Origin of the sequence: Pseudomonas sp. FeS53a, assembly GCF_000931385.1 — a bacterium.
GTDB lineage: Bacteria > Pseudomonadota > Gammaproteobacteria > Pseudomonadales > Pseudomonadaceae > Metapseudomonas > Metapseudomonas otitidis.
In genome coordinates this window covers 113483-155086 of sequence record NZ_JYFT01000052.1, presented here as the reverse complement: position 1 = coordinate 155086, position 41604 = coordinate 113483, and the positions used below count along the sequence as shown (strand labels likewise).

General features: G+C 62.5%; 37 protein-coding genes and 4 pseudogenes (1 of these 41 running past the window's edge). 34 read left to right on the top strand and 7 right to left on the bottom strand.

Annotation, left to right across the window (positions count from 1 at the left end; genetic code table 11):
* The first annotated feature begins 34 nt into the window (after positions 1–34).
* The 6 genes and pseudogenes from SZ55_RS15440 (at position 35) to SZ55_RS27480 (ending at position 11895) form a co-directional block, all read left to right on the top strand.
* Positions 35–9463: a hemagglutinin repeat-containing protein gene (locus SZ55_RS15440; protein ID WP_044407765.1), complete on the top strand. Its 9429-nt coding sequence runs from the start codon at positions 35–37 to the stop codon at positions 9461–9463.
* The gene (locus SZ55_RS27495) at positions 9463–10017 is read left to right on the top strand and encodes a DUF6990 domain-containing protein (protein ID WP_082078249.1); all 555 of its coding nucleotides are present in this window, start codon (positions 9463–9465) and stop codon (positions 10015–10017) included. The genes SZ55_RS15440 and SZ55_RS27495 overlap by 1 nt, the downstream gene beginning before the upstream one ends.
* Positions 10018–10169: 152 nt before the next feature.
* Positions 10170–10352, top strand: a pseudogene (locus SZ55_RS29100) (putative toxin); the annotation flags it as partial.
* A gap of 157 nt (positions 10353–10509) precedes the next feature.
* Positions 10510–10845, top strand: a complete 336-nt coding sequence (locus SZ55_RS28695) for a hypothetical protein (RefSeq protein ID WP_236692435.1) — start codon at positions 10510–10512, stop codon at positions 10843–10845.
* A 77-nt stretch (positions 10846–10922) separates the two neighbouring features.
* Positions 10923–11270: a hypothetical protein gene (locus SZ55_RS28690; protein WP_236692434.1), complete on the top strand. Its 348-nt coding sequence runs from the start codon at positions 10923–10925 to the stop codon at positions 11268–11270.
* A 217-nt stretch (positions 11271–11487) separates the two neighbouring features.
* Positions 11488–11895 (top strand): hypothetical protein, encoded by a 408-nt coding sequence (locus SZ55_RS27480; RefSeq protein WP_082078247.1) that lies wholly within the window; start codon positions 11488–11490, stop codon positions 11893–11895.
* Positions 11896–12140: 245 nt separating this feature from the next.
* Here SZ55_RS27480 and SZ55_RS15435 read toward each other — a convergent pair.
* Positions 12141–12623: pseudogene (locus tag SZ55_RS15435) on the bottom strand (IS5 family transposase); the annotation flags it as partial.
* A 532-nt stretch (positions 12624–13155) separates the two neighbouring features.
* Between SZ55_RS15435 and SZ55_RS29095 the strand changes: the two are divergent.
* From SZ55_RS29095 to SZ55_RS15420, 4 genes are all read left to right on the top strand, one after another.
* The gene (locus tag SZ55_RS29095; protein ID WP_201774872.1) at positions 13156–13272 is read left to right on the top strand and encodes an HNH endonuclease; all 117 of its coding nucleotides are present in this window, start codon (positions 13156–13158) and stop codon (positions 13270–13272) included.
* Positions 13269–13646, top strand: coding sequence for a hypothetical protein (locus SZ55_RS15425; RefSeq protein WP_236692432.1), 378 nt, complete (start codon positions 13269–13271; stop codon positions 13644–13646). Before SZ55_RS29095 ends, SZ55_RS15425 begins: the two co-directional genes overlap by 4 nt.
* A gap of 201 nt (positions 13647–13847) precedes the next feature.
* Complete coding sequence (locus SZ55_RS28085) at positions 13848–14108, top strand: hypothetical protein (protein WP_152644497.1); 261 nt, start codon at positions 13848–13850, stop codon at positions 14106–14108.
* On the top strand, positions 14098–14496 hold the full coding sequence (locus tag SZ55_RS15420; protein ID WP_044407759.1) for a hypothetical protein: 399 nt from the start codon (positions 14098–14100) through the stop codon (positions 14494–14496). Before SZ55_RS28085 ends, SZ55_RS15420 begins: the two co-directional genes overlap by 11 nt.
* A gap of 35 nt (positions 14497–14531) precedes the next feature.
* Here the strand turns inward: SZ55_RS15420 and SZ55_RS27470 are convergent.
* Positions 14532–14752, bottom strand: a pseudogene (locus tag SZ55_RS27470) (IS30 family transposase); the annotation flags it as partial.
* Positions 14753–15074: 322 nt separating this feature from the next.
* Here SZ55_RS27470 and SZ55_RS28310 point away from each other — a divergent pair.
* Complete coding sequence (locus SZ55_RS28310) at positions 15075–15245, top strand: hypothetical protein (protein ID WP_160298842.1); 171 nt, start codon at positions 15075–15077, stop codon at positions 15243–15245.
* Between the two features lie 14 nt (positions 15246–15259).
* On the opposite strand, the pseudogene SZ55_RS28680 reads toward SZ55_RS28310, so the two are convergent.
* Positions 15260–15572, bottom strand: a pseudogene (locus SZ55_RS28680) (IS5/IS1182 family transposase); the annotation flags it as partial.
* A gap of 212 nt (positions 15573–15784) precedes the next feature.
* Here SZ55_RS28680 and SZ55_RS27455 point away from each other — a divergent pair.
* The 17 genes from SZ55_RS27455 to SZ55_RS15355 all read left to right on the top strand — a co-directional run bounded on the left by SZ55_RS27455 (position 15785) and on the right by SZ55_RS15355 (position 31761).
* The gene (locus SZ55_RS27455; protein WP_082078246.1) at positions 15785–16393 is read left to right on the top strand and encodes a DUF4304 domain-containing protein; all 609 of its coding nucleotides are present in this window, start codon (positions 15785–15787) and stop codon (positions 16391–16393) included.
* Positions 16394–16886: 493 nt separating this feature from the next.
* Positions 16887–17579, top strand: a complete 693-nt coding sequence (locus SZ55_RS28080) for a hypothetical protein (protein WP_152644496.1) — start codon at positions 16887–16889, stop codon at positions 17577–17579.
* A 352-nt stretch (positions 17580–17931) separates the two neighbouring features.
* The gene (locus tag SZ55_RS15415; RefSeq protein WP_052807614.1) at positions 17932–18405 is read left to right on the top strand and encodes a hypothetical protein; all 474 of its coding nucleotides are present in this window, start codon (positions 17932–17934) and stop codon (positions 18403–18405) included.
* A 41-nt stretch (positions 18406–18446) separates the two neighbouring features.
* Positions 18447–18722, top strand: a complete 276-nt coding sequence (locus tag SZ55_RS28075) for a hypothetical protein (RefSeq protein ID WP_152644495.1) — start codon at positions 18447–18449, stop codon at positions 18720–18722.
* Positions 18723–19096: 374 nt separating this feature from the next.
* Positions 19097–19420 carry a hypothetical protein gene (locus tag SZ55_RS28070; RefSeq protein WP_152644494.1) on the top strand — a complete coding sequence of 108 codons (324 nt, stop codon included), beginning with the start codon at positions 19097–19099 and terminating at the stop codon, positions 19418–19420.
* A gap of 234 nt (positions 19421–19654) precedes the next feature.
* Positions 19655–20053, top strand: coding sequence for a hypothetical protein (locus SZ55_RS28065; protein ID WP_152644493.1), 399 nt, complete (start codon positions 19655–19657; stop codon positions 20051–20053).
* Positions 20054–20325: 272 nt separating this feature from the next.
* Positions 20326–20808 (top strand): DUF6985 domain-containing protein, encoded by a 483-nt coding sequence (locus SZ55_RS15405; RefSeq protein ID WP_044407750.1) that lies wholly within the window; start codon positions 20326–20328, stop codon positions 20806–20808.
* Between the two features lie 647 nt (positions 20809–21455).
* A complete protein-coding gene (locus SZ55_RS15400; protein ID WP_044407810.1) occupies positions 21456–22055 on the top strand; it encodes a transposase in 600 nt (199 codons plus the stop codon).
* Between the two features lie 163 nt (positions 22056–22218).
* The gene (locus SZ55_RS15395; protein ID WP_236692440.1) at positions 22219–23781 is read left to right on the top strand and encodes a ShlB/FhaC/HecB family hemolysin secretion/activation protein; all 1563 of its coding nucleotides are present in this window, start codon (positions 22219–22221) and stop codon (positions 23779–23781) included.
* Positions 23782–23799: 18 nt separating this feature from the next.
* Positions 23800–25650 carry a DUF2341 domain-containing protein gene (locus SZ55_RS15390; RefSeq protein ID WP_044407747.1) on the top strand — a complete coding sequence of 617 codons (1851 nt, stop codon included), beginning with the start codon at positions 23800–23802 and terminating at the stop codon, positions 25648–25650.
* 10 nt (positions 25651–25660) lie between these two features.
* Entirely contained in the window at positions 25661–26083 is a 423-nt protein-coding gene (locus SZ55_RS15385) for an ExbD/TolR family protein (RefSeq protein ID WP_044407744.1), read from the top strand.
* A gap of 3 nt (positions 26084–26086) precedes the next feature.
* On the top strand, positions 26087–26812 hold the full coding sequence (locus SZ55_RS15380) for an energy transducer TonB family protein (RefSeq protein WP_082078244.1): 726 nt from the start codon (positions 26087–26089) through the stop codon (positions 26810–26812).
* 39 nt (positions 26813–26851) lie between these two features.
* Positions 26852–28546 (top strand): putative porin, encoded by a 1695-nt coding sequence (locus tag SZ55_RS15375; protein ID WP_044407741.1) that lies wholly within the window; start codon positions 26852–26854, stop codon positions 28544–28546.
* Between the two features lie 23 nt (positions 28547–28569).
* The gene (locus SZ55_RS15370) at positions 28570–29205 is read left to right on the top strand and encodes a hypothetical protein (protein ID WP_044407738.1); all 636 of its coding nucleotides are present in this window, start codon (positions 28570–28572) and stop codon (positions 29203–29205) included.
* Positions 29206–29256: 51 nt separating this feature from the next.
* Positions 29257–29742 carry a YbjN domain-containing protein gene (locus SZ55_RS15365; protein ID WP_044407735.1) on the top strand — a complete coding sequence of 162 codons (486 nt, stop codon included), beginning with the start codon at positions 29257–29259 and terminating at the stop codon, positions 29740–29742.
* Positions 29743–29745: 3 nt separating this feature from the next.
* A complete protein-coding gene (locus SZ55_RS15360) occupies positions 29746–30708 on the top strand; it encodes a peptidylprolyl isomerase (protein WP_044407732.1) in 963 nt (320 codons plus the stop codon).
* A gap of 90 nt (positions 30709–30798) precedes the next feature.
* Positions 30799–31761, top strand: coding sequence for a LysR family transcriptional regulator (locus SZ55_RS15355; RefSeq protein WP_082078243.1), 963 nt, complete (start codon positions 30799–30801; stop codon positions 31759–31761).
* Positions 31762–31775: 14 nt separating this feature from the next.
* On the opposite strand, the gene SZ55_RS15350 is transcribed toward SZ55_RS15355, so the two are convergent.
* Positions 31776–33221, bottom strand: a complete 1446-nt coding sequence (locus tag SZ55_RS15350; protein WP_044407729.1) for a SulP family inorganic anion transporter — start codon at positions 33219–33221, stop codon at positions 31776–31778.
* A gap of 96 nt (positions 33222–33317) precedes the next feature.
* Positions 33318–34190 (bottom strand): LysR family transcriptional regulator, encoded by an 873-nt coding sequence (locus SZ55_RS15345; RefSeq protein WP_044407726.1) that lies wholly within the window; start codon positions 34188–34190, stop codon positions 33318–33320.
* Positions 34191–34323: 133 nt separating this feature from the next.
* On the opposite strand from SZ55_RS15345, the gene SZ55_RS15340 reads away from it, so the two are divergent.
* The 4 genes from SZ55_RS15340 (at position 34324) to SZ55_RS15325 (ending at position 37754) form a co-directional block, all read left to right on the top strand.
* Entirely contained in the window at positions 34324–35445 is a 1122-nt protein-coding gene (locus tag SZ55_RS15340; protein WP_044407723.1) for a muconate cycloisomerase family protein, read from the top strand.
* 18 nt (positions 35446–35463) lie between these two features.
* Positions 35464–35754 (top strand): muconolactone Delta-isomerase, encoded by a 291-nt coding sequence (gene catC, locus SZ55_RS15335; RefSeq protein WP_044407720.1) that lies wholly within the window; start codon positions 35464–35466, stop codon positions 35752–35754.
* 39 nt (positions 35755–35793) lie between these two features.
* Positions 35794–36729: a catechol 1,2-dioxygenase gene (catA, locus tag SZ55_RS15330; RefSeq protein WP_044407716.1), complete on the top strand. Its 936-nt coding sequence runs from the start codon at positions 35794–35796 to the stop codon at positions 36727–36729.
* Between the two features lie 116 nt (positions 36730–36845).
* Entirely contained in the window at positions 36846–37754 is a 909-nt protein-coding gene (locus tag SZ55_RS15325; protein ID WP_044407705.1) for a LysR family transcriptional regulator, read from the top strand.
* Between the two features lie 6 nt (positions 37755–37760).
* On the opposite strand, the gene SZ55_RS15320 is transcribed toward SZ55_RS15325, so the two are convergent.
* Entirely contained in the window at positions 37761–39194 is a 1434-nt protein-coding gene (locus SZ55_RS15320; protein ID WP_052807613.1) for an MFS transporter, read from the bottom strand.
* 105 nt (positions 39195–39299) lie between these two features.
* Between SZ55_RS15320 and SZ55_RS15315 the strand changes: the two genes are divergently transcribed.
* A complete protein-coding gene (locus SZ55_RS15315; RefSeq protein WP_044407703.1) occupies positions 39300–40115 on the top strand; it encodes an AraC family transcriptional regulator in 816 nt (271 codons plus the stop codon).
* A gap of 90 nt (positions 40116–40205) precedes the next feature.
* A complete protein-coding gene (locus SZ55_RS15310; RefSeq protein WP_044407700.1) occupies positions 40206–41354 on the top strand; it encodes a DUF1624 domain-containing protein in 1149 nt (382 codons plus the stop codon).
* Here the strand turns inward: SZ55_RS15310 and SZ55_RS15305 are convergent.
* Positions 41351–41604: the final stretch of a phosphoethanolamine transferase gene (locus tag SZ55_RS15305; protein WP_044407697.1), read on the bottom strand. Its footprint extends 1402 nt past the window's final position; the window shows 254 of its 1656 coding nt (coding positions 1403–1656); its start codon lies beyond the right edge, outside the window; it ends in the stop codon at positions 41351–41353. The genes SZ55_RS15310 and SZ55_RS15305 overlap by 4 nt on opposite strands.

Here is a 41604-nt window from a genome sequence, read left to right as displayed (position 1 = left end):
GATCAACGCCGAACTGCACGCCCGGCAACTGGCAATGGTCACCGGCCGCAACGACGTCGACGCCACCACCCTCGCCGCCACCGCCAAGGCCGACGACGGCACCGACAAACCCCAACTGGCCATCGACAGCAGCGCCCTGGGCGGCATGTACGCCGGCGCCATCCGCCTCGTCGGCACCGAACAGGGCGTCGGCGTCAAACTGGCCGGCGACATGGCCGCCAGCGGCGGCGACATCCAGATCGACGCCAACGGCAAGCTCACCCTCTCCCAGGCCGCCGCCAGCCGGGATATCGCCCTCAAGGCGCAATCGATCGAACTGGGCAACAAGACCTACGCCGGCCGTAACGTCAAAGCCGAAGCGGCCCAGAGCCTGACGCTGGAAAAAGACCGGAGCCTGGCGGCCGGTGCGCAGATCGACCTGAAGGCCGAGCAGCTCGGCAACCAGGGCGTGATCGAAGCGGGGGTCAATCGCGACAACAGCCGCAACACCACGGGTGATGTGAAGCTCAGTGGCGGCTCCCTGCGTAACCAGGGCACCGTGGTGGCCAGCCGAGATCTCGAGGCCGCGCTCACCGGCACGCTGGATAACCGCGCAGGTGCTATCAGCGGCAAGGTCAACACCCGGGTGGCGGCCAAGGCGCTGGACAACCGCGACGACGGCCTGCTGCTGTCCAAGGGCAGCGTCACGGTGGATGCCGAATCACTGGACAACCGCAAGGGCGCGATTGCCGCCGACCAGTCCCTGAACATCAAGGTCGCCCAGCGCCTGGACAACCAGGAAGGTGAGCTCTCCAGCCGAGCAGCGACCACCATTGACGCCGGACAGCTGGACAACCGGGGTGGCCAGCTCAGCGCAGACCGCACCCTGACCGTCAGTGCCGACGCGCTGGACAACAGTGCAAAAGGCACCTTGAGCAGTCGCGGCAGCCTGGTGGTGCAGAAGGCGGCCCTGAACAACCAGGGCGGTACCGTCGTTGCCGATCAGCGCCTGGACATCACCGGCCAGCGCCTCGACAACCGGGGTGGCGTGGTCAGCAGCAGGGGCAATGCGAGCGTTGCGGTAGAGGGCGTTCTGGACAACGCCGGGCCGGGCCGTGTCGTGGCCGAAGGCGCGCTCCAGGTCACTGCCCGCGAGCTGCGCAACAACGCCGCCGGCCAGGTGGGGGCAAAGGGTGACGTCGAGATCAAGGTCGACACCCTTGCCCAGCAGGGCGGCGAGTTGCTCAGCCAGGGCCACCTGAGCCTAGAAGCACGGCAGCTGGACAACCTCAGCGGCGGCCTGATTGCGGCTCGCCAAGGCATCGATGTGCGCGTCAGCGAGCGCCTGCGCAACAGCGGCGGAGAAATCTCCACCCAAGGCCAGGCTGACATCCGCGCCCAGGCCATAGCCGGACAAGCCCCCGCCGTACTGGACAACAGCCAGGCCGGCCTTATCTCGGCCGACCAGGGCCTGACCCTGACCGTCCAGCGCCTGCTCAACCACACCAAGGGCGTGCTGACCGCACGTGATCGGCTGGTGGTCCGGGGTGAAAGCCTGGACAACAGCGCCGGTGGCGTGGTCAACGGCCAGGGCAGCCTGGACCTTACCCTCCAGGGCGGGCTGGTCAACCAGCAGGGCCTGATCACCAGCACCGCCGGCCTGCACCTCGAGGCGGCCAGCCTCGACTCCAGCCAGGGAGGCGAAGTGTCCTCCAAGGGCGACCTGCGCCTGAGCGTGGCTCGCCTGATCCAGCAGCAGGGGCGCCTGATCGGCGAAGCCGCCGTGCACCTGGACCTGCAAGACGGCGACCTGGACAACCGCGGCGGCCTGCTCAGTGCCAAAGGGCCGCTCACCCTCGAACGCCTTGCCAGGCTGGACAACCGGGGAGGCGAGCTGTCCAGCCGCCAGGGTTACAACCTGAAGGCGCAGGCCATCGACAACGGCGACCAGGGCAAGCTGATCAGCACGGGCCAGCTCGACATCGACCTGGGGCAAGGCGCGCTGCGCAATGCCGGAGCCGGACTGGTCTCCGGCTGGAAAGGACTGACGGTCAGGGCCGGCAGCCTCGACAACCGCAGCCAGGGCACCCTGTCCAGCCGTGATGGCGACCTGCAGATCACCCTGAGCGGCGCGCTGGACAACCGCGATGCCGGTGCCCTGGTCGGCAAGGGCGCGCTCTCGGTCGACGCACAGCGCCTGGACAACCGCACAGGGGGCGTCGTCTCCAGCGTGGGCGACCTGAGCCTCACGCTCGCCGATACCCTCGACAACCGCACCGGCCAGATCAGCAGCCAACAGGCGGCCAGCATCCACGCCAACCGCCTGGACAACAGCGCGGGTGAGCTGACCAGCAAAGCCGCGATGACCCTCACCCTGACCGGGCAGTTGATCAACGCGCAAAAGGCCCGCCTGGCCAGTGGCGGCCCGCTGGTGCTCCAGGCTGCCGCCCTCGACAACCGCGGGGGCAGCCTGATCAGCCAGCAGCTGATGAAGCTGACCACCGGCGACCTGAACAACGCCGGTGGCACCCTGGCAGCTCGCAATGGCCTGGAACTGCTGCTCAGCGGCGTGCTGGACAACAGCGCCGATGGCCTGGTGCACAGCCAGCAAGGTCTCATCGACCTGCAGGCGCAACGCCTCGACAACGAGGGCGGCAACCTCAGTGGCCAACAGGGCGTGGTCGCCAGACTGGAGGGCGCGCTGAACAACCGCAGTGGCCGCCTCGAAACCACACAAGGCGACCTGGACCTGCGTAGCACAGGCGACCTGGACAACCACGGTGGCGTCCTCAACAGCCTGCAGGGCGGGCTGACCGTCACCAGTGGCGGAGCGTTCGACAACGCCTCGGGCACCGCCCAGGCGCAAGCCGTGACCGTCACCGCCAAGGCCCTGGGCAACCAGGGTGGGCATCTCTCTGCACTCAGCGGCGAAACCCGCATCGACCTGGGCACTGGCACCCTCCAGAACCAGGGGGGCGGCCTCTACGCCCACCAACTGCTGAACGTGATCGCCGGCGATTTCGACAACCGGGCCGACAGCGGAGGCGAGGGCGGCAAGGTGGCCGCCGAGCGCATCGACTTCACCCTGTCCGGCGCCCTGCGCAACGGCAACGGCCTGCTCGAAAGCAGCAGCACCCTGCGCCTTGCCGCCGCTCGCATCGACAACCAGTACGGCCGCCTGCGGGCACTGGGCCAGGCAGGGAGCACCCGGATCCTCGGTAGCGCGCTGGACAACCGCAACGGCACCCTGGAAACCGCCAACGCCGAACTGGCGCTGGACGTCGATGACCTCTACGGCACCGGCGGCAGCATCGTCCACACCGGTGCCGGGCGTTTCGGCCTCAGCACTGCCCAGGTCATGGGCGGCGGGGGCAACCTCAGCACCCAGGGCAGGCTGAACCTCAGCGCCAGCAACTGGACCAACAGCGGCGTGCTGGAGGCGGACCAACTGGTCCTCGACATCGGCACCTTCACCCAGACCGCCAGCGGCAAGCTGGTTGCACGGCAGTCCTTCAGCGGCAGCGGGGAGAACTGGACCAACCACGGCGTGCTCGCCAGTGACGGCAGCTTCACACTCAACCTGAGCGGCGCCTACACCGGCCAGGGACAGCTCTCCAGCCTGGGCGAGCTGACCCTGAACACGGGCAGCCTCGATATCGCCAGCAGCGCCCGGATCGCAGGGGGCGCGGCCAGCACCCTCACCGTCAGCGGACTGCTGGCCAACCAGGGACGCATCACTTCTGCCGGCAGCCTGACGGCCCGCGCCGGCACCCTCGACAACTACGGCACCCTCGGCAGCGCCGGCCTGTTGCGCCTCGAGACGCCATCGCTGCTCAACGAAAAAGGCTTGATCTTCAGCGGCGACGACATGGCGTTGCGGGTCAAGCGCTTCACCAACCGCTATGCCGACGTGTACAGCCTGGGTCGACTGGACGTCGCGCTCGACGACGCCGGAGCCTGGGCGAGCAGCGTCAGCAACTTGTCCGGCAACCTGGAAAGTCAGAGCGACCTCGTTCTTCGTGCATCGACCCTGGAAAACCAGCGCGACGTCCTGAACATCGATAACAAGGGGGTCTATACCGCACGTGTCACGGAGCTGCCGTGTAGCAGGCAATACGTTGGCGACTGCAAGGGGGGGAACCGTAACGGCATTTTCCAGGTCGTCCAGCGTGACAAGCTCGAGGTATCGGGCAGCGCTGCTTCCAACATTACCGCCGGGCGTAACCTGGTCATCAATGGCGGCGAATTACTGAATAAGGCCAGCAACATCGCTGCTGGTGATGGCCTGAACATCGAGGTCGCCAACCTCAGCAATGTGGGGATCGTTGGGGGTGAAACTCAGACCACCCGCACCTTCGTTACAGCCCGTAAAACGTTGGGCGGACACATAGGCAGGGCGAATGAAATCACCCAGAAATACTGGTTCGAGAGCCCAGGGTACAACCCGAACGATATAGGCGGCCTGCAAGGTGCAGTCAGCAACTTCATTTCCCGAACCGAGAGTGAAATCTACAGCCTTGGCAAGACTGAACAGCTTTCCACGGGGGACCAGAGTTACGCCGCTGTAATCCAGGCCGGCGGCGGAAAGGTGGAGGTGCGCACCGGTAATAACTTCGATAGCAGCGTGATTCGCCCCGGCTACACCTACATCGGCGGCGGCAAGCGCACTGATACCAGCGCACCGGGATCGCAAGCCTCGACTGTTGTCACCTTTAATCCTCAACTGCCGCCGGACCTGCAACAGTTGCAGGTCAACCCCCTGACATTGCCCGGCTTCAGCCTGCCACAAGGTGATAACGGGCTGTTCCGCCTGAACACCCAGGCAGCCAATGACGATGGCGCCAGCCAGGCGAAAAGCCTCGCCAACAGCGGCGCCTGGCAGGTGCAGGGCAGCCAGGTTGCGGGTAGCACCCCGGCGGATACCGGCACACGAGCACCCTCGGGGGTTGGCCAGGTCTCCATGGGCGAGGTGCCCGTCAAGGGCCACAAGTACCTGATCGAAACCAACCCGGCTTTCGCTGATCTGACGCGCTTCCTCAACTCCGACTACCTGCTGGGCAAGCTGGGATACGATCCGGACAAGGCCCAGAAGCGCCTGGGCGATGGCCTTTACGAACAGCGATTGATCCGCGAGGCAGTGGTGGCTCGTACGGGCCAGCGTTACCTCGCCGGTCTAGGCAGTGATGAAGCACTGTTCCGCTACCTGATGGACAACGCCATCGCCAGCAAGCAGGCCCTCAACCTCGCCCTGGGCGTGAGCCTGAGTGCCGAGCAGGTCGCGGCCCTGACCCACGACATCGTGTGGATGGAAGAGCACGAAGTACAGGGCGAGAAGGTCCTGGTGCCGGTGCTCTACCTGGCCCAGGCGCAAGGCCGCGTGGCACCTAATGGCGCCCTTATCCAGGGCCGTGATGTCACCCTCATCAGCGGCGGCAGCCTGAACAACCAGGGCACCCTGAAGGCCAGCCAGAACCTCAGTGCCAGTGCCGTCAACCTCACCAACAGCGGATCGATGCAGGCCGGTGAGCGCCTGAGCCTGCTGGCCACCGAGAGCATCCGCAATGCCCAGGGCGGGATCATCGCCGGGCGTGATGTCTTGGTGAAAGCCCTGAGCGGCGACCTCACCAATGAGCGCAGCATCACTGACCACCAAAGCGCCGTGGGCGATCAGCGCTGGCGTGCGAGTTTTGCCGACAGTGCTGCTCGCATCGAAGCACTCAACCGCCTGGAGATCAGCGCTGGCCGAGACGTCAGGAACTTGGGGGGCGCGCTAGATAGCCGTGGAGACCTGGCGATCCAGGCAGGGCGTGACGTCGCCATAAGCTCGGTTGAACTCAACCGCGAACGCATAAACGGCACGCGATCGGCGACCCGCAGTACCACACAACTGGGGGCTGCAGTCAGCGCTGGGCGTGACCTGAGTGTGACTGCAGGGAATGACCTGAATGTGGTCGCCAGCGCCGTTCGTTCAGACCGTGACCTCAGCCTCTCCGCCGTACGCGACGTGACCATAGCCTCGGCAGCAGACGAGCAGCACCGTTACAGCAAGTCCAAGAAAGTCACCAGCCAGCAGGATAGCGTGACCCAGGTGGGCAGTGAGCTCAGTGCCGGCGGCGACCTGTCGGTGAAGGCTGGCGAAGACCTGCGCGTCGTCGCCAGCCAGCTCAAGGCCGAAGACGAGGCCTACCTGTACGCCGGCGGCGATCTCGAGCTGCTGGCTGCACAGAACAGCTCCTATGCCTCCTACTACTCGCGCAAGAAAAAGGGCGGTGCATTCTCCAGTTCCACCAAGACGCGTTATAGCGTCGATGCCACCAGCGAGGCCCAGGGGAGCCTGGTCAGTGCCAACACCGTGGACCTGCGCGCCCAGAACGACATACGTGTCCACGGCAGTGACGTGGTGTCGACGGAGCGCACATCCCTGCAGGCCGGCCGCGATGTCGATGTTCGCGGCGTTACCGAAAGCCATTATCAGGAGCGCTACGAACAAAAGAAAAAGTCCGGCCTGATGAGCAGCGGCGGTATCGGCATCACGCTGGGTTCCTCAAGCCTCAAGGGCAGCCAGCAGAGCACCGTCGAAACCACCCGGGCCAGCACGGTTGGCAGCGTACAGGGGGACGTGGAAATCCAGGCCGGCAAGGCCTTGGGCGTCACAGGCTCGGACGTGGTTGCGGGTCGTGACATCCGTCTGACCGGACAGGAAGTGTCGATCAGCGCCGCCGAGAACCACAGCCGCAGCGAGCAGCGCCAGGAAAGCAAAAAAAGCGGCCTGACCCTGGCCCTCTCCGGTGCAGTGGGTGCCGCCGTCAATACCGCCTATGAAACTGCACAGGCTGCGCGTGATTCCGAGCAGTCTGGCGATAGCCGCATGGCAGCCCTGCAGGGCGTCAAGGCCGGCTTGAGCGGTTATCAGGCCTGGCAGGCGGCTGAGCAAGGCGGTATGACCGCCGACAACGCTAGCCAGTTCGTGGGTATCAGCCTGTCGCTGGGTACCCAGAAGTCCAGCTCCAAGCAGGTCCTGGAACAACAGGTCAGCCAGGGTAGCAATGTCAATGCCGGGCGGGACCTGAGCATTCAGGCCCGGGGTGTGGAAGGTCAGGGCGGTGACCTGAACGTGGCCGGCAGCGGCCTCAAGGCAGGGCGTGACCTGACGCTCGATGCAGCCCGGGACATCAACCTTGAAGCCGCCGCGAATACCCAGAAGCTCACCGGCTCCAACAAAAGCAGTGGCGGCAACGTCGGCATCAGCCTGGGGGTCAGCGATAGCGGCGCCGGCTTGAGCATCTTCGCTAACGCCAACATGGGCCGCGGCATGGAAAAGGGCAGCGGCACCACCTGGGAAGAAGCGAAGCTGGATGCAGGAAACCAGGTCAAGCTCAGCAGTGGGCGTGACGCCACCCTGCAGGGCGCCCAGGTTAACGGTGAGCGCATCGTGGCCGATATCGGCCGCGACCTGACCCTGCAAAGCTTGCAGGACAGTGACCGTTTCGACGCCAAGCAACAGAACGTCAGCGCGGGCGGCAGCTTCACCTTCGGGACCATGACGGGGAGCGGCTACATCAGCGCCAGCCAGAGCAAACTGAAGTCGCGCTATGACAGCGTCCAGGAGCAGACAGGCCTGTTCGCGGGCCAGGGCGGTTACCAGATCGATGTTGGCCAGCACACCCAACTGGATGGGGCGGTCATCGGCAGTACTGCCGAGGCCGAAAAGAACCGCCTGAGCACCGGCACCCTGGGTTGGAGCGACATTCGCAACAAAGCGGAGTTCAGCAGCCAGCAGCAAAGCGTCGGGATCAGCAGCAGCGGCTCTGCCGGCCAGCAGTTCCTCGGCAACATGGCCAGCGGGCTTGTCAGCGGGCTGAGCCGCAACGGCGAGGACAGCAGCAGCACCCGCGCAGCCGTATCGGAAGGTCAGATCGACATCCGCGACACAGAGAACCAGCAGCAGGATGTCGCCAGTCTCAACCGTGATGTCGAACATGCCCACCAGGCCCTGAGCCCGATCTTCGACAAAGAGAAGGAGCAGCGCCGCCTGCGGGAGGTCCAGGCCATCGCCGAGATTGGCAGCCAGGTCATGGACATTGTTCGTACCGAAGGGCAGATCAAGGCCACGCGTGAAGGCAAGGAGGCGCTGGAGCGCCAGGGCATCCGCCAGCCGGGCGCAGGTGCCAGCGCAGACGAGCGCAAGGCCTACCAGGATGCGCTCGTAAACAGCCAGGCCTACAAGGACGCCATGGCCCCCTACGGGACGGGTGGCGACTACCAGCGTGCCGCCCAGGCCGTGACGGCGGCCTTGCAAGGGCTGGCCGGAGGCAATATCAGCGCTGCCGTAGCGGGAGCTGCCGCCCCCTACGTCGCCCAGACCATCAAGCAGGCTACAGGCGACAACGACAACGCCCGACTCATGGCCCATGCCGTACTGGCCGCCGTGGTGGCCAAGGCCCAGGGTAACTCAGTCGCCGCCGGCGCCGCTGGCGCAGTCAGTGGCGAGCTGATGGCCGACCTCATCGCCAAGAAGTTGTACAGCGGCACCCCCGTAAAAGACCTGAACGAAGAGCAGAGGCAGACGATATCGGCCCTGTCCACGCTGGCCGCCGGCCTGGCCGGGGCCGCCGTGGGGGGCGATGCCGCGAATGCAGTCGCGGGGGCTCAAGGTGGGCGTAACGTTGTCGAAAACAATGCCTTGAGTGACTTGGTAGATGCTCAGGCTCAGGGCAAGACTCCTCAGCAGATCGCGGCAGAGCGTGTCAACGCAGAGAATGAGCGCTACAGGAAGGAAAACTGTGCAGGCCTCAACTCAGAAGCATGCGCAGTCAAGATGTACACTGAGCGCCGCGAAGAGCTCAACGGCATCCTGTCTTTTGGCATGGATTTCGTGCCTGTGGTCGGGGATATCAAGGGGGTCGCGGAAGCAGAAAGCGCTCTTGATTATCTGGCAGCAGCAATCGGTCTCATACCGATGGCAGGAGACGCTGCAGGGAAGATCATAAAAAATGCAGAGCGGGCGCTGGAAGCGGGCGATATTAAAACCGCTTCAGAGCTCATAAATAAAGCCAGTCATGAAATAGATGGCGTATACAAAGGCTCAAAAGGTAACGCCAACGTCCCAAGACTCACCATAAGGGATCATTACGATCACCACTTAAATATGGTGGATGACATCAAGGAGCAGCTTTCATCTCAAGGATACAGAGTTAGTAAGAAGGAAATATCGTTTGGTAGTTCCTGTGGTGCAGGGCGTTGTAGGCCAGATATTGTGGCTGAAGCGCCTGATGGAACTATTAGAATTATTGAGGTTAAGACGGGAAATGCAGATCTGAGTATTCGCCAGTCAGAAATTTTTCCTCAAATTAGAGACGGTAGTTCAATTCCAAGAGGAAAAGTAGCTGAAAGCTTTGGCCTTACTCCCGGCGTGCCGTTGAAGGATCAAGGTTATCCCAATGGTATTCCTATAGAAATAATCAACTTCCCCGGTGCTAGGTGATGAAAGAAAGCGAATTTGTTTCAATTATGAAGCAGCAAGGTTGGACTTGTAAGAAGGATGAGGTGGGTGACTATTTTTGCATAATTGCTGTTGGTGATATTCAAATTCATGTCATTCCATTTATAGGTAAGCGAGCAGACCATTTTAGGGTCTCGCTTGACCCTTCCATTTCATCAAGAGAGTTCTCCGAGGCTGTCGGATTTATTTGTGGGAAGAGTGGATATTATTCTCCGGTCATTCTTAGTAATGAACCTCCTAAAAAATTAGCTAGTCTTTCTGCTGAAGATATACTGCAACTCGCTGATGAAGCTATATCATGGGCTCGGTCTCAAAGCTTGGAGGATGGGCTAACGACTTATAGGGGGCTGCCAACTAATGCCAAAGGTGCAATGCCACTTAGGCATCTAGCTGCCTTAGCGATAGCCGGGGATGTTGAACGATTAGAAGGTTACAAGCAGAGCTTTGCTGAAGGAGATAGGCTCGGATTTGTACCGTATATCACTGTCGATATGGTTGATCGAGCGATCTTGATAGCAAGAAAATATAAAAAATGATTAGCCATAAATAGCCCCGGAAATGCCGGGGCTATTTGTTTCACTCCGCCGTGATCACCAAACAGCCCTGCATCACCTGGATGCGTATCCGTTCGTTGACCTCGAAGCCGGCTCATTGCAGCCATTAGCCGCATAAGAGCGGCGTCGAGTTTGAGAAGCAAGTGGTGGAAGCGTTTGACCATGTGGGCGGAGTGAAGAACACTACGCCTGTGACGGTTTCGGTCAACGGCGTTCAGGTAACAACGATTCCGGATATGTGGGGGAAGTCCCTTGGTGGGATTTTGGAAGCTAAGAATGTCAAAAATCTTTCAATGTCGCACCAATTGCGAGCGTAGATTCAACATGCTAGCGAAACAGGCCAGTCCTTAAATCTTGTTGTAAGTCCTAGAGCAATCAATGTTTCTGGTGAACTTATCAGGCAGGGACGAATGATCGGTGGTGATGTTTATAGATACAATCCTGCTACTGGTGAGTTGATGAAATTCTAATGCCATGAAGCCATATATTCAGATTTCAGTTAGAAGCAAAATCGAAACGGTTGGCTGGGACGTTGGTAGCCAGCTACTTGAGTCTTTATACTTGAATGACGGTCTGCTTACGCCAGAGTTTGTTTCGCACAATGCGGACAAAATAACTGAGGTTTTTGAAGGTAAGGAGCAAGCGGAAAGGCTCTGGGCGGAGAAGGCCTCTATAGGCGCTAATGGAAGTCTTTCGGATTTTTTTCTTGATTTTTCTTGGAAAAGGAAGAAATCTTTTAGTCCTCTGGTCGCATCAGTCATATGTTTCGAAATATTCGAAATCAAATCATACCGGCAGATATATATCTGAATTCTGTATTTAGCGAGAAAATTGATTGGTATCAGCTCTTTAAAGTCTGGTGTGAAATATTCCCTCCCCAACTCGGTATGCTGCACTACTTTACGGAGTCGGAGCTATTGCCTCACCAGGTGAATGGAAGCTTCCAGATTGGTTCGTTCAATGTGGCACTGAAGCCGAATGTGCCAAATATTGGTTGGGCGATGTTCTACGGGAGTGAATTTGCCGAGAAGGTCGATGCAGACCGGATTGCCAGTGCCGGTTTCCCTATTGGAAAGATGGGCGACGGATACTTGGTAAAGGTCACTGAGAACATTCGAGAAGTCCGTGATGACTTCCCGCTATTTTCTCGCCGACGTGCCGAGCTTAAAAAGTTGTTTCCCGAAGGATTCTTCCTGATTCAGGACGAACCCGCCAGTGAAAAACCCAGCTCGTGAGTTGGGGTTTTTCTCTCTCCGCCGTAATCACAAACAGCCCTGTATTACCTATGTGCGTATCCGTTAGTTGACCTCGACAATAGCAGAGGCTACGTGAAGCTTGAATTGCCATGCGAATAATTCAGAACTGGCTAGTCAGTATTCAAAAGCGTTTACAGAAGCGGGTGTTGAAAATTTTAAGTTTGTGATTACTCCAGTGAAAAATTGAGGTTGCGTAATGAGTGATCAATTTGAAGAATTAGAGCGGATACTTGGTGGAAAGCTGGAAAGAGCAGATGCCAGAACTGTTCCAGGAACTGATGATGTAGCTACTCGAGAGGCTATTTATTTCTCTGATGATGGGAGGAATAAATTAAAAAAGCAGTTTAAGAACATAACCTGCTTTACTGAATCGCCAAATGCAACTTGTGGTGGTATCAATGAGGCTGGGTGCGATATTACACCCCCAGGTGGCCCCCTTTTTCATGCAGCCATATATCACGGCGATCTTGCTGGTTGGCGAAAGGACATGGAGGAGGGCGGCAAGGGGCTTGGATTACTCCTTGCTCGAATAGAGGGTGATAAGTTTGTTATTTCGGATGGGCGCTCATTTTTGCTCTCAGAATGCAAGATAGAATTCACCTGAAAATAACGGGGCAGATTACTTTTGTTGGTCTTGGCTTATGAGGTTCAATGGGAGGAGCTCTGAGAGGTTTGCTTTGAAAAAACCGGTAGGTTTGGGATGTCTAATAAGGTAAATATTTGTTAGTTCTCTGGATGGGATGTGGGTGTGGGTGGTGAGATTTATCAAGGATTGGTGAGGTTTTGGTTGCGATCTCTCCTACTGATGCCGAAGTAGAGCTGGTAGAGAGCGAATTTTCTCCAGAGGGGGATGTCGCTGGCCTGCCCGGGTGACAGCATGAATCGGAGAGGTATCCCGTTGGCATCGCAGATCAGGTGAATCTTGGTGGGTTAGGCCGCCTCGGCTACGTCCCAATGCATGATCTACCGGTTCTTCTGGCTCCCCTTTTTCCCGGCGCCAGAAGAGGCTCGGGTTGCACGCACCGCGGTGGAGTCGATCATCCACGTATCCAGGTCGATCAGGCCTTCCTGATTCAACCGGACGTGCAATCGCTCAAGTACTCGGTTAAACGTGCCGTCGTCTCGCCAGTCACGGAACCGTTGATAAACCGTCGACCACGGGCCGAAACGTTCCGGCAGATCACGCCAGGCGGCTCCGGAGCAGAGGATCCAAAAGATGCCGTTGAGCACCAGCCGATCATCACTTCGAGGTCGGCCCATCTTCTGTTCCGGGGCAACCAGATCCTTGATCAACTCCCAGCCCGCATCTGGGAGTTCGTAGCGCCTTGCCATGTGGGGCCTCCAGTCAATCATGGTGGCGATTCTACCTGTACCGACTTTTCGTACAGAACCTAGGTTCTGTACGAAAATGCTGGCGTAAGCATCGCTGCGTACAAGCCAGGGTGACCGTTGCGGTAAAGTTCTTGGCAACTTTTCGTAACGGGTGCCGAGTCTTCGGTTCTCTTTTGGCCAGCCAAAAATCCGCTCGATGATGTCGCGCTGCTGACAGCCAATCATGGCGGCAAGTCTACTTGTCCGAATTCTCGTACAGGGCCTCAGAAATGAAAGAGGTAGAGGCTATTTCCATCCTTGAAAAGAATGGTTGGAGTTACGGGGCTGATGAAGTAGGGGGCCGCTCTTGCACTTTTTATGATGTGGTTGCATTTGATACGCAGATATCAATTGAAATCTTCAAGTCTGCGAGCTATGAAGGGTAGAGAAATTTGCGACCAAATATTTATTAGGGGCTATTCAAAAAGGTCAAGTGAAAGCGACAGGTTTTACTGCTAAGCAGCTTCAGCAGATTAACGCAGGGGCAAAGTAAATTGATGGCTATACGTGGCATCATCATCAGGATAGTGGGCGAATGCAGTTAGTCCCTGAACTGATTCATTCAAAGACGGGGCATATCGGTGGCGAAGCCATGGGAGGTGGGATGTGAGTCTGAATGATACTGGATGTTTCGGCGATGAGTTGATGGCATTTGTTATCACCTGTCTTTTTTGTGGGGCTATAAGCAGGGATGAGCTTAATACGTGGTGTGTGCAAGCACTATTGCTAGATGATGCCCCTATGTTTCTGTATGACTTAATGGATTTTTATGACGAAATTTTTAAGATCTATCAGGTAGTTGGCTATGTACCTCACTGGGAGCATGAGGAAGACGACGAGTATGCTTTATATGGTATTGCTATTCGTCGAGGATTTGAACCTTACAATATGCCTTTGGCGCCAGATAAAGCGCTTGCGTATCTTGAGGCGAGGCCAGATATTGAGCGATTGTTTGGTCAGGTTTTTGATTTTATCAAGCTGTAAGTTGGGGCGAAAGAGGTTGCAGGTAGCGCTACGACGGTTGGGACGAAAGTTGGCCGAAAGACTAGTCTAGCTCCCGAAATAAAACAGCATTCAGATGGAAGCTATCGAGCCCCTGATGGAAAGTTTGCAAGCCCGACCGGCGTATCTCCCCCGGGGACAGTCAAGGCAAATGAGTTTGCAAAACATTTAGAATCAAATGGAATGGAAGTTGTCGGTGCTGAGATGGTTGTTAAAGGTCCTCTTGGCGATCATAGATATGAAATTGTGGTGCGTGACATAAACGGCAAATTACACGGTATTGAGGTGAAAAGTGGAGTCGCTAACAAGACCAGCTATCAAGAGTTTACCGATTATTTTGTCATTGAGCTTGGGGCGCAAGGGAAAAGGGCGGCTAAATGGCAAGGTCATCGAAAGCGCTACAACAGTCTATGTGCCGTGATGGTGAAAAATAATGAAACTTAAAGCCGAAAACAGCTCTGTAATATTTGGCGTTGATCAGGCGAGGCTTATAAAAACGCTAAGAAAATTAAAAAGCTACGGGCCTAGTTCATTCGCATGCATAACAGATGAAGATGGCAACTATGTGCAAGTTGCTGGGGGTAGGGTTACATGTTTTATTGAAAGATATGACGCTAAAAGCAAAAAACTTTTTAGGGGTTATCATTCGAATTCCAGCACAAATTTTGAGGATGGAACTGCTCTTTCATTTGGTGCGGGTAGTGTTAGGTTAAAAAAAGATGAGTGGTTTAATATCGATGATGTAATTGAGGTTTTTTTGCTATTTCATAAGGGGCGGAAATTGCCAGAAGACATTTGTTGGCGTGAGATAGATGTTTTAAATGAGAAATAGTGGTTTGACGTTCGCGGAGGCTGAGTGCAACACGGTTATTGAATTGAAGCAGGAGAATACATGCTGCATGCCTATGGCTTTCTGCGTTACCTTGCCCAGACTTCGATAGGACATTTCAAGTCGAATCGCTTACGTGGCGCATATTCAGTTGCAAGGCGATGACCTCCAGTTCTTCCGGTCCGTGAACCGACAAGTCTTTGCCCTTGGGCAGGTACTGGCTGAACAGGTCGTCAATCTTTTCGTAGCTGCCGCTCTGTCAAGTGCTATGTAGGTGTAAGTGCTCCATAAACCCCTCCTCCTGCTGTCAGATCCTTGCGTTCATAGCGGCGAGGCTGGTTTGTGGTTACATGGCAGCAGCGCTTCGTAGTCCTTAATGCTCTGTGCCCGCTGGCAATCGTTCAAGGGGTGTGGCGCCGCCAGGCGTAAAGCTTGGCCGTTGGCCTTGGCGGTTTTGATCAGGCTGTGGTTTGCGCGCTGGCGGTGGCGCTATTGAAGTGTCGCTGAGCAGCCGCTTCTTGCGCCCAATGGCGAAGGGCGAATGGCGTTTCGGCGCAGGCATTGAGCTGTTCGAGCAGTGATTGGCTGCGTTGCTGGCGGGCGATCAGGCGCTCGGCATCATTGGTCTCTTTCAGGTTGCGTTCGATGCCGTAGAGGTTGTTTGTGAGGCTAAGGGCTATGTCGGCCAGTTCAATCTACCCTTTGGGCTGAACCTTTTGCGCTTCGATGAATTTGTACCGGGCGAGACTTAGTATCGGCGCCTATTATGAGTCTTCATACCGAAGAAGTACTGGTGGCCCTTCTTCGTCAGTTACATCGGGATCACGCTTGTGTTCCCGATTCTTGATCGAACCCGGCGCATGGATGATCGTGGCATCGACGATGGTGCCTTAGCGCAACGATAACCCGCACCCCGTTGGATCCCTGCAGCCAATCGGCGCTGCTCCAACAGACGGCGGAACTCATGATCGTCGTGTCTTTCGGGATGCTTCTCTGAGTCATCAACAGTAGAGTAGTTGACGCAGTGCGGTGATCTCATACAGTGCTTCCTTCATGGTCAGCTCACTAAGAGCAAGCCACTAATTAAAAGTCGGGCATGATTGAGTAAAACTTCAGATCGGTTAAGGGCTTGCGCATGATGTGAAGTTGCCTTGAAGTGAGTTGATGTGGTTTTTTGGGGGGGCAAAAAATGCAAGAGCTAGAAGTTGGGGCGAGTTCTGTCTTTCAGGGAAAGCTTGAGGTTTTGTAATTTAATCAGGTGTGGTGGTCTAGCTTTTTAGAGGGTTGGTGTATGGGTAAAAGGCTGGTGGAGTCCGCGGCAGATGTGGTTTTTCCTATCTTTGAGGGTGAAGGTTTCTATAAAAATAGAGATGGATTTTATAGGGGGCGTAAGGAGTTTTTTGATTTTTTGTCAGTTCAATTGAGGAGTGATGGGGCGGCTGTTGCGCTGAATGCAGGGGTTCAGCCTGTTTTTTTAATTGATTCTAGTTCTCCTGATAGTGATTTTATACCTGGGATTTCGGAGGTTGATTGCTTCATTAGGAAAAGATTGACGCCCGAAGGTTCAGCCGATTACTGGTTTTCGGTCCACTTGCCGCATCCGCAAATTATTGAAGAGGTCAGATCTGTTTTTTATGAGTGTGGCCTTCCTTTTTTCAGATTTTTTGAGACTCTTTCGGGGGTTGGTGAGGTGTTGAGTGTTGAGAGTATTGAGGGGGGCAAGTTGCCAGAATTTCTTTCAATGATGACTAGATCTCGCTTGGCTTTGCTGTGTGCGAAAATAAATATCGAACTTAACAGGCCTAAGCTTGCCAAAGAGGCGGCTGAGTATGGCCTTTCAGTATGTGGAATGGCTGTTAGTTTGAAGCGAGAATTAAAAAATATACTTTCGATATCCTAGGGATGGTCTGTAATAATTGAATCGTCCCCTGGTTTCGTAGACACCATCTAGGGATGGTCTGAAGTAGTCCGATATTTTTGGCCGACTTCAGTACCTGCTGTTTTTTGAAAGCAGGGGTCGACCAAAAAAACGACCAAATCACCCGCTCACTTCTGTGTTTTTAGCCGCCGCGGGCACCTCTCGGCGGCCATGCCCTGGAGGGTGTGCAGAAAATTTGTGTAACCTGGGTTGGGGTTGCTGCTTACATCCGGGAGTTCGTAGCGCCTTGCCATGTGGGCCTCCAGCCAATCATGGTGGCGATTCTACCTGTACCGACTTTTCGTACAGAACCTAAGTAATGAATTGGCCTGGGTTGAGGCTCAGCATAGTAAAGGGCTTTTTGATTATTCTGCTTGTGATGGCACGAAGGATTTCATGAATACAGATGGAATTCCTCTCGGCAAGTACACTACCCAAGTAGTAGGGGGGGGAGCGTTTATGGTGGCGCTACTTTGTGTACTGGAACGGTAGGTTTGGGGTGTGCGCTTGGTGGTGGTTCTCTGGTGGTTCTCTGGTGGTCTTCGGTGCAGGTAATGTTACAGAGGGATCAACGGGATTTTATATGCATTTTTCTGGCGAAGGCAGTGCGTTTAATCCAGTAAAGACGGCTTTCAATAAAATTCCGGGAGGGTATGGGCTAGTTCTATATATTGGGGTGGATTTAGCAACATCGGTAGGGATGGGCTTTGTAAAAGTTCCCTTAGCTATGGGTAAGGCAGACGGATTGAATCGGCCAAATTCAACATTTGGAGTTATGGTTTCTCGTATGGATAATAATTACTTTTTGCCTTTGACATATAAATCTACTCCGTATGGTGCTGCTGGTGCTATTTATTTGCTTGGTGTTGGCGGTAAAGGATGCGATTTTGGGGTAAAATTATTAATGGTCAAGAAAATGAAAATTAATTTAAATCTAACGAGAGCTGTTTTGTGGTTTACTACGGTAGTGGTGGTGCTTTTTGTTTGGTTGTTTATTGTATTTTGTGTTTGTGGGATTTTAATGTCGGTTTTTCAGGTGAAAGATAGTTTGGTTTTAATGGTTCATGCTTTTTTTTCTGCTCCTCTTTCTGTTGTGTGTACTGTGTTTTTTGTTGTTAAAAAGCGTGAAATGTTTTCGGCTATAATAGACGCTAATGTTGGTCGGTAATGTGTTTTGGTAAAGGAAAGGAGGCGGACTCCGAGGGGGTTCGCAAATTTACTTTAGTGCCTGAGCTTGTCTATGAGTGTCGTCATGTCACAATAGTTTCCTCTTTGCGAGTGCCGAGTATTAAAGCTCCTTAAGAACGCCGCCGGTCGGCAAAAAGCCTGCGTAGCCCAGCGCATAAAAGAAATAACTTAAAAAATCTAAGGGTGGTCTGAAGTAGCCCCGTATTTCCGGTCGACTTCAACCATCGTTTTTTTGAGATGAGCAAACTGTTCAAAAATAAGCTGCCGGACGGAAGAATTAGAGTTTAGTCGCCTTCGACACTAAAAACAGCCAGGGTGGACGGAATTCCATGATGAAAATTAATGCGCTTAATGAGTTTTTTGGTTTGTCCCGCTACGAGTTATGGAAGTCTGGTTGGGATAATAAGAGTCAGGTTGATGAATATTCATATATAAGTGATCAATGTAATCCAGAGGATGTGTTGCTGTCTTGTAGGATTTTTTTTCCCGATTTCGTTGTTGTGGAGAATGGTGTTTTTCTAGAGAGGAATTATAACAGCGATGCGTTTTTATCTTGGCTTGAGATATTTGGTGGCGACCTGCATGCCGTTGAAAGGATGATCAATCATACTCATTTATATGATTTGTTCGATGGGTGCGTGGAGGAGGTGGATGATAGAGTTTTTGAACAGCTAGCCGAGGTTCTTGTGTTTTCGTGGAAATTGATTTTGGAAAATAAATTTCCTGATAGAAGGTTTGATGTGAAAATATCAAATTCGGAACAGGAGTATGGGCCGGTGGTTACATTTTGTCAGGCGAATTGCTAGTTTGCTTCATCCGTCATCAGGACAAGCCAGCGACATTACCCATGCACAGCCCTTCTGTTGGATGTTATATGAAGGATATGGCGGAAATTAATAAGAAAGTTCGTGAGGGTCTGGGGAGTGGTGATGTTGTGCTTCTGCTTCACGGGCTAGGCTTTTCAATCACTGAAAGCATAAGATTCTTGGTTGAAGAATATGGTTGCACTCTTGCTGATGCAAAGCGATTTGTATCGGAGAGCCCTGTTTGGAAGCCGGTTGTGGATGCATCAATACCGCTGCACAGAGAAATAGTTGAGTGCCTCGGCAAGGGAAAAGTTTAGAAAGCTCTGGGTCAAGTCAGTGCAGCCAGCTGATTGGATACTGAGCTTCTTCTTTAGTCCGACCTTTGCTGCAGAAATGTGGCTGTTGACCGGGTCTCTGCGTTTAAGGCACATCTCTCCTGTTAGCGAGCAACTCTCCATAGGCTATCCCAAGATTTGGCAGGGGTGGTGCATGATAAGTGGTATGGGTAATGGTGCAATTTTTTGATCTGGCTCAATATTTTGTAGTGGCTATTGATTTTGTGCTGTTTTGGGTTTTGTGGCTTCTATTTTTGAGTAGTGCTCGGCTTTTGAGACTCCTTGTCCGGTGAGTCGGGGGGCGATTTCTGTGATTAAGGCTTTTGATTAGAATTCACTTGGTGGTTCGGTGAGTGATGGGAGTAGTTGAGGTGTGTCTGGATGCTCTTGAAATAAGAAATTGGATTTCTGAGAAGCTTATGCTTATTCGTTCGGATATCAGTAAAGAGGCTTTTTCTGATATTTCACATTATATGACGCATGGCGAGTATGAGATGGCCTTTGAGTATTTGCTGCTGGAGGTCATGGATTTGAAGTTGAATGAGAAATTTATTGGCGGTGAGGTCGTGGAGATAGCGGTTTGTTTGGGGTTGGATCGCGACTACCACTATGATGAAAATTTCTGGCAGCGGCTGAGTTCAATTTGGGGGCGGATTCTGTATAAGGTTTCAGAGTCCTGATGAAGTGCCCTGATGTTGTCGGCTTTTATGAAGTAAAACGCCCGATGTCGTGAGGCGTGAAACTGAAAAGATTATAGAGATTCGGATCGTTATGGAAGTGCGTCAGTTTGTGGGGGGGTAGATTTTTTTAGTTTGGTATGTGCTGGGGAGGCTGTGACAAATATGGGAAGTAGTGTGATCTGTGATTTATATCTTAAGCAGCCTGTGCATTCCGAATACCTTAGGTTTTTGAGTGTGTTCGATAAAGGTTTTTCCAGTGACGCCAGGATTTATGGCTCTGGCTATCTGGGTGTGAATGTGGAGCGCATCAGGCTGGTTACCTTTGTGGTCGAGTTGAGGCGTAACGGGTTTGAGGCTATGAACGTCCCTGTAGCTTATAGAGAAAATCCGAATATCAGCAGGGAAGAGGCCTTCTGTTTAGCCAAGGATTACGCCGCTCTAATGGGGCGGAGTGTGGCGTTTGAAGGGGGGCGAGTTGTCGATGATTCGCCGTTGTTCTGGGCCTTCTCAATGGTGGGGGGTTCAGAGGAAAGGGCGGGGGGAGTTGTTTGTATGGATAAGTTGGATGGTCATGTCTGGGGTGTCACTGAGTATGATGAATATATGCATGACTATTGCGGCTTACTTGTCTGAGTTCTGATTGGGGGTGGCGCTCATCGGGTTTTTATTATGTTGTCGGTGGTTCTGGGTAGGAGTTGATCCATATTGGCTGAAATGGGAAGAGTGATGGCGGCCTGATTGGGGTTCGATGATTCAGCTATATCGGCCCTCATGATCGATTGGTAATTTGTTGGAGATTTAAAGGTTCGAGGTTGGGTATTTTGCTTGGTTTTTTAAATATGGGTTTCTGTTAGATTCGGGGGGGCTATGGTGCTGTCGAGAGTCTTTGCTGGAGGTTTTAAAGCGTGGAAATTGTTTTGGATGAAGACTTTGGTGAGCTGAGGTTTGATGGGGTCTGGACGGGTTCATGCGAGGTGGTGATCTTCCAAGATCGCTCTGAGGTGGAGTTGGTTGTTCAGACGTTTGATGGTGATCCGATTTCCGAGACTCAGCGGCTTGCGTACAGGGAGTTCCTTCTTGATTCGGCCTTCATCTGCTCCTCTGTTGAGGAGGCCGTGTTCAATTACTACAACGACAGGTTGAGCGAGTTTAGGGAGTGCCTTGATGCGTGTGAGGTAAATGATAAAGCGCCTCAAGTGAGTTCGGTTGTGGATATGGGGAAGCTGGTTACCCTGATAGGCATCAAGGTCATGTATCCCCTTGATCCCGGCGTGCGTCAAATCGGCTTCATATTTGATGCAGTTTTTGACTCTCAACTGGGCGTAGGGGTATTGGTGACCAACGGCTCTGTAGAGGCCGTAGAAGTGCAAGATTTTTTGTTGAGTTAATGGCGGCGGCTCTCTTTGGTGTAGCGATTGGTAGGCGCTTTCTTCATACCTGCGATGTTGTGTTATGGCGGCTGTGAGCGGGACACCTCCGGGTGTGCCGGGTCCCAGGAGTCCCGGTCGGCCAACCTGCGTACAGCTGTCACCCATGCCTCTTGTTTGGCCGCTAACGGCGACGGCTCTAACCCTGGAAGCATCACGGCATGACTCGCGCCTCTTCTCTGTACCTCTTTCTTTGCTGCGTGGGCGCCCCCCGCAATCTCTGAAGCGGTGAAGCGTGACCGCCTGAGCACCGTCGACTGAATCCTTCACGTCTCCCCAAAGAGGCCCGGCACCATCCGGGCCTCTTCATTTCCGCAGGGTCGTTTCAGCGCCTTGTTCGTTCCCGCATTCACCAGGCGAAGGCGATCCCCACCGCCTCGTAATACCCATTCCAGACGCTCTCCACCCCGCAAGCCCCGTCCTTCCGCCGCCGTTCATGAAGATTCGATGACAAAAGTTCGGTGCCTTCGCCGGGCGCCGGTCAAGGGAGTGTGGAACGACGACGGCAAGGACAACGCCGCGCCACATCGGCCGCTACGGAAGGCGGCCACTTCGGCCCGCGGGTTTGCGGGCCCCGGCCAGGCAGTGGAGCAACGGCGATGGGGAAGATGGACGGATTCGCGAAGGTGGGGATGCAGGAGCTGGACCAGCGCCTGTCGAAGATCGTCGAGGCGGCGCGCAAGAAGCCCGTCTCGGTCTACCGCTACGGCGCGCCCTGGGTGTGGATTGTGTCCCAGGAGGACTGGCAGAGCGCGCTCAAGGAGGTGTCCAGCTACATCCCCCCGGGCCACTCGCTGGTGGTGCTCAAGCCGCAACTGGACGCGCTGCTGGAGCCGGCCCTGGAGGCGTTGCAGGGCTGGGCCCGCACACGCCAGCTGCAGGTGCCATTGCGGGCGCTGCTGCAGGCGCTGGTGCTGCAGGTGCTGTATTCGCTGCCCAGCGAGAAGCAGCTCTACGAGCAGCTCAACTACAACCTGCTGTTCCGCTGGTTCGTCGGCCTGCAACTGAACCAGCGGGTCTGGGGCTTCAGCGCCTTCGTCCGTGACCTCGGCGAGGTGCTGGACAACGCCCAGGCCGTCCGCCTGCTGGAACGGGCCATCAGCGAGGTGTTCGCGCCGTCGCTGATGAGCACACCGGAATTCACCCCGAACTTCGCCCAGCTGCACACCTGGATCGCCCGTCACGCGGCGCAGGCTCGCGCTCGCTAGGCCCGATACACCAACGACAACCATGGGTGGCCCGGCCCCAGGCACGGCCCGCCCACAGGACGGCGCACGCCAGCGTGGCGCCATTTCACGAGGGGGCTGTGTGGTTCTTCAGTCATTCAACCGGCACCTGCGCCTCGGCCGCGTGCCGTTCGCACCTTCGCTCCTGGCCCTGGCGCTGCTGGCCGGTACGGCCCGGGGCGCGGAGGAGGGCGAGGGTGATGCGCGCCGGGTCGACGTCAACGAGTACGTGGTGCGTGGCAACAGCGTGCTGCAGGCGCGGGACATCGAGGCGGCGGTCTACCCGTTCCTCGGCCCGCAACGCACCCTGGCCGACATCGAGGGCGCCCGCGACGCACTGCAGCAGCGCTACCAGGCCCTGGGCTACCAATCGGTCTTCGTCGAGCTGCCGGAGCAGCAGGTGGAGGGCGGCGTGGTCTACCTGCAGGTGAGCGAGACCCGCGTCGGCCGGGTGCGGGTGATGGGCGCCCAGCACTACTCGCCGCTGGCGGTGCGCGACGAGGTGCCGGCCCTGCAGGAAGGCCAGGTGCCGGACTTCGGCCGGGTCCAGGCCGAGCTGGCCGCTGCCAACCGCAACCCCGGGCGCCAGGTGGTGCCGGTGGTGCGCGAGGGGCGTCGGCCGGGGACCATGGACGTGGACCTGCAGGTGGAGGACAAGAACCCCTGGCAGGCCAGCATCGGCCTGAACAACGACTACAGCGCCGACACCGAGAAGCTGCGCTCGGTGGTCAGCCTCGGCTACACCAACCTCTGGCAGCGGGGCCACGCGGCCTCGCTGACCTACTTCACCGCGCCGGAGGACCGCGACAACGCCGAGGTCTGGTCCGGCAGCTACAGCGCGCCGCTGGATGCCCGCTGGACGCTGCAGCTCTCCGGCTACCAATCCGACAGCAACGTGGCCACCCTGGGCGGCAGCAACGTGCTGGGCAAGGGCCACGCCTACGGGGTGTCTCTGGCCTACGCGGTGCCGCCGGCCGGGCCCTGGGCGCACTCGCTGTCGGTGGGGGTGGAGTTCAAGGACTTCGAGGAGTCCCTGCAGTTCGGCGGCAGCCAGGACCAGGTGCCGATCCGCTACGCACCGATCACCCTCGGCTACACCGGCTACCGCTACACCGAGCGCTCGCAGTTCAGCCTCGGCCTGTCCCTGGTGGCCGGCACCCACAGCCTGCTGGGCTACGGCAGCGACGACGAGGCGTTCGACTACAAGCGCTACCGGGCCAAGCCGGGCTTTGCCCTGTTCAAGGGCGATGCCACCTACACCCTGACCTTCGGCGACGACTGGCAGAGCCATAGCCGCCTGGGGTTCCAGCTGGCCTCCGGGCCGCTGGTCTCCAACGAGCAGTTCTCTGCCGGCGGTGCCAGCAGCGTACGCGGCTACCTGGCCGCCGAGCGCACCGGCGACGACGGCTGGCTGCTCGGCCAGGAGTTGCGCACGCCGTCCCTGGCGCCGCTGCTGGGCAAGGGCGTGGCCCGCCACCTGGACGAGTGGCGCTTCTACCTGTTCGCCGAAGGCGCGCAGCTGTCCCTGCAGGACGCGCTGCCGGAGCAGGACGACAGCTACAGCCTGGCCAGCGTCGGCCTCGGCACCCGCGCCACGCTGCCCCACGGGCTGTCCGGCAGCCTCGACTGGGCCTACCCGCTGAAGGACGGCCCGAACACCCGCAAACGAGACCCCCGCGTGCACTTCAGCGTGCAGGCGAGCTTCTGACCCCTTGGAGTTGACCCCATGCGCCGCTTGATACTCACCACGCTCGTCAGCCTTGGGCTCCTGGCCCCGGCGATCGCCCATGCCTGGTGGCAGGACGATTGGCTCTACCGCAAGCAGATCACCGTCGACACCACGCCCCAGGGCGCGGCCATCGACCAGCCCGCCGGGCGCACGCCATTGCTGGTGCGCCTGCACACCGGCAACTTCACCTTCGACGGGGTCAACGAGAACGGCTCGGACATCCGCTTCGTCGCCGCCGACGACAAGACCGTGCTCAACCACCAGGTGGAAAGCTTCGACCCGCTGATGGGCATGGCACTGATCTGGGTGGACGTGCCCCAGGTGGAAGGCGGCCAGCGCCAGGACATCTGGATGTACTACGGCAACCCGAAGGCCCCGGCCACCGGCAACGGCCAACTGACCTTCGACCCGGACTACAGCCTGGTCTACCACTTCGACGGCGCCGTCGGTGCGCCGCCCCGCGACACCACCGCCTACGGCAACCACGCCCAGACCGCACCCGCCAGCAGCATCGACGGGGTGATCGGCCGCGCCGCCCAACTCAACGGCCAGCCGCTGTTGCTGCCGGCCAGCCCGTCCCTGGCCCTGCCGGCCGGGGGCGCCTTCACCTTCAGCGCCTGGGTACGCGCCGACCAGGCCGCCGGCGAGCAACTGCTGCTGGCTCGCCGCGACGGCGGCAACGCCTTGCTGCTGGGCCTGGCCCAAGGCGTGCCCTTCGTCGAGGTCAACGGCCAGCGCGCCCTAGCCGGCCAGGCCCTGGCCAGCGGGCAGTGGCAGCACCTGGCGCTGAGCGCCGACGGCAGCGCCCTGCGGCTGTACGTGAACGGCCGTGAATCCGGCAGCCTGTCGCTGTCGCTGCCGGCCTTCGCCTCGGTGATCGCCATCGGCGCAGACCTGCCGGGCAGCCAGGCCGCCGCCCCCGAGGGCGCCCTGGCCGAGGCACCGGCTCCGACCGCCTTCGGGGCCTTCGCTGGCGCCGTCGACGAGCTGCGGCTGTCCAAGGTGGCGCGCCCGGCGGCGCTGATTCTCGCCGATGCCACCGCCCAGGGCGCCGAGTCGCGCCTGGTGGTCTACGGCGTGGACGAGGAACAGTCCGGCTTCGGCTTCGGTAGCCTCGGCTTCCTGCTCAAGGCGGTGCCGGTGGACGCCTGGGTGATCATCGCCGTGCTGGTGCTGATGATGATCCAGTCGTGGGTGATCATGATCCGCAAGAGCCGCACCCTGGGCCGCGTACTGCGCGCCAACGCGGCGTTCCGCGAGCAGTTCGTCCGGGTCGGCACGCGCCTGGAGCTGCTGGCCGACGACCGCCAGCTGCACGAGCGCCTGGGGGATTCGCCGCTCTGGCACCTGTACCAGGTGGCGGTGCGCGAAATCCGCACCCGGCGTGACCAGGGCGCCGACACCGGCTCCATTTCCGCCGCCACCATCGAGGCCATCCGCGCCTCCATGGACGGGGTGCGCACCCGCGAGGGGCAGGCGCTGGCCTCGCGCCTGTCGACCCTGTCCAACGCCATCGCCGGCGGCCCCTACATCGGCCTGCTGGGCACGGTACTGGGGATCATGGTGGTGTTCCTCGGCACCGCCATGGCCGGTGACGTGAACATCAACGCCATCGCCCCCGGCATGGCCGCCGCGCTGCTGGCCACCGCCATGGGCCTGTTCGTCGCCATCCCCGCGTTGTTCGGCTACAACCGCCTGACCACCCGCAACCGCGAGGTCAACGCGGACATGCGGGTGTTCGTCGACGAGTTCGTCACCCGCCTGGCGGAGGTGCACGGCGAGAGCACCTTCAGCGAGGCGGCCCACCGCCGTGGCCACGCCGTCGGCGCTGCGCCCCTGAGCGCCTGAGGAGAGCAGCATGGCCAACCTCAGCAGCGCCCATGACGACGATGAAGACGGCGCCGTCGACAGCATCAACATCACGCCCCTGGTGGACGTGCTCATGGTGGTGCTGGTGATGTTCATCCTCACCGCCACCGCCCAGGTCTCCGGCATCCAGATCAACCTGCCGAAGGCCAGCGCGTCCATCTCCCTGTCGCAGCCCAAGACCAAGGCCATCTCGGTGAACGACGGCGGCCAGGTGTTCCTCGACGCCTACCCGGTGACCCTGCCGGAGCTGGAGGACCGGCTGCGCACGGAGAAGGCGATGAACCCCGACTTTCCGGTGATCGTCCGTGGCGATGCCACGGTGCAGTACCAGAAGGTCATCGAAGTGCTGGACCTGCTGCGCCGCCTGGAGCTGTCCCAGGTGGGCCTGGTCACCGGCAAGCCGCAGGGTTGAGCCATGACCACCTTTCCCAGCAAGGGCCCGGAGAGCGGGCTCGCCGAAGTCCGCAGCAGCGCGCCGGGATGGCGCCGGCCGCTGGCCTGGGGCGTGGGGGCGCTGGTCGCCGCCGGCCTCGCCTGGCTGCTCTGGCTGTGGGCCAACGACATGAGCGGGGTGCGCCGGGAGGCGCCGAAGATTCCCGCCATCATCCCGCTGCCGCCACCTCCACCCCCGCCGCCAGTGCCGGAGAAGCCGCCGGAGCCGGAAACCCCGGTGGAAGAGAAGCTGCCCGAGCCCGAACCGACCCCGGAGCCGGAGGAGGTCAAGCCCCAGGAGGAGGCGCCGACCCCCGCCGACGACCTGGCCAACCCGATGCAGATGGACGGCGACGCCCAGGCCGGCTCCGACGCCTTCAACATCGGCGCCGGCAAGGGCGGCGGCATGGCCGGCAGCGGCGGCGGGCGCCTGGGCAACGGCACCTACAGCCAGTTCCTCGCGTATGCCTTCCAGAAGCTGCTGCGCGAAGACCCGGACCTGCGCACCCAGGCCTATCGGTTGCAGGCCGAGGTGTGGATCGACACCAGCGGGCGCATCACCCGCGCTGAACTCACCCGCTCCAGCGGCGACCCCGCGCTCGACCAGCAGGTGCTGGCGGTGCTGCGTGGCGCGCCACCCCTGGAGCGCCCGCCGGCCTCGCTGACGCTGCCGGTACGCATCGCATTGCAAGGACGCCGGCCCGGCTGATCGGGCCCGCGAGACGAATACGCCATCAGGAGTAGAACCATGATCCGCAGAATGAGCCGACTGGCCCTGGGCATCGGCGCCGTGATCGCCAGCCTGGCCGCCGCCACCTCGGCGCAGGCCACGCCCTCGGAGAACGCCACCGTCAACCTGATCCGCCTGCTGGTGCAGCAGGGCGTGCTCAAGCAGGACCAGGCCGACGCGCTGATCCGCCAGGCCGAAGCCGAGGCCGTGCAGGCCCGCCAGGCGGCTGCCCAGGCCGCACCGCCCGCGCCTGGCGCCCCGGGGGAGGTGCGCGTGCAGTACGTGCCGGCCATCGTCCGCGACCAGATCCGCGACGAGGTGAAGGCCGAGGTGATGGCCCAGGCGAAGAAGGAAAACTGGGCCGCGCCCAACACCTTCCCCGACTGGGCCTCGCGCATCAGCCTGGAGGGCGACATGCGCTTGCGCAGCGAGTCGCGCTATTTCTCCAGCAACAACAGCGACCGCCTGATCGACTACGCGCGCCTCAACGAGAAGGGACCCTACGACGTCAACCCGCGCAGCAACACCCAGCTGCCGCCGCTGCTCAACAGCCGCGAAGACCGCGAGAACCTGCTGCGCCTGCGCGCCCGGCTGGGGCTGCGGGCCACGCTGTCGCCGTCCTGGAGCGCCGCCTTGCGCATCGCCACCGGCTCCGACAGCGGGCCGGTGTCCACCACCCAGACCTTGGGTGGTGGCTTCGCCAAGAAGGACGTGTGGCTGGACCAGGGCTACCTCACCTACAAGCCCGACGAGCGCCTGACCTTCACCGGCGGGCGCATGCCCAACCCCTTCATGACCACCGACCTGCTGTACTCCGGCGACCTCAACCTCGACGGCCTGGCGGCGAACTTCCAGCAGCCCCTGGACAGCGAACTGGGGCTGTTCGGCACCGTCGGCGCCTTCCCGGTGGAGTACACCTCCGACACCGCCACCACCAGCAGCGGCTTCGACAAGGTGGAGAGCGACACCAACTGGCTCTACGGCGCGCAGATCGGCGCCCGCTGGCAACCCGACGCGGACAACAGCCTGAAGGCGGCGCTGGCCTACTACCGCTTCGACGACATCGAGGGCAAGCGCTCCAGCCCCTGCACCCCGTGGAACGGCGCCCCGGCCTGCGACACCGACGAGTCGCGCCCGGCCTTCATGCAGAAAGGCAACACCCTGATGCTGCTGCGCGACATCACCCCCGATCCAACCCGGCCCACCACCACGCCCGAGCCGCAGTTCGTCGGCCTGGCCTCCGAGTTCAACCTGGTAGACCTGAACCTGGTCTGGGACACCGCGCTGTTCGACGGCTTCAAGCTGCGCAGCCAGGCCCACTACGTGCGCAACCTGGCCTACGACGAAGGCGAGATGAACAAGCGCTCGGCGGGCAGGCTGGCCAACAACGTCGACGAGAACGGCAACATCCAGAGCGGCGACACCGCCTGGATGCTGCAGTTCGTGCTGGGCAACGCGCTGGACCTGAAAAAGCACGGCGACTGGAACCTCTACGCCGGCTACAAGCGCATCGAGCCGGACGCGCTGCCCGACGGCTTCAACGACTCGTCCTTCCACCTGGGCGGCACCAACGCCAAGGGCTGGTTCGTCGGCGCCAACTACGGCTTCGCCGAGAACGTCTACGGCAGCGCCCGCTGGCTGAGCGCGGAAGAGGTCTACGGCGCGCCCTTCGAGATCGACGTCCTGCAATTCGAGGTCAACACGCGCTTCTAGTGCGCGTCGGAAAGGAGAGCGCCATGAACACCCGATCCCGATCCGCCCTGGCCCTTGGCCTGGCCCTGCTGGCCAGTAGTGGGGCCCACGCCGAAGGCATGGAAGAGCGCCTGCGCACCCAGCTGCGCAGCACCACCCAGCAACTGCAGGCGCTGCAGAGCGAGCAGGCCCAGGCAGCTGCCGCCCGCAGCGCGGCGGAAAGCCAGCTGAGCACCGCCCAGGCGCAGATCAAGCGCCTGGAGGCGGAGCTGGCCAAGGCCCGCCAGCAGAGCGAGCAACTGGCCGGGCAGCAAGCGGCCCTGCACGAGGCGGCCCAGGCCCAGGTGGCCGCCAGCAATGAGCAGGTGGGCAAGTTCAAGCAGGCCTACGAGGAGCTGCTGACGCGCGCCCGTGGCGTGGAGGCCGCCCGCGTGCAGTTGACCGGCGATCTGGCCGCCCGCGACGAACAGCTGCAGCAGTGCACCACCCGCAACCACGAGATGTACCAGGTGGCCCGCGAGGTACTCGACGCCTACGAGCGCATCGACGTGGCCGACGTGGTGAAGCTGCGCCAACCCTTCGCCAGCCGTGCACGGGTGAAGTTCGAGGAGCTGGCGCAGTCCTACGGCGACCGCCTCTACGACACCCAGTTCGACGCCGCCCTGGCCCCCAAACCCTGAACCCCATGGCGTCGGCACGGGCCGGCGCCCCCCGTACACAGGAGTCACAGCATGAACACCCAGGACCTGATCCAGAGCATCACCCCCGACCAGCTCGGCGATTGCCTGCGCGAAGCCGGCTACCGCGTCAACCGCACCGAACAGGGCGGCATCGTGCAACTGCTCAGCGCCAGCCAGGGCATCGGCTTCGCCGTGCGCTTCGGCAACCGGGCGCGGGAGGAGGGCGCCTACCTGGACTACTGCTTCAGCTGCGCGCTGCGCATCCAGGGCGAACTGCCCGCTGGCCTGGCCGAGGTGTGGAACGCCACCCGGCGCTTCGCCCGCCTGTCGCGCCAGGGTGACTTCCTCGTGCTGGAGATGGACGCCCTGGTGGCCGCCGGCGTCAGCCCCCAGCACCTGCGTGGCCAGCTGGAGCTGTGGGACCACCTGCTGCAGGAGTTCATCGTCTACCTGCGTGACTTCAGCCGCGACAGCGCCACGCGCCATCCCGAGCCGGCCGCCGAGGCCGAGCCCGCTGCCGAAGCGGTCGAGGCCTGACCCATGGCCTGGCGTGGAGCCCTGTGGGGCCTGGGCGGCGTGGCCCTGACCGCGAGCGTGGCCGGGGTGGTGCTGGGGCTGCGCCCCGGCTCACCGCCGGAAGCCGCCGTGCAGCCGGCGGTGCAGGTGGCACCGGCGCCCGTGGCGTCGCGCACAGCCGTCGCACGCCTCGGCGCGCTGGCGCTGGAGGCGGATGAACTGGAGGCACTGCTGGCGACTTTGCCGGCCGACAGCCGCGAGCAACTGCGCGAGGACCGCCCCGCACTGGAGGCCTGGATACGCGGTCGCCTGGCCGAGAAGGCGCTGCTGCAGCAGGCCGAGGCCCAGGGCTGGGAAGACCGCCCGGAAATCCGCCGCATGACCCGCGTCGCCACCGAGCAGGTGCTGCTGCGCACCTACCTGGAGGCGGTCAGCCAGGTGCCGGAGGGCTACCCCAGCGACGCCGAGCTGCAGGCCGCCTATGACGCCGGCAAGGCCAACTGGACCACCCCGCCGATGCTGCGGGTGGCGCAGATCTTCCTGGCGGTGGGGCCGGAGCGCAGCGAGGAGCAGGTGCGCAAGCAGGCCCAGGACCTGGCCCGCCGTGCGCGGGCCGAGGGTGCCGACTTTGCCGCCCTGGCGCGGCAGTACTCCGAGGACCGGGGTTCGGCGGAGCAGGGCGGCAACAGCGGCCTCCAGCCGCTGCAGCAGTACCTGCCGGCCATGCGCCAGGTGCTGCTGGGGCTGAAGCCGGGGGCCGTGTCCGACCCGGTACGCAGCCAGGACGGCTACCACGTGCTGCGGGTACTGGAGACCCAGCCGTCGCGCACGGCGACCCTCGACGAGGTGCGCGGGCGCCTGCGCGATGCGCTGCGTGCGCAACGCCAGCAGCAGGTGGCCCGGGCCTACCTGGATGGGTTGGTCAACGCCGGCACCCTGAGCATCGACGGGGCACAGATCAGCCAGGCGCTGGAGACTGCGCACTGAGCGGGACGGGTCGGACAGGGAGGTACCGGCCAGGACCGGCGCGCGAGCCATCGGCCCGGCGCGCCGAGGATTCCTTAGGGAGGAGGTGCCATGACATTGCAGGAAGGTGCCGGGCCGGTACACGCCCCCGGCCTGGACGAAACACCGCTGGACCCGGCGCTGCTGGGGCTCGACCACGAGGCCGCGCGCTGCTTTCTCGCCGCTGCCCGCTGCGGGTGCTTCATGCAGGCGGCCCGCAGCCTGAGCATCAAGCCCACGCTGCTGCGCAAGAAGCTGGCGCAACTGGCCGCCTGGAGCGGCCAGCCGCTGTTCGTGCACCAGGGCAACACCGTGGTGCTCAGCCCGGAAGGGCGGCGCCTGCGCCAGCTGTTCAGCGCACGCCTGGGGCTGCTCGACCTGCCCCGGGCGCAGCACGAGGAGCAGCCCCGGGTGCGCATCGCCGTGGCCGAGACCCTGCTGCACGACATCCTCGGGCGCGACCTGCTGGCCTACCTGCGCCAGCACGCGCGGGTACGCCTGGACCTGCTGCGCCTGGACAGCACCAGCGCCCCCGCGGCCGAGGTGGACGTGCAGGTCTGGCTGGCCCCCGAAGGACCGCCCCCCGATCCCGGGTTCCCCTGTGACACGCTCGCCTGCCTGGCCCCGCTGGACTACCTGCCCCACGTGGCCAAGCGCTACTCGCGGGAAAGCAGCCGGCCGCGTAGCCTGCTGGAGCTGGAGGACTACATGCTGGTGGACCTCAGTGGCCAGTCGGGCCTGGAAGCCCTGGCGCCATGGAACCGCGCCATCGCCGCGCGCCGCTCGGGGGTGACGCGGGTGAACGCCTACGAGGTGCAGCGGCAGATGATCCAGTGGAGCGCCTGCATCGGGCTGCTGCCGCACTACGTCCCGCTGATCGACAAGAACCTGCTGGCGCTGCCGGCGCTGTTCCCCCAGCCCATGACCCTCAACGCCTGGCTCGCCGTGCGCAGCGAGGCCAGCGAGCGCGACGAGGTGCAGCGCATCGTCACCCTGGTGCGTGCCGCCTTCGAGGAGCGGCGGGACTGGTTCTGAGGGCCATGTTGCCCTCAGGCCGGCTGTTCCCCTGCGCGCCGGAGCAGGGTGCGGCAGCGCTCGGAGAGGTGCTCCACGCGCAGGTGCTTGCCGGCCTTGGTGTAGCGCTCGCGCAGGGTCTTGAGGGCAGCGATGGCGGAGTAGTCGACGAAGCTGAGGTGCCGGCAGTCGAGGGTGACCCGCTCCGGGTCGCCGGCCGGGTCGAACTGGTTGAGGAAGGGCGTGGCGGAGGTGAAGAACAGCGTGCCGTGCACCCGGTAGAGCTTGCTGCCGTCGGCCTCGATGTGGCTGTCCGCGTACAGCTCGCGGGCGTGGTGCCAGGCGAAGTTCAGGGCGGCGATGACGATGCCGCAGAGCACGGCGGCGGCCAGGTCGGTGAAGACGGTGATCACGGTGACGGCGACGATCACCAGCACGTCGTTCAGCGGCACCTTGCCGGCCACCCGCAGGGAGCCCCAGGCGAAGGTCTGCTGAGCCACCACGAACATCACCCCGGCCAGCGCCGCCAGCGGGATGCGCTCGATCAGCGGGGACAGGAACAGCACGAACAGCAGGATCATCACCCCGGCCACGATGCCGGACAGCCGGCCCCGTCCGCCGGAGCTGAGGTTGATGGCGGTCTGGCCGATCATCGCGCAGCCGCCCATGCCGCCGAACGCGCCGGAGACGATGTTGGCCGCGCCCAGGGCCATGCACTCGCGGTCGGGAAAGCCCCGGCTCTCGGTGATCTCGTCGGTGAGGTTGAGGGTGAGCAGGGTCTCCAGCAGCCCGACCATGGCCATCAGCAGCGCATAAGGCGCGATGATCTGCAGCGTCTCCAGGTTCCAGGGCACCGACGGCAGGGCGAAGCTGGGCAGGCCGCCGGCGATCTGCGCCATGTCCGCGAGGGTGCGGGTGGGCAGGCCCAGCAGGTGCACCAGCAGGCCGACACCGAGGATCGCCACCAGCGCCGGTGGCACGGCGCGGGTCAGTCGCGGCAACAGCCAGACCACCGCCATGGTCAGCCCCACCAGGCCGAGCATGGTGTACAGCGGCATGCCGCTCAGCCAGGCGTCGCCCTGCTTGAAGTGCTCCAGCTGGGCCAGGGCGATGACGATCGCCAGGCCGTTGACGAAGCCCAGCATCACCGGGTGCGGCACCATGCGCACCAGCTTGCCCAGGCGCAACGCCCCGAACAGCAGCATCACCGCCCCGGCCAGCACCGTGGTGGCCAGGAGGTACTGCACGCCGTGCTCCACCACCAGGGCGACGATGACCACCGCCATGGAACCGGCAGCGCCGGAGATCATCCCCGGCCGGCCACCGAACAGGGCGGTGAGGGTGCAGATGATGAAGGCGCCGTACAGCCCCATGAGCGGGTTGAGGTGGGCGACCAGGGCGAAGGCGATGCACTCGGGCACCAGGGCGAAGGCGGTGGTGAGACCGGCCAGGACTTCATGACGCAGGCGGGGTTTCTTCATGGGCTTACCGGGCCGGCGCGCTGCCGGCCCTGTCGGGGATGGGGGAGGGGCGCGCATGGTACGGAAATGCGCCCGGCCCCACCAGCACGGTCCGCCTCAGTGGTTGACCCGCTGGATCAGCTCCAGGCAGCGCTGGACATGGGCGCTGCCGTCCTGGGCGCGGCGGCTGAGGATGATGGGCGAGACCGCCTCCGGCTCCAGCACGTCGGCGTAGTCGATGTCGGCCCGGTGCTGCTGGCGCACCGAGGCCGGCACCAGGGCGACGCCCAGGCCGGCCGCCACCAGGCCGATGGCGGTCTGCAGTTCGTTGGCCCACTGCCCGATGCGCACCGCCAGGCCACGGTTGGCGAACAGCGCCAGCACGTGGTCGGCGTAGCTCGGGCGCGGGTTGGCGGGGTAGAGCACGAAGGGTTCGTCGGCGAGCTGCTGCAGCGACACCGGGCGCCCGAGCAACCGATGGCCGGCAGGCAGCACCGCCACCAGCGGGTCTTCCCGCAGCACCTGCTGGTAGATGGCCGGGTCGTCGAAGCGGATGCGTCCGAAGCCGATGTCGATGCGCCCGCTCTTCAGCGCCTCCACCTGCTGCAGGGTGGTCATTTCCTGCAGGCCCAGCTCCAGGTCCGGGTCCTGGCGCAGCTCGCGGATCAGCTCCGGCAGCACCGCATAGAGCGTGGAAGGGGCGAAGCCGATGCCCAGCCACTGGCGTTGCCCCTGGCCGATGCGCCGGGTGGTGTCGCAGAGGGCCTGCACCTGCTGCAGCAGGGCTGCGCTCTGTTCATGGAAGTAGCGACCGGCCTCGGTCAGCCGCAGCGGTCGGCCGCGCTCCAGCAGCGGCGTGCCCAGCTCCTCCTCCAGTTGCTGGATCTGCCGGCTCAGCGGGGGCTGGGCGATGTGCAGGCGCTCCGCCGCGCGGGTGAAGTTGAGGGTGTCCGCCACGGCCTGGAAATAGCGCAGGTGCCTGAGTTCCACGATACCTCCCGGGTATGAAAGAAGAGGGAGATGATATTGGACCTGTCGTTCCCGCTGGCGCAATGTTCGTCCACCCAAACCCAGACTTGCAGGGTATCGAGCGAGCCGAACCCTGCGCCACGGAAGCACACCCATGAGCACCCCCCTGATCGAACGGCTGGACACCTGCATCGTCGACCTGCCGACCATCCGCCCGCACAAGCTGGCCATGCACACCCTGCAGCGGCAGACCCTGGTGATCCTGCGCCTGCGCTGCAGCGACGGCGTCGAGGGCATCGGCGAGTCCACCACCATTGGCGGGCTGTCCTACGGCTACGAGAGCCCGGAAGGGATGAAGGCCAATATCGACGCGCACCTGGCCCCGGCACTGATCGGCCAGCCGGCGGACAACATCAACGCCGCCATGCAGCGCCTGGACCGGGTGGCCAAGGGCAACACCTTCGCCAAGTCCGGCATCGAGACGGCCCTGCTGGACGCCCAGGGCAAGCGCCTCGGGCTGCCGGTCAGCGAACTGCTCGGCGGCCGCGTGCGCGAGGGCCTGGAAGTGGCCTGGACGCTGGCCAGCGGCGACACCGGCCGCGACATCGAGGAGGCCGAGCGCATGCTCGACCTGCGTCGCCACCGCCTGTTCAAGCTGAAGATCGGCGCCAACCCCCTGGAGCAGGACCTGGCCCACGCGGTGGCCATCAAGCGCGCCCTGGGCGACCGCGCCAGCGTGCGCGTGGACGTCAACCAGCACTGGGACGAGTCCCAGGCGATCCGCGGTTGCCGGGTGCTCGGCGAGCACGGCATCGACCTCATCGAGCAGCCGATCCCGCGTTACAACCGCAGCGGCCAGGTGCGCCTGAACCGCTCCAGCCCGGCGCCGATCATGGCGGACGAGTCCATCGAGAGCGTCGAGGATGCCTTCAGCCTCGCCGCCGAGGGCGCCGCCAGCGTGTTCGCCCTGAAGATCGCCAAGAACGGCGGCCCCCGCGCCGTGCTGCGCACCGCCCAGATCGCCGAGGCGGCGGGCGTGGCGCTCTACGGCGGCACCATGCTCGAAGGCGCCATCGGCACCCTGGCGTCCGCCCACGCCTTCCTCACCCTGCGCCAGCTGACCTGGGGCACCGAGCTGTTCGGGCCGCTGCTGCTGACCGAGGAGATCGTCACCGAGCCCCCCGTCTACCGTGACTTCCAGCTGCAGGTGCCGCGTACCCCCGGCATCGGCCTGACCCTTGACGAGGAACGCCTGGCGCGCTTCCGCCGTTCCTGACCCCGGAGGACCCCGACCATGCTGTTTCACGTGAAGATGACCGTCCGCCTGCCCGCCGGCATGGACCCGGAGCGGGCCGCCCGGCTCAAGGCCGACGAGAAGGCCCTGGCCCAGCGCCTGCAGCGCGAGGGCACCTGGCGCCACCTCTGGCGCATCGCCGGGCACTACGCCAACTACAGCGTGTTCGACGTGCCCAGCGTCGAAGCGCTGCACGACACCCTGATGCAACTGCCGCTGTTTCCCTACATGGACATCGAGATCGACGGACTCTGCCGCCACCCCTCGTCGATCCATGATGACGACCGCTGAGCCCCGAACGCCCTGAACAAGAACAATGAGGTGACCCCCATGACCGTGAAGATTTCCCAGACTGCCGAACTCCAGCGTTTCTTCGAACAGGCGGCCGGTTTCGGCAACGACGCCGGCAACCCGCGCCTCAAGCGCATCGTCCAGCGGGTGCTGGAGGATGGCGCCCGGCTGATCGAGGAGCTGGCCATCACCGATGACGAGTTCTGGAAGGCCGTCGATTACCTCAACCGCCTGGGCGCCCGTGGCGAGGCCGGCCTGCTGGTGGCAGGGCTGGGCCTGGAGCGCTTCCTCGACATGCTGCAGGACGCCCGCGACGCCGAGGCCGGGCGTACCGGCGGCACCCCGCGCACCATCGAAGGCCCGCTCTATGTGGCCGGGGCGCCGCTGAGCGAGGGCTTCGCGCGGCTGGACGACGGCAGCGAAGACGGCGTGGGCATCCCGCTGTTCCTCGAAGGCACGGTGCGCGACACCGACGGCCGCCCGTTGGCCGGCGCGGTGGTGGACCTGTGGCACGCCAACACCAAGGGCCTGTATTCCTACTTCGACTCCAGCCAGTCCGAGTACAACCTGCGCCGCCGCATCGTCACCGACGCCGAGGGGCGCTACCGCGCCCGCAGCATCATCCCCTCCGGCTATGGCTGCGACCCCCAGGGCCCGACCCAGGAATGCCTCGACGGCCTCGGCCGGCACGGCCAGCGCCCCGCGCACATCCACTTCTTCATCTCTGCCGGCGGCCACCGCCACCTGACCACCCAGATCAACCTCGCCGGGGACCGCTACCTGTGGGACGACTTCGCCTACGCCACCCGCGAAGGGCTGGTGGGCGAGGTGACCCACCTGTCCAGCGGCAGCGCCCACGGCGTGGAAGGCCCCTGCGCCGAGTTGCAGTTCGACTTCGTGCTGCAGCCGGCCAGCCACAATCAGGACGAGCAGCGCAGCCAGCGCCCCCGCGCCCTGCAGGTGCCGGGCGCCTGAGCCTCGGGCACGCCCCGGTCGCGGTGACCGGGGCGTGCCGTCAAGGCACATCCGTGCAAGCCAGGCGGGCGGGCCCATGCTTGAATAGCCCGCTCAGCCACTGCCCGGATGCGCCCATGAACCGCAACGACCTCCGCCGCGTCGACATGAACCTGCTGGTGATCTTCGAAGCCCTGATGCTCGAACCCAACCTCACCCGGGTCGGCGAGAAGCTGTTCCTTTCCCAGTCCACCGTCAGCGCCGCCCTGGCACGCCTGCGCGATCTGTTCGACGACCCGCTGCTGATCCGCAGCGGCCGGGGCATGGTGCCCACGAGCCGGGCCCAGGAGATCTTCGCCGAGCTGCGCCCGGCCATGGACGTGATCTCCGCCGCCGTCAGCCGGGCCAAGAGCTTCGACCCCGCCACCAGCACCAACGTGTTCCGCCTCGGGCTTTCCGACGACGCCGAGTTCGGCCTGTTCCCCGCGCTGCTCAACGCCCTCCAGGAGGAGGCACCGAACATCGTGGTGGTGGTGCGCCGGGCCAACTTCCTGCTGATGCCGGCGCTGCTCGCCTCGGGGGAGATCACCGTCGGCGTCAGCTACACCACCGACCTGCCGGCCAACGCCAAGCGCCGCAAGCTGCGCGACATCGGCGTCAAGGTGCTGCGCGGCGACGAGCGTCCCGGCCCGCTGACCCTGGACGACTACTGCGCCCGCCGCCATGTGATGGTGTCGTTCTCCGGCGACCTCTCCGGCAACATCGACCAGGACCTGGCGCGCATCGGTCGCAGCCGCCAGGTGGTGCTCGCGGTACCCCAGTTCGGCAGCCTGCGGGCGCTGCTGCGGGGCACCGAGATGATCGCCACGGTGCCGGACTACGCCGCCTGCACCCTGGTGGACGACGGCAGCCTGCGTGCCGACGACGCCCCCTTCGAGGTGGACAAGGCCGAGCTGTCCATGGTCTGGAGCGGCGCCCACGACAACGACCCCGCCGAGCGCTGGCTGCGCGAGCGCATCCACCAGTTCATGTCCCGCGAACTCTGAGCCGGATCAGCCTGCACGGCGCAGGCCCAGGGCGAGGAGGGCGGTCAGCAGGCTGACCCCGGCGATGGCGACGAAGGCCGCGTGGTAGCCCGCCAGGGTTGCCGCCCCGGCATCCAGCCCGGCGGCCAGTGCCTGGGCGCTGGTGTGATGGGCCAGGCTGACGAATACCGCGATCCCCAGTGCGCCGCCCAGCTGCCGCGAGGTGTTGAGCAGGCCGGAGGCCAGCGCCGTGTCCGCCGGGGCGATCCCGGCGATGGCTGCGTGCACCGCCGTGGCCAGCATCAGTCCGACCCCGGTGCCCAGCAGCAGGGTCGGGCCCGCCACATGGCGCAGCAGGTCCACCTCCTTCGGCAGCCAGGCCAGCCCGAGAAAGCCCAGCGCCGCCAGCACCCCGCCGAGGCTGGGCAGGTGGCGTATTCCCTTTGCGGCGAGCCAGCGGGCACCCAGGGCGGCGCTGGCGATGGCCAGGCAGGTCGGCAGCATGGCAAGGCCGGTGTCGCGGGCGCCCAGGCCGGCCACCTCGTGCAGCGCCAGGGCCAGGAAATACAGCGATGCGGTGAGGGTCGCGCCCAGGCTCAGCAGCAACAGGTTGCCCAGCGCCACGTTGCGCTGGCGGAACAGACCCAGGCGCACCAGCGGCTCGCGCACCCGCGCCTCGATGATCAGGAAGGCCACGCCCAGCAGCGCCGCCAGGCCCAGCGCCAGCAGCACCCTCGGCGCGCCCCAGCCCAGGCCGACGCTGCTCACCAGGGCGTAGATCAGGGCGCTGGCGGCGCCGGTGACGGTCAGCGCACCGCCCACGTCCAGCGGCTTGGGGTTCGTCGGCAAGCCGGGCGCCAGGGTGCTTGAGGCGAGCACGAACAGGCCGATGCCCAGGGGCACGTTGACGAACATCACCCAGCGCCAGCTGGCGTAGGCGGTGAGCAGGCCACCCAGCAGCACGCCGAAGGCCGCCGCCAGCGAACCGGAGGCGGTCCACAGGGCGATGGCGCGGTCCCGCCGGGCGCCCGGTGCATGGGCGCCGACGATCACCGACAGGGTCGAGGTGGCCAGCACCGCCGCTCCCGCACCCTGGAAGGCCCGCGCCGCCACCAGCAGCGCCGGGTCCTGGGCCAGGCCGCCGACCAGGCTGGCCAGGCTGAACAGCGCCAGGCCGGCGCGCAGCACCCGGCGCCGGCCGAGGCGGTCGGCCAGCCGTGCGGCCAGCAGCATCAGCCCGCCCAGGGCCACCAGGTAGGCGTCCACCACCCACTGGCGACTGGCGGCATCCAGCCCCAGGTCCCGCGCCATGGCGGGGAGGGCGACGTTCACGATGGCGCCGTCCATCACCACCATGAAGGAGGCCAGGCAGGCGATCAGGGTGGCGAGCCAGAGGGGCGCGCCGGGGTTGAGCAGGGCCGTGGGCGCGGGCGCCCGCTGGCCGGTGGCGAGGGTGTTCATCGGCATCTCCTGATGAGTCCGGGAATCCGGGGTTCGCCATCAGGATCGGGGCGAGGGCGCTTGTTCCGATAACCGCATCCGGACAAGCTATGTTGCAAACCTGCCATGCCGGAGATCGCCACTATCACTGAAGCCGACCTGACGGACCTGCTCGGCGGTCCGCTGCTCATCGCCCTGCGCGGCGGCCACGAGCCCGACCACGTCTTCCGCCTGGGCAACAAGGAAACCGACTGGCACCGCCACCGGCGCGGGCAGCTCACCTGCGTCGAGACCGGCCTGGTGCACGTGCGCACCGCCCAGGGCTCCTGGGTGCTGCCGCCGTATCGCGCCGCCTGGATGCCGCCAGGGGTGCCCCACTGGGCGAGCCTGAGCGGCGTGCTGTCCGGGTGGAGCGTGCTGATCGAACCTTCGGCCTGCGCGCGGTTGCCGGCCCATCCCCAGGTGATGGGCGTGGGCGAGGTGATGCGCGCGCTGGTGAGCCGCGCGGCCAGCTGGAACCCCCGCGAGGCGCTGACCCCCGAGCGCGAGCGGCTGGTGCAGGTGCTGCTGGACGAGATCGTCGCCGCGCCCACCGAGCCGCTCCACCTGCCGATGCCCACCGACCGCCGGGTGCTGCCCATCGCCCGTGGGCTGCTGGCCAACCTGGCGGACACCCGCAGCCTAGAGGCCTGGGCCGAAACCGCCGGGCTGTCGCCGCGCACCGCCCGGCGCCTGTTCATCGCCGAGACCGGCATGGCCTTCGCCGAGTGGCGGCAGCAGGCGCGGCTGGTGCACGCCCTGGAGCGCCTGGCCCAGGGCGACCCGGTGGCGGTGGTGGCCGATGCCCTGGGCTACGCCTCGCCGAGCAACTTCATCGCCATGTTCCGCAAGGCCTTCGGGCAGACACCGGCGCGCTATTTCGTCGAACGGCCGGACGGCTGAAGGCCGGGCAGATGTGGATGGGATGAGTTCTCGCTTGGCACGGATTGCGCTGAAACGTAATCTTATTACGTTTCAAAACAGAGCCCGCCCATGCCCCTCAAGCCCCACACCCGCCTGCACTCCATCGACGCCCTGCGGGGCCTCGTCATCCTCTTCATGCTGCTGGACCACGTCCGCGAGACCTTCTACCTGCACCACCAGGTGGGGGACCCGATGGACGTGGCCGGCACCGACCCGGCGCTGTTCCTCTGCCGCACCCTGGCGCACCTCTGTGCCCCGGTGTTCATCCTGCTGACCGGGTTGTCCGCCTACCTGTACGGCGAGAAGCACGACGGACGCGGAGCGGTGTCGGCCTTCCTGTTCAAGCGCGGGCTGTTCCTGGTGGTGCTGGAGCTCACCCTGGTCAACTTCGCCTGGACCTTCCAGTGGCCGCCCAGCGTGATGTATCTGCAGGTGATCTGGGCCATCGGCCTGAGCATGCTGGCGCTCTCCGCGCTGGTCTGGCTGCCGCGCCCGGCGCTGGTGGCCCTCGGGCTGCTGCTGGTGGCTGGGCACAACCTGCTGGATGGCGTGCATGCCGAGCCCGGCACCTGGGCGCACATCCCCTGGGCGGTGCTGCATGACCGGAGCTGGATCGAACTGGGCGAGGGCCTGCGCCTGCGCACCTCCTACCCGGTGCTGCCGTGGATCGGCGTGATCGCCCTGGGCTATGCCCTGGGGCCCTGGTTCGGCCGGGGCAGCCAGGCGGAGACGCGCCAGCACCGGCTGTGGGTGACGGGCGCGGCATGCCTGCTGCTCTTCGTGCTGCTGCGCCTGGTGAACGGCTACGGCGAACGGCCCTGGGCGCCAGGCGCCGACCTGACCCACACGCTGATGGCCTTCTTCAACATCACCAAGTACCCGCCGTCGCTGCTGTTCCTGGCCCTCACCCTGGGGCTCGGCCTGTGGCTGCTGCGGGCCTTCGAGCGCATCGGCCAGGCGCGCCTGGTGCCGCTGCTGGCCACCTTCGGCGCCGCGCCGATGTTTTTCTACCTGCTGCACCTCTACGTGCTGAAGCTGCTCTACCTGGCGTGCCTGGCCATCTTCGGCGCCAACCAGGGCACGCTGTTCGGCTTCGACGGCACCTGGGCGCTGTGGCTGGCCAGCGCGGTGCTGGCGGTGGCGCTGTTCCCGCCGGTGCGCGCCTTCGCCCGGTTGAAGGCGCGGCGGCGCGACCTTGCCTGGCTGAAGTACTTCTAGCCGGGCGAGCAGGCGCCTTCGTCGGGGCGTTTCAGCAGCAGGCTGAGCTGCTTCGGCGGCTGGTGCACCAGGCCGTCGTCCGACTCGCAGACGCGCTGGATGAAGTTGTCGGTGAACAGCAGCTTGCCGTGCACGAAGTGCTCGCCAGGCCGCAGGTTGGGGTTGTCGATCCGGGTGCCGAGGCGCGCCGCCAGCCAGGTGCCGGCTTCGTAGTGGCTGATCCAGCGTTCGCTGGCCAGCTGCTGCAGCG

Excerpts from the sequence above, each read along its gene's own strand:
- SZ55_RS28070 (WP_152644494.1), top strand. The coding sequence starts at position 19,097 with ATGGGAGTAGTTGAGGTGTGTCTGGATGCTCTTGAAATAAGAAATTGG.
- SZ55_RS15360 (WP_044407732.1), top strand. The coding sequence starts at position 29,746 with ATGGCCTGGCGTGGAGCCCTGTGGGGCCTGGGCGGCGTGGCCCTGACC.
- SZ55_RS27455 (WP_082078246.1), top strand. The coding sequence starts at position 15,785 with ATGGGTAAAAGGCTGGTGGAGTCCGCGGCAGATGTGGTTTTTCCTATC.
- SZ55_RS15420 (WP_044407759.1), top strand. The coding sequence starts at position 14,098 with ATGAAACTTAAAGCCGAAAACAGCTCTGTAATATTTGGCGTTGATCAG.
- SZ55_RS15370 (WP_044407738.1), top strand. The coding sequence starts at position 28,570 with ATGAACACCCGATCCCGATCCGCCCTGGCCCTTGGCCTGGCCCTGCTG.
- SZ55_RS15365 (WP_044407735.1), top strand. The coding sequence starts at position 29,257 with ATGAACACCCAGGACCTGATCCAGAGCATCACCCCCGACCAGCTCGGC.
- SZ55_RS28075 (WP_152644495.1), top strand. The coding sequence starts at position 18,447 with ATGCACAGCCCTTCTGTTGGATGTTATATGAAGGATATGGCGGAAATT.
- SZ55_RS15375 (WP_044407741.1), top strand. The coding sequence starts at position 26,852 with ATGATCCGCAGAATGAGCCGACTGGCCCTGGGCATCGGCGCCGTGATC.
- SZ55_RS15315 (WP_044407703.1), top strand. The coding sequence starts at position 39,300 with ATGCCGGAGATCGCCACTATCACTGAAGCCGACCTGACGGACCTGCTC.
- SZ55_RS15355 (WP_082078243.1), top strand. The coding sequence starts at position 30,799 with ATGACATTGCAGGAAGGTGCCGGGCCGGTACACGCCCCCGGCCTGGAC.
- catC (WP_044407720.1), top strand. The coding sequence starts at position 35,464 with ATGCTGTTTCACGTGAAGATGACCGTCCGCCTGCCCGCCGGCATGGAC.
- SZ55_RS15340 (WP_044407723.1), top strand. The coding sequence starts at position 34,324 with ATGAGCACCCCCCTGATCGAACGGCTGGACACCTGCATCGTCGACCTG.
- SZ55_RS27480 (WP_082078247.1), top strand. The coding sequence starts at position 11,488 with ATGAGTGATCAATTTGAAGAATTAGAGCGGATACTTGGTGGAAAGCTG.
- SZ55_RS15390 (WP_044407747.1), top strand. The coding sequence starts at position 23,800 with ATGCGCCGCTTGATACTCACCACGCTCGTCAGCCTTGGGCTCCTGGCC.
- SZ55_RS15380 (WP_082078244.1), top strand. The coding sequence starts at position 26,087 with ATGACCACCTTTCCCAGCAAGGGCCCGGAGAGCGGGCTCGCCGAAGTC.
- SZ55_RS15325 (WP_044407705.1), top strand. The coding sequence starts at position 36,846 with ATGAACCGCAACGACCTCCGCCGCGTCGACATGAACCTGCTGGTGATC.
- SZ55_RS28695 (WP_236692435.1), top strand. The coding sequence starts at position 10,510 with ATGAAGCCATATATTCAGATTTCAGTTAGAAGCAAAATCGAAACGGTT.
- SZ55_RS15385 (WP_044407744.1), top strand. The coding sequence starts at position 25,661 with ATGGCCAACCTCAGCAGCGCCCATGACGACGATGAAGACGGCGCCGTC.
- SZ55_RS28690 (WP_236692434.1), top strand. The coding sequence starts at position 10,923 with ATGCTGCACTACTTTACGGAGTCGGAGCTATTGCCTCACCAGGTGAAT.
- SZ55_RS15350 (WP_044407729.1), bottom strand. The coding sequence starts at position 33,221 with ATGAAGAAACCCCGCCTGCGTCATGAAGTCCTGGCCGGTCTCACCACC.
- SZ55_RS15415 (WP_052807614.1), top strand. The coding sequence starts at position 17,932 with ATGAAAATTAATGCGCTTAATGAGTTTTTTGGTTTGTCCCGCTACGAG.
- SZ55_RS28085 (WP_152644497.1), top strand. The coding sequence starts at position 13,848 with ATGGAAGTTGTCGGTGCTGAGATGGTTGTTAAAGGTCCTCTTGGCGAT.
- SZ55_RS27495 (WP_082078249.1), top strand. The coding sequence starts at position 9,463 with ATGAAAGAAAGCGAATTTGTTTCAATTATGAAGCAGCAAGGTTGGACT.
- SZ55_RS15320 (WP_052807613.1), bottom strand. The coding sequence starts at position 39,194 with ATGAACACCCTCGCCACCGGCCAGCGGGCGCCCGCGCCCACGGCCCTG.
- SZ55_RS15310 (WP_044407700.1), top strand. The coding sequence starts at position 40,206 with ATGCCCCTCAAGCCCCACACCCGCCTGCACTCCATCGACGCCCTGCGG.
- catA (WP_044407716.1), top strand. The coding sequence starts at position 35,794 with ATGACCGTGAAGATTTCCCAGACTGCCGAACTCCAGCGTTTCTTCGAA.
- SZ55_RS15400 (WP_044407810.1), top strand. The coding sequence starts at position 21,456 with ATGGACGGATTCGCGAAGGTGGGGATGCAGGAGCTGGACCAGCGCCTG.
- SZ55_RS15440 (WP_044407765.1), top strand. The coding sequence starts at position 35 with ATGGTCACCGGCCGCAACGACGTCGACGCCACCACCCTCGCCGCCACC.